This is a genomic window from Geodermatophilus arenarius (assembly GCF_042654585.1).
Lineage (GTDB): Bacteria > Actinomycetota > Actinomycetes > Mycobacteriales > Geodermatophilaceae > Geodermatophilus > Geodermatophilus arenarius.
This window is the reverse complement of record NZ_JBHSGR010000004.1, coordinates 1-56,131: the sequence shown is the minus strand read 5'-3', so window position 1 is coordinate 56,131 and position 56,131 is coordinate 1. Positions and strand designations below refer to the sequence as shown.

Sequence of the window (56,131 nt, the reverse complement as noted above, 5' to 3'; positions counted from 1 at the left end):
CTTCATGCCCACGCTGGCCCGCCCCGACGTCGACGTCCTCGACGGCCTGACGACGGCGATCATCGTCGACCAGGAGCGGATGGGCGCCAACCCGCGCTCCACGGTCGGCACCGCCACCGACGCCAACGCGATGCTGCGCATCCTGTTCAGCCGGCTCGGGCAGCCGCACGTCGGCGGGCCCCAGGCGTTCTCCTTCAACGTCGCCTCGATCAGCGGCGCCGGCGCGGTGAAGGTCGAGCGGGGCGGCCGCGAGGTCAAGGAGCGCCGGGAGTTCAGCATCACCGGCGGCATGTGCCCGCGCTGCGAGGGCATGGGCCGGGTCAACGACATCGACCTGTCCGCCCTCTACGACGAGCGCAAGTCGCTCGAGGAGGGCGCGCTGACCGTCCCCGGCTACAGCATGGACGGCTGGTACGGGCGCATCTTCGCCGGCGCCGGGCTGCCCATGGACAAGCCGATCGCGCAGTTCACGGAGCGGGAGCTGGACACGCTCCTGTACAGCGCGCCGACCAAGATCAAGGTCGAGGGGATCAACCTCACCTACGAGGGCCTCGTCCCCAGGATCCAGAAGTCGATGCTGTCCAAGGACGTCGACGCGATGCAGCCGCACGTCCGCGCCTTCGTCGAGCGGGCGATCACCTTCACGACCTGCCCCGAGTGCGGCGGCTCCCGGCTCAGCGAGGCCGCCCGGTCCTCGAGGATCCGCGGGGCCAGCATCGCCGACCTCTGCGCGATGCAGATCAGCGACCTCGCCGAGTGGGTCCGCGACCTCGACGAGCCCTCGGTGGCCCCGCTGCTCACGGCGCTGCGGGAGACGCTGGACTCCTTCGTCGAGATCGGGCTGGGCTACCTCTCCCTCGACCGCCCCTCGGGCACGCTGTCCGGCGGCGAGGCCCAGCGCACCAAGATGATCCGGCACCTCGGCTCCGCCCTCACCGACGTCACCTACGTCTTCGACGAGCCGACCGTCGGCCTGCACCCGCACGACATCCAGCGGATGAACGACCTGCTGCGGCAGCTGCGGGACAAGGGCAACACCGTGCTCGTCGTCGAGCACAAGCCGGAGGCGATCGCGATCGCCGACCACGTCGTCGACCTCGGCCCCGGGGCCGGCACCGCCGGCGGCGAGGTGGTGTTCGAGGGCACCGTCGAGGGACTGCGGGCCAGCGGCACGCTGACCGGGCGGCACCTGGACGACCGGGCCTCGCTCAAGACGTCGGTGCGCACGCCGACCGGTGCGCTCGAGGTCCGCGGCGCCCGCACGCACAACCTGCAGGGCGTCGACGTCGACATCCCGCTCGGCGTGCTCGTCGTCGTCACCGGGGTGGCCGGGTCGGGCAAGAGCTCGCTGGTCCACGGGTCGGTGGCGGGCCGGCAGGGCGTGGTGACCGTCGACCAGACCGCGATCCGCGGCTCGCGGCGGAGCAACCCGGCCACCTACACCGGGCTGCTGGAGCCCATCCGCAAGGCGTTCGCCAAGGCCAACGGCGTCAAGCCGGCGCTGTTCAGCGCCAACTCCGAGGGCGCCTGCCCCACCTGCAACGGTGCGGGCGTCGTCTACACCGACCTCGGGATGATGGCCGGCGTCGCCACCCCCTGCGAGCAGTGCGAGGGCCGGCGGTTCGACGCCTCGGTGCTCGAGTACCACCTCGGCGGCAAGGACATCAGCGAGGTGCTGGCGATGCCGGTCGCCGAGGCCCGGGAGTTCTTCGGGTCCGGCGAGGCCCGCACGCCCGCCGCGGCGAGGGTCCTCGACCGGCTCGCCGACGTCGGGCTCGGCTACCTCACCCTGGGCCAGCCGCTCACCACGCTGTCCGGCGGCGAGCGGCAGCGGCTCAAGCTGGCCGCCCAGATGGCCGACGAGGGGGCCGTCTACGTGCTCGACGAGCCGACCACCGGCCTGCACCTCGCCGACGTCGAGAACCTGCTCGCCCTCCTCGACCGGCTCGTCGACTCCGGCCGGTCGGTGGTCGTCATCGAGCACCACCAGGCGGTCATGGCGCACGCCGACTGGATCGTCGACCTGGGTCCCGGGGCCGGCCACGACGGCGGCCGGGTCGTCTTCGAGGGCACGCCCGCCGACCTCGTCGCCGCCCGCTCCACCCTCACCGGCGAGCACCTCGCGGCCTACGTCGGCGCCTGACGGGGAGCTCCCCGGCCCCTCTCCTTCGAGGGGGGACCGGGAGCCGCGGACTAAAAGGGGAACAGGAGCGGTCGATACCTCTCCCGTCGGTGCCCGGGACCACAGGGCGCCGGAGGGGGGATCCATGCACCACGACGCCGGCACGTCCACACTCACCACACGACTGGTCCTGCGGCTGGCCGCCGACCTCGGCGGTGACGGCTCGGCCGACCGGGTGCTGGCACGGTCCGGGCTGGGTGACCGCCGGGCGGAGCTCGAGGGCCTGCACGGCCGGGTGCCCTACGCGGTCAAGTCGGCGCTCCTGGACGCGGTGGCCACCGAGCTCGGCGACCCGCGGATCGGGTTGCGCCTCGGGGAGGCCGCACTGCAGGACGAGGCGCTCGCGCCGTTCCGGGCGGTGGTCCGGGCCCTGGGCTCGCCGGAGGCCGTGCTGCGCTCGGTGTCGCGGGTGTCGACCCGGCTGGACACCGCCACGGTCTTCCGCTGCCTCGGCGCGGACCCCGGCGCCGCCCGCGTGGGGTGGCGGGTCCTGCCGCCGAACGTCCCGAACCGGGTCGACTGCGACTACAACGCCGGGATGCTCCGGCAGGTGACCGTCGTCTTCGGGCTCCCCGCGGCGGAGGTGCGGCACGAGACCTGCCAGGTCGACGGCGCCCCCGAGTGCGTCTACGAGGTGAGCTGGGTGCCGCGGCGCAGGACCTCGCGGAGACCGTGGCGCCGGCGGCCCGCGGCCCGGACCGACCTGGACGCGGCGCTGCTGTCCGACGAGCGGCTGGCGATCCTGCAGGACGCGGTCGGTGACCTGGTCTGCGGTGCCGACCTCGAGCAGACCCTGGACCGCATCACGTCCCGCGCGGACCGGGCGCTGCACGCCCCCGGCCACCTGCTCGACGTCCGCCTGCCGGACGGGACCCGGCACGTCCGGGCCCGGGGTCTCGGCTCGCAGGTCGCGGACCACCTCGGCGACACCGTCCTGCAGCCCGGTCTCCAGCGGGTGGGGGACGCGGAGGTGCTGGCCGTGCCGGTGGCCACGGCCGACCGGACCCACGGCGTCCTCGCCGCCGTCCTGTGGCCGGGGCAGGCGTTCTTCCCCGAGGACGAGGCGGTGCTGGCCGCCTTCGCCCGGCACGCCGCCGTGGGTCTGCGGACGTCGGCACTGCTCGCCGAGGCCCGGGAGCACGAGGAGACCGCCCGCCTGCTGCTCACCGTGGCGAGGTCCCTCGCCGGCCAGCCGTCGGTGCAGCGGATCGCCCAGGCGGTCGCCGAGGCGGTGCCGGTGCTCTCCTCGGCCGACCGCTCGGCGGTCGCCCTGTGGGAGTCCGGCGGGGAGTCGGTCCGGGTCGCGGGGGCCAGCGGCTGGAGCGGCGAGCTGGCCGACCGCATCGCCCGCTACGCGACCGACACCTCGCAGAGCCCGGAGCTGTGCGAGATCGTCCGGCACGGCCGGCCGATGCTCGTCGACGCCTCGGGCTCATCCTGGGCGCGCGGCGTCCTGGAGGAGTTCGGTGTGCGCGCCATGGCCGGTGTGCCGATCGCCGTCGGGAAGCGGTTCGTCGGCGTCGTGCTGGCGCACTGGGTGCACCGGGAGCCGCCTGCCGTGCTCGGCGAGCCGCTCGTCGAGCGCCTATGGGGCCTGGCCGGCATCGCCGGCGTGGCGTTGGAGAACAGCCGGCTGGCGGGGGAGGTCGAGTGGCGGGCCGCGCACGACGCCCTCACCGGGCTGCCGAACCGCGAGACGTTCGAGGCGCACCTGCGGCAGCTCGTGGCGCGCGACGACGGGTCCGCCGACTGCGCGGTGCTGTTCTGCGACGTCAGCCGGCTGAGCAGGGTCAACGAGAGCCTCGGTCACGAGGCCGGCGACGAGGTCCTGCGGCAGGTCGCCGACCGGCTGCGGTCGGTGTTGCGCGAGGGGGACGTGCTGGCCCGGTACAGCGGTGACCAGTTCGTCGTCGCCCTCCCGGGTGTCGCGGCCACGGGGCTCGCGGCACTCGGGGACCGGGTCGCCGCGGCCTGCACGACCCCGGTGACCGTGGCCGGCGAGGACGTCTTCGTCGACCTCGTGACCGGCGCAGCGGCGACGGACACCCCGGACGCGCCCGCGGTGTCGGCCCGGGACCTCGTCGCCCGGGCCGCCGAGGACCTGCAGCGGGCCAAGGCCCGGCTGCACGGCGGCCGCAGCACGCGGACCGCCTCGGCGCACGAGCTGCGGCTGGAGACCGACCTGCACGGCGCCCTGGCGCGCGGGGAGATCGAGGTCCACTACCAGCCGCAGGTCGACCTGGTCAGCGGGCGGGTGGCGGCCGTGGAGGCGCTGGTCCGGTGGCGTCACCCCGAGCTCGGCGCCGTCCCCCCGGACGTGTTCGTCCCCCTCGCCGAGGCCGGCGGCCTGATCGGGGACCTCGGCGCGCACGTCCTCCGCGAGGCCTGCGCCACGGTCGCGCGGTGGCGGCGCGAGGGGCTCGACCTGGACGTGGCCGTCAACGTGTCCCCGCTCCAGCTCGCCGCCCCCGACTTCGCCGACCTGGTCGAGGCGGTCCTGCTGGAGACCGGGCTGCCGTGCCGGGCGCTGACGGTGGAGGTCACCGAGAGCCAGGTGCTGTCGGAGGCCGCGGTGCGCAACGGGCACCTCGCGCGCCTGCGCGGGCTCGGCGTCGGCGTGTCCGTCGACGACTTCGGCACCGGGTGGTCCTCCCTGACGCAGCTGCGCCGGCTCCCGGTGACCGAGGTCAAGATCGACCGCTCCTTCACGGCGGGGATGACCGACGGCGACGGCCCGGTCGTGGCCGGGGTCGTCGGCCTGGGCCGTGGTCTCGGGTTGCGCGTGGTCGCCGAGGGGGTCGAGACCGCCGAGCAGGTCCGCCGGCTCACCGCCCTCGGGTGCGACCGGGTGCAGGGGTACCTGGTCGGCCGGCCCGCCCCGGCCGGGGAGCTCGCGGAGCGGCTGCACGCGGGCCCCGTCCTGCCGGCCGACGTGCCGCGGCCGCGGGTGCCCGTCTCCGGCTGAGGCCGTCGGCGTGCCCCGCCGGCACCTCACCCGGCGGGGGTGGGGGGACCCGCAGGAGGCGCGCCCGACTGGAGTCCCGTGCCCTCGCTGCCGATGGGAGTGGGGAACGTGACCGCGAGGAGCCGCCGCGTGCCGGGTGGTCCGACGGCGTCACGTGGGTGACCAGGTGAGCGAGGAGAGCGACGATGGGGACGCCGGGAGTCGACTACCCCGAGGACAGGGCCGTGCTCGACGTGAAGGCGGTCAGCCGGGACGACGTGCTGACCAGCTTCGTCGAGGAGGCGACGGGCGGCGAGCTCGTCGTCAGCGTCGGTGAGGACGCCTCGCGGCGCCGCGTCCGCCTCGACGTGGGCGAGCGCATGGAGCTCATCTGGCGGGGGCCCGAGGAGCTGCGCTCCCTGCCGGTGGAGCTGGTCGAGGTCCGCACCGGCGACGCGCCGACCTGGCGGCTGCGGGTCGTCGGCCCCGCCTCGCGCGGTCAGCGGCGGGCCGCGGTCCGCAGCCCGCTGTCGGTCCCCGTCGAGCTGGGCAGCGGTGACGTGCTCCTGTCGGGGACCAGCGTGGACCTCAGCGAGGGCGGCATGCGCTGCATCCTCGGCGGCAGGCGGGAGGTGGGCGCGGCGCTGGAGGTCGGCGCGGTCCTCCCGGTGACCGTGGACCTGGACGGCACCCGGGTGTCGGCCAAGGCCGAGGTCGTCCGGCGTCACCCGCGCGAGGACGAGCGCACGGAGCTGTCGCTGCGCTTCGTGGGCCTGGGGGAGAAGCGCGAGGACCTCATCCGCCGGCGGGTGTTCGCCGAGCTGCGCGACCTGCGCTCCCGCGGCCTCATCTGACCCCGGCGCGCTGCGCCAGACTGCCGGCGTGGACAGAGCCCTCCTCAGCGCCGTCGCCCACCGCTGGCACCCGGTCGCGGCCCCCGTCTCCGACGACGCCCTCGCCCGGCTGGTCGCGCGGCTGGCCCCGCCCGAGGGCGGCCGGGTGCTCGACCTCGGCTGCGGCTCCGGCGCCTGGCTGCTGCCGCTGGTGGCCGCCCACCCCGGCGTCGTCGGCGTCGGCGTGGACACCTCCGCCCCCGCCCTGGACGCCGCCCGGGACCGCGCCGCGCTCGGCGGCCTGGTCGGCCGGGTCGACCTCGTGGAGGCCGACGCGGCGGCCTGGCGCGGTGGGCGGTTCGACGTCGTCGTCTGCATCGGCGCCACGCACGTCTTCGGCGGGCCGGCCGGGACCCTCGACGCGGTGCGCGGCCACCTGCGCCCCGGCGGCCGGGTGCTGTTCGGCGACGGCTTCTGGGAGGCCGGGCCCGGCGAGGCGGCGCTGGCCGGCCTCGGCGCCGAGCCCGGCGAGCTGCCGGACCTGCCCGGGCTGCTGGCCGAGGCGACCCGGGCCGGCTTCGAGCCCGGCTACGGCCACCTCTCCACGCTCGCCGAGTGGGACGAGTACGAGTGGTGCTGGACCGGCGCGGTCACCGAGTGGGCGCTGACCGAGGCGACCGGGGAGGACCGCGCCGCGGCCCTGGAGGCCGCCCGCACGCACCGGCGGCAGTGGCTGGAGGGCTACCGCGGCGAGCTGGGGTTCCTGACCGTCGTGCTGCACGACACGAGGCGCTGAGTCGTCCTGCACGACACGAGGCGCTGAGCCGTCCTGCGCGACAGCCGGCGCCGGCACGACGACGGCGGTGCACCCCGCGTGGGGGTGCACCGCCGTGCGCCGTCCGTCGTGCGCTCGGAGGGCCGGTGGACGGCCAGGGGGGCGGCGGTCAGTGGCCGCCGGCCTCCTGGGCCCGCTTGATGGAGGCGTCGATCTCGGCCTGGGCCTCGGCCCGGCCGACCCACTCGGCGCCCTCGACCGACTTGCCCGGCTCGAGGTCCTTGTAGGTCTCGAAGAAGTGCTGGATCTCCAGCCGGTCGAACTCCGAGACGTCGGTGATGTCCTGCAGGTGGGCCATGCGCGGGTCGGTGGCCGGGACGGTGAGGACCTTGTCGTCCCCGCCCTTCTCGTCGGTCATCCGGAACATGCCGATGGCCCGGCAGGTGATGAGGCACCCGGGGAAGGTCGGCTCCTCGAGCAGCACGAGGGCGTCGAGCGGGTCGCCGTCCTGACCCAGGGTGTTCTCGATGTACCCGTAGTCGGCCGGGTACCGCGTGGAGGTGAACAGCATCCGGTCGAGCCGGATGCGTCCGGTGGCGTGGTCCAGCTCGTACTTGTTGCGCTGGCCCTTGGGGATCTCGATCGTCACGTCGAACTGCACGGCACGTAGTGTGGCCCACCGGTATCAGGCCCACCGGCGCAGGTCCGCCCCGGGGTCTCGTACGGGGGGTGGGCACCATCGCGCCGAGCGGTCCGACGACGGTCACGCCGAGCTACCGGCGGCTGCGCCGGCGCCTGCTGGTCAGCGCCCTGGCGGTGCTGCTGGTGGCCGCGCTGGTCGCCGGCGGGGTGCTGTTCCTGACCAGGGACGACGCCCCGGACGCCGCCGCCGGTCCCGCCGCGGTGCTGCCCGACGTCGGCGACCCCGCGCCCGTGCTCGCCGCGCTCCCCTCCGACGCGCCGGCCCCCGACCCCGACGTGCTCGCCGCCGAGCTGGGCCCGCTGCTGGCGGTCCCGGCGCTGGCCCGCGGGGTGAACGCCGAGGTGGTCGACGTCGCCTCGGGGGAGACGCTGGTCGACCAGGGTGCGGGCGACCCGGTCACCCCGGCCTCGACCGCCAAGCTGCTCACCGCCGTCGCGGCGCTGACCGCCCTGGACCCCGACGACACGCTCGAGACGACGGTCGTGGCCGGGGCGGCCCCGGACGAGGTCGTCCTCGTCGGCGGCGGCGACCCGACCCTGTCCACGACCAGCCCCTCGCTCACCTACCCGGGCGCCGCCACCGTCGCCGACCTCGCGGCCCAGGTGCTGGCCGCGCTGCCGCCGGGCACGACCGTGAGCCGGGTCGTCGTCGACACCTCGCTGTTCGAGGGGCCGCTGACCGCGGAGGGCTGGGGACCGGAGGACGCGCCCTCCGGCTACGCCGCCCCGGTCACCGCGGCCGCGGTGGACGGCGCACGGGTGGCCCCGGGGGAGAACGCCCGCAGCGGCCAGCCGGGCACCGACGCCGGGCGGGCGCTGGCCGAGGCGCTCGGCGTCCCCGACGCGGCCGTCGAGCTCGGCGAGGCCCCCGACGGCGCCACGACGCTGGGCAGCGTCCGCTCGGCGCCGGTCGCCCGGCTGGTCGAGCAGGCGCTGTCGCAGTCGGACAACCTGCTGGCCGACTCCCTGGCCCGCCACGTCGCCCTGGCCCGCGGCCTGCCGCCCACCTTCGAGGGCTCGGCGGAGGCGGTCACCGGGGCGCTGGCCGACGCCGGCCTCGACACCACCGACGTCGAGCTGTACGACGGCAGCGGGCTGTCCCGGCTGGACCTGGTCACCCCCGACCTGCTCGCCGACGTGGTCACCGGCGCCGCCGACGGCTCGCTGCCCGGCGCCTCGGCGGTCGTCTCCGGGCTGGCCGTGGCCGGCTACGACGGCACGCTCGCCGACCGCGGTGACGCCGACCCGGCCACCGCCCCCGGCGCGGTGCGCGGCAAGACCGGCACGCTGCTCGGCGTGCACGCCCTGGCCGGCACGGTGGTCACCGCCGACGGCCGGCTGCTGGCCTACGCGCTGGTGGCCAACGGCACCACCGGCGGCGGCGGGCCCGAGGAGGCGGCGCTGGACGCGGTGGCCGCGGCGCTCGCCTCCTGCGGGTGCCGCTGAACGGGGCCGACGCCCGGCCTCCCCGCGTACGGTGAGGTGATGACGAGCAGCGCACTGGTCGACTGGGAGCTCGCCGGGCGCACCGCCCGCCGGCTGGCCGGGCCCGGGCCCGCGACCACGCGGGAGGAGGCCGGCGCCGTCGTCCGCGAGCTGCACGAGGCCGCCGCGGCCGCCGTGGCCCACGTCGAGGGCCTGACCGGGCTGCACCCGGTCGCGGGCGGCCCCGTGCCGGAGGTCGCCGTCGTCGACCGGCCCGGCTGGATCGACGCCAACACCACCGGCATGGCGGCCCTGCTGGACCCGCTGGTCACCGCGCTCACCGAGCGCTCGGAGAGCCGGCCCGGGCCGCTGGCCACCGCGATCGGCTCGCGCGCCACCGGCGTCCAGGCCGGGGGGCTGCTGGCGTTCCTGTCCTCCCGCGTCCTCGGCCAGTACGAGGTGTTCGGCACCGGGGGGCGGCTGCTGCTGGTGGCGCCGAACGTCGTCGACGCCGAGCGCAAGCTGGGCGTGGACCCGACCGACTTCCGCATGTGGGTGTGCCTGCACGAGGTCACCCACCAGCTGCAGTTCACCGCCTTCCCGTGGCTGCGCGACCACCTCGAGGCACAGATCGCCGAGTTCGTCGAGGCCACCGACCTCAGCCCCGACGCGCTGCGCGACCGGATGTCCGACCTCGTCCGCGGGATCGCCGACGCCGTCCGCGGCGGGGACGGCGACGAGGGCTCCCAGGGGCTGATGGCGCTGGTGCGCGACCCCGAGCAGCGCGCCGTCCTCGACCGGGTCACCGCGGTGATGAGCCTGGTCGAGGGGCACGCCGAGTTCGTCATGGACGGCGTCGGCCCCGACGTCGTGCCCTCGGTCCGGACGCTGCGCAAGCGCTTCGCGCAGCGCCGCAAGGGCCGCGGCCCGTTCGACCGCGTGCTGCGCCGGCTGCTGGGCCTGGAGCAGAAGATGAAGCAGTACGCCGACGGGCGGACCTTCGTCGGCGGCGTCGTGGACCTCGTCGGCATGGAGGGCTTCAACCGGGTGTGGACCGGGCCGGAGACCCTGCCGCTCGTCGAGGAGCTCACCGACCCCGCCCGGTGGGTCGAGCGGGTGCACGGCCGCCCGGCCGTGACCGCCTGACCCCCGGGGCGCGGTGAGCGGCCCGCCGGTCCCGGTCGCGCAGGTCCGCAGCGCCGTCCGGCCGGGCCTGCGGGCGTCCGGGCAACCGGTGCTGGTCGCCGTCAGCGGGGGAGCGGACTCCCTCGCGCTGGCCGCCGCGGTCGCCTTCGAGGCCCCGCGCGCCGGGGTGCCCGCGGGCGCGGTGACCGTCGACCACGGTCTGCAGCCGGGGTCGGCGCAGCGCGCGCGGGACACCGCCGACCTGCTGCGCGGGACGGGGCTGGACCCGGTGCTGGTCGTCCCGGTCGAGGTGGGCGCCGCGGGCGGCCCCGAGGCCGCGGCCCGCGCCGCCCGGTACGCGGCCCTGACCGGGTGCGCGCGGGAGCGCGGCGCGCGCATCGCCCTCGGCCACACCCTCGACGACCAGGCCGAGACCGTGCTGCTCGGGCTGGGCCGCGGCTCGGGCCCGCGCTCGGTGGCCGGGATGGTGGCCGAGCGCCCGCCGTTCTGGCGGCCCCTGCTCGGCGTCCGCCGGGCCACCACCCGGGCCGCCTGCGCGGCCCTGGGCCTGCCGGTGTGGGACGACCCGTGGAACACCGACCCCGCCTACCGCCGCGCGCGGCTGCGCGCCGAGGTGCTGCCCCTGCTCGAGGACGTGCTCGGCGGCGGCGTCGCGCCGGCCCTGGCCCGGACGGCGGACCTGCTGCGGGAGGACCTCGACGCCCTCGACGCGCTGGCCGACGGCCACCTCGCCCGGCTCGCCGGCCCGGACGGCCTGCCGGTCGCGGACCTGGCGCCGCTGCCGGCCGCGCTGCGCCGCCGGGTGCTGCGCGGCTGGCTGCGCGGGGCGGGGGTCGGCGACCTGCAGGCGGTGCACCTGGCCGCCGTCGACGCGCTGCTCACCGGGTGGCGCGGGCAGGGACCGGTGGCCCTCCCGGGCGGTGCGGAGGCGCTCCGGACGTCTGGCAGGCTGGTGCTGCGGCCCGCCGGCTCCCGGGGCGGGAGGGCCGGAACCGCCCCCGACCCCGAGGAGCAGGCCCCGTGAGCGAGACCGCGTCGACCCCTGTCGTGCTGGGGCCCGACCACGGCTACGGCCCCGACATCGACCACGTGCTGCTGTCCGAGCAGCAGATCCAGGACAAGATCACCGAGCTGGCCGACCAGATCGCGCGGGACTACGAGGGCCGGGAGGTCCTGCTCGTCGGCGTCCTCAAGGGCGCGGTGCTGTTCATGAGCGACTTCGCCCGGGCGCTGCGGCTGCCCACCCAGATGGAGTTCATGGCCGTCTCCTCCTACGGCAGCTCCACCAGCTCCTCGGGGGTCGTGCGCATCCTCAAGGACCTCGACCGGGACATCTCCGGCATGGACGTGCTCGTCCTCGAGGACATCATCGACTCCGGGCTGACCCTGTCCTGGCTGCTCAAGAACCTCGGCAGCCGCCGGCCCGCCTCCCTGGAGGTGTGCGCGTTGCTGCGCAAGCCCGACGCGATCAAGGTCGAGGTGCCGGTGCGCTACGTCGGGTTCGACATCCCCAACGAGTTCGTCGTCGGCTACGGCCTCGACTACGCGGAGCGCTACCGCGACCTGCCCTACATCGGGACGCTCAAGCCCGAGGTCTACGCGAGCTAGCGGGGTCCCCAGCACGGGGGAGAGCCCAGCACCCGGGCAGCTCGCACACAGGGGACGTGCAGCCTCCCCGGTGTACCGTCGACCGCAACGACGCTGGACCGAGCGCCAGGGTGCCCGCCCGGGTCGCGCGGAGCGTCACCGGACGCGATCAGGAGGGTCGACGGGCCAGGCCGGAGCCCCCCGGCCGCCCGGCATCGGTGTATGGAACGCAAGAAGATCTTCCGCTCCGTGTGGTTCTGGGTCGTCCTCGTCGTCCTGGTGGCCCTCGGGCTGTCCACCTTCCTCGGCGGCGGCTCCAGCTACGAGCAGGTCAACACCTCGGTCGCGCTGCAGCAGATCGAGGACGGCAACGTCGAGTCGGTCACGATCAACGACAAGGAACAGACCCTCGACCTCGACCTGAGCCGTCCCTACGAGGGCAACGACCAGATCAGCGCGTCGTACCCGATCGGGGCCTCCGACGACGTCTTCGCCCTGGTCTCCGGGATCGACGCGAACGGCCAGCGCACCGGTGACGGCGTCGACTTCACCACGAACGTCACGCAGGACAACGTCTTCGTCAGCGTCCTGATCAGCTTCCTGCCCTTCCTCATCCTCCTCCTGCTGCTGTTCTGGCTGTTCAACTCCATGCAGGGCGGCGGCCGCGGCGTCATGGCCTTCGGCAAGTCCAAGGCCAAGACCGTCAGCAAGGACATGCCGAAGACGACGTTCGCCGACGTCGCCGGCGCCGACGAGGCCATCGAGGAACTGCAGGAGATCAAGGACTTCCTGGCCAACCCGGTCAAGTTCCAGGCCGTCGGCGCCAAGATCCCCAAGGGCGTGCTGCTGTTCGGCCCGCCCGGCACCGGCAAGACGCTGCTCGCCCGCGCGGTGGCCGGCGAGGCCGGCGTGCCGTTCTTCTCGATCTCCGGGTCGGACTTCGTCGAGATGTTCGTCGGCGTCGGCGCCAGCCGGGTCCGCGACCTGTTCGAGCAGGCCAAGCAGAACGCGCCGGCGATCATCTTCGTCGACGAGATCGACGCCGTCGGCCGGCACCGCGGCGCCGGCATGGGCGGCGGCCACGACGAGCGCGAGCAGACGCTCAACCAGATGCTCGTCGAGATGGACGGCTTCGACGTCAAGGGCGGCGTCATCATGATCGCCGCCACCAACCGGCCGGACATCCTCGACCCCGCGCTGCTGCGCCCGGGCCGCTTCGACCGGCAGATCGCCGTCGACCGGCCCGACCTCGAGGGCCGCAAGCGGATCCTCGAGGTGCACGCCAAGGGCAAGCCGCTCGCCCCCGACGTCGACCTCGAGACCGTCGCCCGCCGCACCCCCGGCTTCACCGGCGCGGACCTGGCCAACGTGCTCAACGAGGCCGCGCTGCTCACCGCCCGCCAGGGCAACTCGGTCGTCACCGACGCCACCGTCGAGGAGGCGATCGACCGCGTCATCGCCGGCCCCGAGCGCAAGACGCGGGCGATGAGCGAGAAGGAGAAGAAGGTCACCGCCTACCACGAGGGCGGGCACGCCCTCGTGGCGCACGCGCTGCCCAACCTGGACCCCGTGCACAAGGTGACGATCCTGCCGCGCGGCCGCTCGCTCGGGCACACGCTCGTCCTGCCGACCGAGGACAAGTACACCCAGACCCGGTCGGAGATGATCGACACCCTGGCCTACGCCCTCGGCGGGCGCGCGGCCGAGGAGCTGGTCTTCCACGAGCCGACCACCGGTGCCGGCAACGACATCGAGAAGGCCACCTCGATGGCCCGCGCGATGGTCACCCAGTACGGCATGAGCGCCAAGCTCGGCGCGGTCAAGTACGGCAGCACCGACTCCGAGCCGTTCCTCGGCCGGGACATGGGCTCGCGGCCGGACTACTCCGAGGCCGTCGCCGCCGACATCGACGCCGAGGTCCGCGCCCTCATCGAGGCCGCCCACGACGAGGCGTGGGAGATCCTCGTGGAGTACCGGGCCGTGCTCGACCAGCTCGTCCTCGAGCTGATCGAGAAGGAGACCCTCTCCAAGGACGACATGGCCCGCATCTGCGCGCCGGTCACCAAGCGCCCGTCGCTGGCTCCCTACAACGGCTTCGGCAAGCGCACGCCGTCGGACCAGCCGCCGGTGCTGACCCCCGCCGAGCGGGCGGCCCAGGCGAACGGCCACGGCGCCACCGCGGTCGGGAACGGGCTCGTCAAGGGCGGCAACAACCCGGTCGGTGACGTCGGCGCGCCCGTCCAGAGATGAGTGAGATCCCGGAAGAGGCCGAGGACGAGGTCCGTCCGGACTTCTCGCGGGTCGACTCGGCGCGGGCGGAGGCCGCCGTCCGCGAGCTGCTGCTCGCGGTGGGCGAGGACCCGGACCGGCCCGGGCTGCGGGACACCCCCGCCCGGGTCGCCCGGGCCTACGCCGAGACCTTCGCCGGCCTCTGGCAGGACCCCGGCGAGGTGCTCGCCACCGTCTTCGACGAGGACCACGACGAGATGGTCCTGGTCCGGGACATCCCGATGTACTCGACCTGCGAGCACCACCTGGTGCCGTTCCACGGCGCCGCGCACGTCGGTTACATCCCCGGCGACGACGGCCGGGTGACCGGGCTGTCCAAGCTGGCCCGCCTGGTCGACGTCTACGCCCGCCGCCCGCAGGTGCAGGAGCGGATGACCCGGCAGATCGCCGACGCGCTGGCCGAGCACCTCAAGCCGCGCGGCGTGCTCGTCGTCGTCGAGGCCGAGCACCTGTGCATGGGCATGCGCGGCATCCGCAAGCCCGGGTCGACGACGGTCACCTCGGCCGTCCGCGGCATCTTCCGGGACAACGCGGCCACCCGTGCCGAGGCGATGAGCCTCGTCCTGGGCCGGTGACCGGCCGCCCCGCCGAGCTCCTGCACCCGGGCCGGTGCGTGGTGATGGGCGTCCTCAACGTCACGCCCGACTCCTTCTCCGACGGCGGCTGCTTCGCCGACACGGCGTCCGCGGTCGCGCACGGCCTGGCGATGGCCGCGGCGGGCGCCGACTACGTCGACGTCGGCGGCGAGTCCACCCGCCCGGGCGCCGACCGCGTGGACGCCGCCGAGGAGCGCCGCCGCGTCGTCCCGGTGGTCCGCGAGCTCACCGACGGCGGCGTGCGGGTCAGCGTCGACACCACCCGCACCGAGGTCGCCGAGGCGGCGCTGGAGGCCGGGGCGGTGCTGGTCAACGACATCAGCGGCGGGCTGGCCGACGACGGCATGGCCGCGCTCGTCGCCGACGCCGGCGTCCCGTGGGTGCTCATGCACTGGCGCGGCCACAGCCGGGAGATGTACGCGCAGGCCACCTACGGCGACGTCGTCGCCGAGGTCTGCGCGGAGCTCACCACCCGGGTCGACGCCGCGCTGTCGGCGGGCGTGGACCCCGCCCAGCTCGTGCTCGACCCCGGCCTGGGCTTCGCCAAGCAGGCCGCGCACAACTGGGCGCTGCTGGCCGCGCTGCCCCAGGTGGTGTCCCTCGGCCTGCCGGTGCTGGTCGGCGCCTCGCGCAAGTCCTTCCTCGGCCGCCTGCTCGCCGGTGCCGACGGCGCACTGCGCCCGGCGCCGGGACGCGACGCCGCCACCCTGGCCACGACCGTCCTGGCCGCGGAGGCCGGCGCCTGGGGCGTGCGGGTGCACGACGCCGCGGGCTCGGCCGACGCCGTCCGCACCGTGGCCGCCGTCCAGCGCGCCCGCGAGGAGGCCCGCCGTGACTGACGCCCGCGTCCCCGACCGGATCGCCGTCCGGGGCCTGACCGCGCACGCCCACCACGGCGTCCACGGCTTCGAGCGCGAGAACGGGCAGACCTTCTCCGTCGACGCCGTCCTGGAGCTCGACACCGCACCCGCCGCGGCCGGCGACGACCTGACCAGGACGGTCGACTACGCCGAGCTCGCCCAGCGGCTGCACGCCGTCCTCACCGGGGACCCGGTGGACCTGCTCGAGACCCTCTGCCAGCGGCTGGCCGACGTCTGCCTCGCCGACCCGCTGGTCGAGGCCGCCGAGATCACCGTGCACAAGCCGGAGGCCGACCTGGGCGTCCCCTTCGACGACGTCACCGTCACCATCCGCCGCGAGCGTGCGCCGTGAGCCGCGCCGTGCTCTCGCTCGGCGCCAACCTCGGCGACCGCGCGAAGGCGCTGCGCACCGCCGTCGAGGCGCTCCGGGTCGACGGCCTGGTCGCCCGCTCGACGCTGTACGAGACGCCGCCGTGGGGGCCGGTCGAGCAGCCGCCCTACCTCAACGCGGTGGTGTTCGTCCGCGGCGACCGCGACGCCGCCGGCTGGCTGGCCCGCGCGCACGAGCTGGAGCAGGCCGCCGGCCGCACCCGCGACGTGCGGTGGGGCGCGCGCACCCTCGACGTCGACGTCGTCACGGTGACCGCCGACGACGGCACCCCGGTCCTCTCCGACGACCCGGCCCTCACGCTGCCGCACCCGCGGGCGCACGAGCGGGCGTTCGTGCTGGTCCCGTGGCTGTCGCTGGACCCGACCGCGGTGCTGCCGGGGCACGGGAGGGTGGCCGACCTCGTCGCGGCGCTCCCGCCGGAGGACGTGGCCGCGGTCGTGCGGTGGGAGCACCTGCATTGGGGCCGGTGAACCGCCGCGACCTGGTCGTCGTCGCCGTCGGGCTGGCGCTGGCCGCCTGGCTGCTGGTCCGCGCGACCTACGGCAGCCTGCCGCCGCTGCGCTGGTGGCTGCCGGTGCCGCTGGCGCTGCTCGCCGCCGCCGAGGCGCTCGGCGCCCGCACGCTGCGCGTCCGGCTGGAGGCCGAGCGCGCCGCCCGGCGCAGCGCCCGCGGGGGAGAGGCGGCGCCGCCCGCCGACCGCGGCGCGCCGCTGGTGCGCCGGGTCGAGCCGCTGCTGGTCGCGCGGCTGGCGGTGCTCGCGCAGGCCAGCGCCTTCGTCGGCGCGGCGTTCGTCGGTGTCTGGGCCGGGGTGCTGCTGCACGTGGCCCCGGCGGTGTCCCGGCTGCAGGCGGCCGGCGGCGACACGGTCACCGCGGTCGTCGGCGTCCTGTGCGCCGTGTCGCTGACCGTCGCCGCGCTGTGGCTGGAGTCGGTCTGCCGCATCCCGCCGGAGGAGCGCGACGACCGGCGGCCGGGGGACGGCGTCCGGGCCTAGCGAGCCGGCCCGGCCGCTCAGCCCCGGGCGGGCACCGGGCCGGCGGTCTCCGGGGCCGTCCCCTCCACCGAGCGGCGCAGCGCCGCGTGCAGCGAGTCGGGGGTGAGCACGCCGAGGAAGACGTCGCCGTCGAGCACCGCGACCCAGCCGGCCTCGTGCTGGAGCATCGTCGAGAACGCGGTCTTGAGCGTCGCGTCGGCGGGCACCCAGGCCTCCATCCGGCGCGCCGCCGTCCCCACCGTGCCGGCGCCCGTGGCCCGCTCCGCGGACAGCCAGCCGTGCAGCCGGCCGTCGTCGTCCAGGACGACCGCCCAGCGGGCGCCGGCGGCCTCCAGCGACGCGCGGGCGTCGGCCAGCCCGTCGGCCACGTGCACGACCGGCGGCCGCTCCAGGTCGTCGGGGCCGATGCCGGTGACCGCCAGCCGCTTGAGGCCGCGGTCGGCGCCCACGAAGTCGGCGACGAAGGCGTTGGCCGGCCGGCCGAGCAGCTCCGCGGGCGGGGCGAACTGCTCGACGTGGCCGCGGGTGCTCATCACCGCGATCCGGTCGCCGAGGCGGACGGCCTCCTCGATGTCGTGGGTGACGAACACGATCGTCTTGCGCACCGTCTCCTGCAGCCGCAGGAACTCCGTCTGCAGCCGCTCGCGGACCACCGGGTCCACCGCGGAGAACGGCTCGTCCATCAGCAGGACGGCGGGGTCGGCCGCCAGCGCCCGGGCCACGCCGGCCCGCTGCCGCTGGCCGCCGGAAAGCTGGGCCGGGTAGCGCCCGCCGTGGACGGCGGGCTCGAGGCCCACGGTGGCCAGCAGCTCGTCGACGCGGGCGCGGGTGCGCCGCTTGTCCCAGCCCAGCAGCCGCGGCACGGTGGCGACGTTGTCCCGCACGGTCCGGTGCGGGAAGAGCCCGACGTTCTGGATCACGTAGCCCATCCGGCGGCGCAGCCGGTCGGCGTCGACGCGGGTGACGTCCTCACCGCCGAGCAGGATCCGCCCCGTCGTCGGCTCGATGACCCGGTTGATCATCTTCATCGTCGTGGTCTTGCCGCAGCCGGACGGGCCGACCAGGACCGACAGCTCGCCCGCGGCGAAGGTCAGGTCCAGCCGCTCCACGCCGACGGTGCCGTCGGGGTAGGTCTTGCTGACCCCCTCGAGCCGGATCTCCTCTGCGGTGCTCTCCCGGCCCGCAGCGGCAGTAGCGTCCACGGGGTGACCTCCCTGGGTGCGCGCCCCCTGCTGGACGCGGTGAGCGACCCCGCGGTGGGGCCGCTCGCGGTGGACGAGGCGCCGAACCCGTGGTTCGACCCGTCCTACGTGACGGAGAACTGGGACTCCATCCTGTCCTACACCGGCGAGCACGTCCGGCTGACCGTGCTGGCGGTGGTGATCGGCGCGGCCGTCGCGCTGCCGCTGGCGGTGCTCGCCCGGCGCAGCCGGTTCCTGTCGGCGCCGGTGCTCGGCCTGTCCACCGTCGTCTACACGATCCCGTCGCTGGCCATGTTCGCGCTGCTGGTGCCCTTCACCGGGCTGTCGTCGAACACCGTGCTCATCGGCCTGGTCGCCTACTCGCTGGTCATCCTGGTGCGGAACTTCCTCGCCGGCCTGCAGGGCGTCCCCGCCGACGTCCGCGAGGCGGCGCGGGGGATGGGGCTGTCGGCCGCGCAGACGTTCTGGCGGGTGGACCTGCCGCTGGCCCTGCCGGCGTTCATGGCGGGGCTGCGGATCGCCACGGTGTCCACGGTCGCACTGACGACGGTCGGCGTCCTGGTCGGCCACGGCGGGCTCGGGCAGCTGATCACCGGCGGGTTCGCGGCGAACTTCTACCGCGCGGAGATCGTCACCGGCGCGGTCGGGTGCGTGCTGCTCGCCCTGCTGGCCGACGTCCTGCTGGCCGGCGCGGAGCGGGCGCTCACCCCGTGGACGCGGGCGGTGCGGACGTGAGCGAGCTCGCGAGCTCACGCGGGGGCGGAGCAACGCCGGGCACGACGCCGACGAGCGCCGGCGCGGAGGACGGGTGAACGACTTCTCCCGCGCGCTGGTCTACCTCAACGACCCGTTCAACTGGACCCGCCCCGACGGCATCGTCGACCTGACGCTGGAGCACCTGGGCATCTCCGCCGTCGCGGTGCTGGCGGCGATGGTCGTGGCGCTGCCGGTCGGCGCCGCCCTGGGGACGGCGCGCCGCGGTGCGGGCCTGGTCGTCGTCCTGTCCAACGTCAGCCGGGCGGTCCCCACCCTCGCGCTGCTCACCCTCTTCGCCGTCAGCCCCATCGGCTTCGGCAACCGCGCGACGACGATCGCGCTGGCGGTGTTCGCCGTCCCGCCGATCCTCACCAACACCTTCGTCGGCTTCCGCGGCGTCGACCCCGAGGTGGAGGAGGCCGCCCGCGGGATGGGGATGAGCCGGGCGCAGGTGCTCGGCCGGGTCGAGCTGCCGCTGGCCCTGCCGCTGGTGACCACCGGCATCCGCACGGCGGCGGTCCAGGTGGTGGCGACGGCGGGCCTGGCCGCGCTCGTCGGCGGGGGAGGGCTCGGCCGGCTGATCAACCTCGGGTTCGGCCAGCAGGACTACGGCGTGATGATCGCCGGCGCGATCCTCGTGGCGGGCCTGGCGCTGCTCACCGAACTCGTCCTCGCGGTGCTGTCCTGGGCGGTCACCCCGGGCCCGCGCCGGCTGCCGTTCCTGCACGCCCGCACCCCCGCCTCGCGGGACGGCGCCGTACCGGAACCCACCGCCAGCGGGGTGCCGCTGTGACCTGCGTCTCCGGCCGATCGCGGGAGGGTAACGAGAGCGCAACACATCGGCGGGGGCGGTGTCGGTGTGCGGGACCCGCGGGTTGCATGGGCGCGCGGGCGACCCCCGCCAGACACGCGTCGCGGCCGCACGCCGCACGGGACACAGAAGGCGGAACACCATGCGCAGGCAGCGCGCACTCGCTCCTCTCCTGCTCACCGGCCTGCTCCTGACCGCCGCCTGCGGCGAGTCGGGCTCCTCGGGTACCGGCGGCTCGACCGCGAGCGGCTCGGCCGCCAGCGGCGACGCCTGCGTTCCGGTGGCCGGCGACCAGCTCGTCGTCCTCGAGGACGACCAGGAGCTGCAGAACGCGGACAACATCGTGCCGGCGGTGACCTCGGCCACCGCCGCGGCCAACCCGGCGCTGGTGCCGGCCCTCGACGCGGTCTCGGCCGCGCTGACCACCGACCAGCTCATCGACATGAACGCCGCCGTCGACCTGGAGCGGCGCAGCGCCGAGGACGTCGCGGCGCAGTGGGTCGAGGACAGCGGCGTGACCGAGGGCCTCGAGCAGGGCAGCGGGCCGGTCATCGTGGGCGCCGGCAACTTCACCGAGTCGACGGTCCTGGCCAACGTCTACGCCGGGGTCCTGCGAGCCGCGGGCTTCGACGCCACCGTGCGCGAGGTGGGCAACCGCGACCTCTACCTGCCGGCGCTGATCTCGGGCACCGACCTGCAGGTCTTCCCCGAGTACCTGGCCACCGTCACCGAGGCGCTCAACACCCAGGTCAACGGCCCCGACCCGACGCCGATCGCCAGCGGCGACGCCCAGGCCACCCGCGACGCGCTGCAGCCGCTGGCCGACCGGGTCGGGCTGACCTTCGGCACGCCGTCGGAGGCCGCCAACCAGAACGCCTTCGCCGTGACCCAGGAGTTCGCCGACCGACTCGGCGTGACCACGCTGTCGGAGCTCGCCGACGCCTGCGGCGACGGGTCGCTGGTCCTGGGCGGGCCGGCCGAGTGCCCGACCCGGCCGTTCTGCCAGCCGGGCCTCGAGGAGACCTACGGCCTGCAGTTCGCCGAGTTCCGCGAGTTCGACGCCGGCGGCCCGGCCACCAAGGCCGCCATCCAGCAGGGCGAGGTCTCGATGGGCCTGGTCTTCAGCTCCGACGCCGCCCTCGCGCAGGGCTAGCGGCAGCGGGCGGGCCCTCCGGCTGCGCCACACGGGACGATTCCGTGCCGCAGTCGGGGGCTCGCTCAGCGTTACCCTGAGGCCATGCGGACGGGGGGACGGCTGCGCGTCGCCGGGCAGGTGCTCGGGTGCGCGCTCGCCACCGCCGCGACCGCCGTCGTCTTCCTCAGCGACGACCCCCAGGTCCTGCGGGTGGCCGTGGTCGCCGTCGCCTGGGCCTGCCTGGGCGCCGCCTTCATGGCCGGACGCCGTCCGGAGCCGGCCGGGGGTGGTCCCGACGTCGCCGCCCTCGAGGCGCGGCTGCGCCGGGCCCACGAGGCCGAGCGCGACCGCGAGGCGGCCGCGCACCGCGAGTCGGAGCGGCAGCTGGAGGCGCGGGTCCGCGGCGAGTCCGAGGCGTCGATGCGCCGAGAGCTCGACGGGCTGCGGTCCGAGGTGGCCGGGCTGCGCGGGGACCTCGCCGGCCTCGGCGCGCTGCACGCCGAGGTCGCTGCGATCGGCGCCCTGCGGACCGACCTGGCCGAGCTGGCCGGCCTGCGCGCCGACGTCGGCCGGCTGCGCGCCGAGCTGACCGAGCGGTCCGCGGGCGAGCTGTCCCCCACGGGCGAGTTGCACCACGCCGGCGAGATGCACATCGAGCGGGTGGTCATGCGCACCCAGTCGGTGCGGACCGGCCGCGAGCCCCTGGAGCCGGCGACCGCCGCCTGGCACGCCGCCGTCCCCCGTGAGCTGGGCGGCTGGCCCGGGCCGTCCGACAGCCCCGGTGCCGCGGTGCCGGCCACGGTCGCCGCCCCGCTCCCCGCGCCGGAGCCCGAGCCCGAGCCGGTCGCGCGCGTGGGAACGCCCCCGCCGGTGCCGCGCCGGCGCCGCACCGACCTGCCCGCCGACCTGCTGCCCCCGGCGCCGCAGGAGCAGCTGACCCTCGAGCGCCCCGCCGTGCACGCCGCCGCCGCGGGGCACGGCGGCCACGCGGTCCCGCCGGCCGACGACGAGGCCGGCGCGGCGCGGCTGGCGCAGATCCTCGCCGAGAGCGGGGTCACCCCCGGCGGCCGGCGCCGCCGATACCGCGACGCCTGACGAAGGACCCCTCGCCCCCCACCGCTCGCAGGCTCGCGCCAGGCCCCGTCCAGAGGCTCGCCGCGAGCTCGCGAGCGGTGAGGAGGACGGGGTCCTCCTGCCCGCGAGGGGCCGAGGGGCCGTCGGCTACGCCGGGCCGCGGGAGAGCGCGCCGCCGTCGAGCACGAGCGTCTGCCCGGTGACCCAGCCGGCGCCGAGCAGGTAGGCCGCGGCCTCCCCGACGTCCTCGGGCTCGCCCAGCCGGCCGGCCGGGTAGGCGCGGGCGGCCTCCTCCTCGCGCCCCTCGTAGAGGGCGCCGGCGAACCGGGTCTTCACCACCGCCGGGGCGACCGCGTTGACCGTCACCTTCGGGCCGAGCTCCACGGCCAGCTGGGTGACCAGGTTGACCAGCCCCGCCTTGCTGACGCCGTAGCCGCCGATCATCGGCGAGGCCTTGAGCCCGGCCACCGAGGCGACGACGAGGACCGAGCCGCCGTGCTCGGACATCCACGCCCGCCAGGCCTCCTGCACCAGGCCGAGCGTGCCGACGACGTTGGTGTCGAGGATCTTGCGGAACGCGTCGAGGTCGAGGTCCACCATCGGGCCGTAGACCGGGTTGATCCCGACGTTGCCGACCAGGTGGTCGAGGCTGCCGAACCGCTCGACCGCGGTGCGCACGGCCTCGGCGCGGTGTGCGGCGTCCCCGGCGTTGCCGGCCACGCCGACGGCGACGTCGGGTCCGCCGAGCGACGCGACGGCCTCCTCCAGCGCCTCGGCCTTGCGGGCGGTGAGCACCACGCGCGCCCCCCGGTCGACCAGGCTGCGGGCGATGGCCAGCCCGATGCCGCGGCTGCCGCCGGTGACCAGTGCGGTGCGTCCCTCGAACGTGCCCACGTCACTCCCTCGTGTCCGCCGGCGACCGCGTCGGCGCCGGTGCCGCCGCAACCGTAGGACCGCCCCCGGACGGGCTCCCCGCCCACCCCGGCGAGGAGAGCGTGAGCCACCCCACACCGCCGTTCCGTTGCAGGGGCCCCGGGGCCGACTCACACTCGCCTTCGGCGCGTCGCCCGCGTGACACACCCGGTCGCAGCGGACGGCCCGCCGGCACGACCCGCACCGCACCCGCACCACCCGGGCCGCCAACGACGACGGTCCGTCCACCGAGTCCGGTACCCGCCAGGGACTGGAACGAGAGGTGACCCGATGCCTGCTGCCCGCAGGACCCCCCGCGCTGCCGGGCTCGAGCCCGCCGACAGCGCCCCCGCCCGCCTCCGCGTCGGCGTCATCGGCGCCGGCCGCGTCGGCGCCGTCCTCGGGGCCGCGCTCGCCGCCGCCGGCCACGACGTGGTCGCCGCCTCCGGCGTCTCCACCGCCTCCGCCGAGCGCGCGGCCCGGCTGCTGCCCGGCACCCCGCTGCTGCCCGCCGACGAGGTGGTCGCCGCCGCCGACCTCGTGGTCCTCGCCGTCCCCGACGACACGCTGCCCGGCCTGGTCGCGGGCCTCGCCGAGACCGGGACCTGGCGGGCCGGCCAGCTGGCCTTCCACACCTCCGGCGCGCACGGCCTGGCCGCTCTCGCCCCCGCGGAGCGGGCCGGCGTCCTCCCGCTCGCCCTGCACCCGGCCATGACCTTCACCGGCGCCCCCGAGGACGCCGACCGGCTCGCCGGCGCCCCGTTCGGCGTCACCAGCCGCCCCGAGCACCGGCCGGTCGCCGAGACCCTGGTGCTGGAGATGGGCGGCGAGCCGTTCTTCGTCGCCGAGGACGACCGGCGGCTCTACCACGCGGCGCTGGTCACCGGCGCCAACCACCTGGTCACCCTCGTCGCCGAGGCCGCCGACCTGCTGCGCCGGGCCGGCGTCGACGCCCCGGCCCGGGTGCTCACCCCGCTGCTCACCGCCGCGCTGGACAACGGCCTGCGCCGCGGCGACCGCGGGCTCACCGGCCCGGTCAGCCGCGGCGACGTCGGCACGGTGGCCGACCACCTCGCGACGCTCACCGACCGGGCCCCCGAGTCGGTGGCCGCCTACGTCGCCATGGCGCAGCGGACCACCGAGCGGGCGCTGTCCGCCGGCCGGCTCAAGCGGCACGAGGGCGCGCCGCTGCTGGACCTGCTCCACGAGGCCGCCGACCCGGCCGGGTCGCGATGACCACGAGCACCACGGCTGTGTCGTCCACCCGCCCCACCGCCCCGTCCATCGCCGAGACGGCCGCCGACCTCGCCCGCCTGCGCGCCTCCCTGCCCGGCCCGGTGGCGCTGGTCCCGACCATGGGCGCCCTGCACGAGGGGCACCGCACGCTCGTCCGCGCCGCCCGCGAGCGGGCCGGCAGCGTCGTCGTGTCGGTGTTCGTCAACCCGACCCAGTTCGGCCCCGGCGAGGACCTCGACCGCTACCCGCGCACCTGGGACGCCGACCTCGCGGCGCTCACCGACGAGGGCGCCGACGTCGTCTTCCACCCGCCGGTCGACGAGGTCTACCCGCCCGGCTCGCTCGGCGTCACCGTCGACCCCGGCCCGCTCGGGTCGGTCCTCGAGGGCGCGGTCCGGCCCGGCCACTTCGCCGGCGTGCTGACCGTCGTCGCCAAGCTGTTCGGCCTCACCCGGCCCGACCTCGCCCTCTTCGGCGAGAAGGACTACCAGCAGCTGACGCTGGTCCGGGCGATGGTCCGCGAGCTGGCGCTGCCGTTGGAGGTGGTCGGCGTCCCGACCGTCCGCGAGGCCGACGGCACGGCGCTGTCCAGCCGCAACCGCTACCTGGCGCCGGAGGAGCGCGCCCGGGCCGCGACGTTGAACCGGGCGCTGCGTGCCGGGGCGGACGCCGGCCCGCGCGGCGCCGAGGCCGTCCTCGCCGCCGCCCGCGCGGTGCTGGCCGGCGCGCCCGAGCTGGTGCCCGACTACCTCGAGCTCACCGACCCCGACCTGGGCCCGGCCCCCGCGGCCGGCCCCGCCCGCCTCCTGCTGGCCGCCCGCGCCGGCAGCACCCGACTCCTCGACAACGTCCCCGTCACCCTGGGAGAGCCCCGATGATGCGCACCATGCTCAAGTCCAAGATCCACCGGGCGACGGTGACGCAGGCCGACCTGCACTACGTCGGCTCGGTGACGATCGACGAGGACCTGCTCGACGCCGCCGACCTCATCCCCGGCGAGCAGGTGGCGATCGTGGACGTCACCAACGGCGCCCGGCTGGAGACCTACGTCATCCCCGGCGAGCGGGGCAGCGGCGTCATCGGCATCAACGGCGCCGCCGCGCACCTGGTGCACCCCGGCGACCTGGTGATCCTGATCAGCTACGGCCTCATGGACGAGACCGAGGCCAAGAGCTACATCCCGAAGGTCGTGCACGTCGACGGCGACAACCGCGTCGTCGAGCTGGGCGGGGACCCCTCGGCCCCGGTGCCGGGCGCGGCCGACCAGCGGCGCAGCGACCTCGGCGTCCCCGTCCGGTGACCCTGGCGGCCCCGACCGTCAGCGGCCTGCCGACCCGGCTGGCCGCCCCCGCGCCCGGCTGGGAGCTGTCGGCCGACGTCTGCGTCGTCGGCTCCGGCGTCGCGGGCCTGTGCGTCGCGCTGCACGCCCGGGCCGCCGGGCTGTCGGTCGCCGTCGTCACCAAGGTCCGCGTCGACGACGGGTCGACCCGCTGGGCGCAGGGCGGCATCGCCGCGGTGCTCGACCCGGCCGACAGCCCCGAGGCGCACGCCCGCGACACCGAGGTCGCCGGCGTCGGGCTGTGCGAGCCCGACGCCGTGCGCACCCTGGTGACCGAGGGCCCGGCGCGGCTGCACCAGCTCATCGGCTGGGGCGCCGGCTTCGACCGCGACCCGTCGGGCCGCCTGCTGCTCACCCGCGAGGGCGGGCACACCGCCGACCGGATCGTGCACGCCGGCGGCGACGCCACCGGCGCCGAGGTCATGCGCGCCCTGTGCGAGGCCGTGCACGCCGACCCCGGCATCACCCTCGTCGAGCACGCGATGGTGCTCGACCTGCTCACCGACGCCGGCGGCCGGGCCGCGGGCGTCACCCTGCACGTCCTCGGCGAGGGCACCGAGGACGGCGTGGGCGCGGTCCGCGCGCGGGCCGTCGTCCTCGCCACCGGCGGGATGGGCCAGGTCTACGCCGCGACGACGAACCCCGCGGTGTCCACCGGCGACGGCGTGGCCCTGGGCCTGCGCGCCGGCGCGGTGGCCACCGACCTGGAGTTCGTGCAGTTCCACCCGACGTCGCTGTACCGCGGCCCGGGCGCCCGCGGGCAGCAGCCGCTGGTCAGCGAGGCGCTGCGCGGCGAGGGCGCGGTGCTGCGCGACGGGGCGGGGGAGCGGTTCATGGCCGGTGTCCACCCGCAGGCCGAGCTCGCGCCGCGCGACGTCGTCGCCAAGGCCATCACCCGCGTGCAGCTGCGCGACGGCGTCGACCACGTGTGGCTCGACGCCCGGCACGTCCCCGGCCTCGCCGAGCGGTTCCCGACCATCGTGGCCAGCTGCCGCGCCATCGGCGTCGACCCGGTCACCGACCTGGTGCCGGTCACGCCCGCCGCGCACTACGCCTCCGGCGGCCTGGTCACCGACCTGGCCGGCCGGACCACCGTCCCCGGGCTCTACGCCTGCGGCGAGGCGGCCTGCACCGGTGTGCACGGCGCCAACCGGCTGGCGTCGAACTCGCTCCTCGAGGGGCTGGTGTTCGCCGCCCGCATCGGCGCGGAGCTGGCCCGCTCGCTGCCCCCGGCCGCGCCGGCCCGCGCGGCCGCCGCCGGCACCTCGGGCCTGCTGGACCCCGCCGGGCGGCGCACGGTCACCGAGACGATGTCCGCCCGGGTCGCGGCGCTGCGCTCGGGCGCCGGGCTGGCCGGGGCCACCGGCGTGCTCGCCGGGCTGGCGGCCGGGCTGGCGGCCGCCCCAGGCGCCGCGCCCGGCGTGGCGAGCTGGGAGGCCACCGACCTGCTCACCGTCGCGAGCGCCCTCACCGCCGCCGCCGGCGCCCGGGAGGAGACCCGCGGCTGCCACTGGCGCGAGGACCACCCCGCCACCGAGGAGGACTGGCGGGTGCACCTCGACGTCCGCCTCGACGACGACGGCCGGCTGCGCCTGACCCGCCGGCCCGTGGGGACCCCCGTGGTGTCGCCGTGGTGACCGCCGACCCGCGGTCGCTGGCGGGCACCGGGCTGGCCGAGGCCTGGGTCGGCGACCTGGTCGAGCGCACGCTGGCCGAGGACCTCGCCGGCGGGGCCGTCCTGCCCGGCGCGCCGGACCTGGCCGTCGCACTCGACGTCACCAGCGCCGCCACCGTGCCCCCGGCGCAGTACGGCACCGCCGACCTCGTCGCCCGCGCCGACGGCGTCGTCGCCGGCCTGCCCGTCGCCGCCCGCGTGTTCACCCGCCTCGCGCCCGGCGCCACGCTCACCGCCGGCGCGGCCGACGGCGACCGGGTGACCCGCGGGGACGTGCTGCTGACCGTCCGCGGCCCCGTGCGGGCGCTGCTGGCCGCCGAGCGCAGCGCGCTGAACATCGCCAGCCGGGCCAGCGGCATCGCCACCGCCACCCGCGCCTGGGTGGACGCCGTCGAGGGCACCGGCGCCGTCGTCCTCGACACCCGCAAGACCACCCCGGGGCTGCGCCCGCTGGAGAAGTACGCGGTGCGCTGCGGCGGCGGGTCGAACAAGCGCATGGGCCTCTACGACGTCGCGATGGTGAAGGACAACCACGTCGCCGCCGCGGGCTCGGTCGCGGCCGCCGTCGCCGCCGTGCGCGAGCGGGCGCCGCGGGTGCCGGTGCAGGTCGAGGCGGACACCCCCGCGCAGGCGGTCGAGGCGGTCGAGGCCGGCGCGGACTTCCTGCTGCTGGACAACATGCCGCCCGCGCAGCTGCGCGAGGTGGTGGCGCTGGTCGGCGGGCGCGCGGAGCTCGAGGCCACCGGTGGGCTGACCCTCGCCGTCGCCCGCGAGGTCGCCGCGACCGGCGTGGACTTCCTGTCGGTCGGCGCGCTCACCCACTCCTCGCCGATCCTCGACCTCGCGCTCGACCTGCGGAGCTGACCGGCGTGCTGCTCACCGTCGACGTCGGCAACAGCCAGACCGTGCTGGCCACCTTCGACGGGGCCCGGCGGGTCGGGTGCTGGCGCGTGACGACGCACGCGCGGGCCACCTCCGACGAGATCCGCATGCTGTGGCGCGGGCTGCTGCGCGACACCGAGGTCACCGGCGTCGCCGCCTGCTCCACCGTGCCGGCGCTGCTGCCCGCGCTGCGGCAGCTGCTGGACTCGCTCGAGGTGCCGGTGGTGCTCATCGGCCCCGGCGTGCGCACCGGCGTCCCGCTGCACGTCGACAACCCGCGCGAGGTCGGCGCCGACCGCGTGGTCACCGCGCTGGCCGCGCACGAGCTGTTCGGCCGGGCGCCCGACGGCAGCGGCCGCCCCGTCGTCGTGGTCGACTTCGGCACCTCCACCAATGTCGACGCCGTCGGCCCGGAGGGTCAGTTCCTCGGCGGCGCGCTGGCCCCGGGTGTCGAGGTCAGCCTCGAGGCGCTGGCCACCCGCGCGGCGCAGCTGCGGTCGGTGGAGCTCACCGTCCCGGCGCAGGCGATCGGCAAGAACACCGTCGCCGCGCTGCAGTCGGGGCTGGTCCTCGGCTTCGCCGGCCTGGTCGACGGGCTGGTCGGCCGGATCGCCGGCGAGCTGGTCGCGCAGTTCGGCGACCCGCCGGTCGTCGTCGCCACCGGGGGCCTGGCGCCGCTGGTGGCCGACAGCTGCCGCACCGTCGGCGAGCGCGAGCCCGACCTCACCGTGCACGGCCTGCGGCTGGCCTTCGAGCGCGCCCAGGCCGGCGGCCGCCGCTAGGCGGGAGCCGGGCTCGCCGGCAGCACGGTGCCCAGGCCGATGCCGCGGGCGCGCAGCCGCCGCAGCTCCACCGTGGCCAGCGCGGCGCTGATCAGCGGCCCGACGACGGCGAACGCGACGGCCACCGGGACCGGCATGCCGGCGTCCTCGGGGTCCCAGAGGCCGACGACGCCCAGGACGAGAACGACGACCGCCACCGCGATCTCGGTCAGCCCGCGCAGCGTCGGGTGCCCGTCGACGGCGCAGAACCAGTGGACGACGACCAGCCGGCCGGCCACCCAGATCGTCGCCCAGACGGCGACGAGGGCGGTCCAGCCGAGGGCGAGGGTCACGAGCGCCATCAGCCCGCTCGGCTGCACCTGGGTGAGGACCAGCCAGACGAGCCCGCCGGCCAGCACGAGGCCGGCCACCGACCCGCCCAGCCGGCCCAGCGGCACCCGGAGGTTGGCGGCCTGCTGCCGGCGCAGGGGCGGCGGGGTGAGGAACAGGATCACCGCCATCGGGACGAGCATCGCGACGCCGCCGATCGCCGCGGAGCGCATCACCGACAGCACGATGCGCGAGACCTGGTCGGTCACACTACCCAGCCCGCCCCACTGCAGCTGGGCGACGGTGAGGATCGCGATGCCCCAGGCGCCGCGCAGCGCGGCCAGCCGCTCGAGCTGGTGGTCGCGGACGGCGAAGCGGTCGGCCGGGGTGAACACGCGGCGGTGGAAGTCCGCGGTCCTGCGCCACACCGCCGCGGTCCACGTGGCGATGCCGGTGACGATCCAGCCGACGATGCTGCCCACCCATGCCTCCGGGGTCCCGCCGCGCCGCCGGACCGTCGCGGTCTCGGAACGGTAGCGACCGACGGGGCCCTGGGGAGGGAGTCCGGCGGGGTGTCGCGGCGCACGGCCGTAGGCTCGGACGACGTGACCGACGAACCCCCGGGCCTCCCGGACGACGAGCTCCCCGAACAGCTCCGGGTCCGCCGCGCCAAGCTCGACCGGCTGCGCGAGTCCGGCGTCGACCCCTACCCGGTCACGGTGGCGCGCACCACCTCGCTGGCCGACGTCCGGGCCAAGCACCCCGACCTCGAGCCCGACACCACGACCGGCGAGCGGGTCGGCGTCACCGGCCGGGTCATCTTCAGCCGCAACACCGGCAAGCTCTGCTTCGCGACGCTGCGCGAGGGCGACGCCGAGCTGCAGGTCATGCTCTCCCGCGACCGGGTGGGCCAGGAGGCGCTGGACGCCTGGAAGGCCGACGTCGACCTCGGCGACCACGTCTTCGTCGAGGGCGAGGTCGGGACGTCCCGGCGCGGCGAGTTGTCGGTGTTCGCCGACTCCTGGCGGATGGCGGCCAAGGCGCTGCGCCCCCTGCCGGTGGCGCACAAGCCGATGAGCGAGGAGCTGCGGGTCCGCCGCCGCTACGTGGACCTCATCGTCCGCGACGAGGCGCGCCGCACCGTCCGGCAGCGCGCGCAGGTGATGGCCGCGCTGCGCTCCGGTCTCACCGGCCGCGGTTTCCTCGAGGTCGAGACGCCGATGCTGCAGACCGTGCACGGCGGTGCCGCCGCCCGGCCGTTCCGCACGCACATGAACGCCTTCGACCTCGACCTGTACCTGCGGATCGCGCCGGAGCTGTTCCTCAAGCGCTGCATCGTGGGCGGGCTCGAGAAGGTCTTCGAGATCAACCGCAACTTCCGCAACGAGGGCGCCGACAGCTCGCACTCGCCGGAGTTCGCGATGCTCGAGTTCTACGAGGCCTGGGCCGACTACTCCGACGTCGCCCGCACCACCCGCGAGCTGATCCAGGAGTGCTGCGCGGCGCTGTTCGGCGACCACACCGCCCGCCACCACGACGGCACCGAGGTCGACCTGTCGGGGGAGTGGCCGCAGGTGCCGCTGTACTCGCTCGTCGGCGACGCCGTGGGCGAGGAGGTCACCCCGGAGACGCCGGTGGAGCACCTTCGGGCCCTCGCCGAGCGGCACGACGTCGGCGTCGACCCGGCCTGGCTGCCCGGCAAGGTCGTCGAGGAGCTCTTCGAGGCGCTGGTGCAGGACTCCCTGCAGGCCCCCACGTTCGTCGTCGACTACCCGGTGGACACCTCGCCGCTGACCCGCGCGCACCGCACGACGCCGGGGCTGGCGGAGAAGTGGGACCTCTACATCGGCGGGATCGAGCGCGGCACCGGCTACTCCGAGCTGGTCGACCCGGTGGTCCAGCGCGAGCGGTTCACCCAGCAGGCGCTGCTGGCCGCGGCCGGCGACCCCGAGGCCATGGTGCTCGACGAGGACTTCCTGGAGGCCCTCGAGTACGGGATGCCGCCCAGCGGCGGGGTCGGCATGGGCATCGACCGGCTGATGATGACGCTCACCGGCCTCGGTATCCGCGAGACGATCCTGTTCCCCTTGGTCCGCCCCATTTCCTGACGGGTTCCGTTCCGCTCGCCCGAATTCCTCCCCGAAAAGGGCGACCCACCGTCGGGGATTGCTCCCTCCCCTCACTTCTGTGGTGGAATGTGCGCGTCGCCCGGATCCGGGTGGCTGCAATTGTCCGGCCACGGGGGCCGAGAGGGAGTGAGGAAAGCGGAATGGCGCGCAAGGTCCAGGTGATCCTGAGTGACGACCTCGACGAGGACCTCCCCGCGGACGAGACGGTGAGTTTCTCGCTCGACGGCACGAACTACGAGATCGACCTGTCCGAGAAGAACGCGGAGGAACTGCGCAACGCCTTCTCCCGGTACGTGCAGGCCGCCCGCAAGGTCGGCCGTGGCGGCGGCCGGGCCTCCGGTGCCGGCCGGTCCCGGGCCACCGGTGGCGGCGGCCGGATGGACCGCGAGCAGGCCGGTGCGATCCGCGACTGGGCCCGGAAGAACGGTCACAACGTCAGCGACCGCGGCCGCATCCCGGCCAGCGTCGTCGAGGCCTACGAGGCCGCCCACTGACGGAAGGCCCCTCCCACCCCTCGCGCCGCCCGGGGTGGGCCCCTGCGAGGGGCCGTTCCAGCACGTCACCGACGGCCCGGTCCCCGCGCGGGGGCCGGGCCGTCGGCGTCCCCGGGTGACGCGCCGTCCGCTGTCGGCGTAACCCCGCCGGAACACCGGCCCGCCACCATCGGTTGGACCGGGCGAGCCACCCACCGCACCGCCGGTCGCCGCCGACGGGACGGCGTGGTCCGTGACTACAGTGGAACGACCGGTGCCCCAGCGCGCCGACGGACGTCGGGTGCTCCTCCCCGCTCGTGGGGAGGGACGTGCCGGACCAGCCGGTCAGAGGAGAAGCAGCAGATGTTCGAACGGTTCACCGACCGAGCCCGACGGGTGGTCGTCCTGGCGCAGGAAGAGGCCAGGATGCTCAACCACAACTACATCGGCACCGAGCACATCCTCCTGGGCCTGATCCACGAGGGTGAGGGCGTCGCTGCCAAGGCCCTCGAATCGCTCGGCATCTCGCTCGAGGGTGTCCGCCAGCAGGTCGAGGAGATCATCGGCCAGGGCCAGCAGGCCCCGTCCGGGCACATCCCCTTCACCCCGCGGGCGAAGAAGGTGCTCGAGCTGTCCCTGCGCGAGGCGCTGCAGCTCGGCCACAACTACATCGGCACCGAGCACATCCTGCTCGGCCTGATCCGCGAGGGCGAGGGCGTGGCCGCCCAGGTCCTCGTGAAGCTGGGCGCCGACCTCAACCGCGTCCGCCAGCAGGTCATCCAGCTGCTCTCCGGCTACCAGGGCAAGGAGCCGGCCTCGGCCGGCGGTCCCTCGGAGGGCACGCCGTCGACGTCGCTGGTGCTCGACCAGTTCGGCCGCAACCTGACGCAGGCCGCGCGCGACTCCAAGCTCGACCCGGTCATCGGGCGGGCCAAGGAGATCGAGCGGGTCATGCAGGTCCTCTCGCGGCGGACCAAGAACAACCCCGTCCTCATCGGCGAGCCCGGCGTCGGCAAGACCGCCGTCGTCGAGGGCCTGGCCCAGGCGATCGTCAAGGGCGAGGTCCCCGAGACGCTGAAGGACAAGCAGCTCTACACCCTCGACCTCGGCGCCCTGGTCGCCGGGTCGCGCTACCGCGGTGACTTCGAGGAGCGCCTCAAGAAGGTGCTCAAGGAGATCCGCACCCGCGGCGACATCATCCTGTTCATCGACGAGATCCACACCCTCGTCGGTGCCGGTGCCGCCGAGGGCGCGATCGACGCCGCCAGCATCCTCAAGCCGATGCTGGCCCGCGGCGAGCTGCAGACCATCGGCGCCACCACGCTCGACGAGTACCGCAAGCACCTGGAGAAGGACGCCGCGCTCGAGCGCCGCTTCCAGCCGATCCAGGTGGGCGAGCCGACGCTCACCCACACGATCGAGATCCTCAAGGGCCTGCGCGACCGCTACGAGGCGCACCACCGGATCAGCATCACCGACGGCGCCCTCGTCGCCGCCGCCACGCTGGCCGACCGGTACATCTCCGACCGCTTCCTGCCGGACAAGGCGATCGACCTGATCGACGAGGCCGGCGCCCGGATGCGGATCAAGCGGATGACCGCCCCGCCGGACCTGCGCGAGTTCGACGACCGGATCGCCGGCATCCGCCGCGAGAAGGAGTCCGCGATCGACGCGCAGGACTTCGAGAAGGCCGCGTCGCTGCGCGACAAGGAGAAGACCCTCCTGGCCGAGAAGGCCGAGCGGGAGAAGGCGTGGAAGGCCGGCGACATGGACGTCGTCGCCGAGGTCGACGACGAGCAGATCGCCGAGGTGCTGGCCAACTGGACCGGCATCCCCGTCTTCAAGCTCACCGAGGAGGAGACGACCCGTCTGCTCCGCATGGAGGACGAGCTCCACAAGCGGATCATCGGCCAGGAAGAGGCCATCAAGAGCGTCAGCCAGGCGATCCGGCGCACCCGCGCGGGCCTCAAGGACCCGCGTCGCCCCGGTGGCTCGTTCATCTTCGCCGGCCCCTCGGGTGTCGGTAAGACCGAGCTCGCCAAGGCGCTCGCCAACTTCCTGTTCGGCGAGGACGACGCGCTCATCCAGATCGACATGGGCGAGTTCCACGACCGGTTCACCGTGTCGCGGCTCGTCGGTGCCCCTCCCGGCTACGTCGGTTACGACGAGGGTGGCCAGCTGACCGAGAAGGTGCGGCGCAAGCCGTTCTCGGTGGTCCTCTTCGACGAGATCGAGAAGGCCCACGCCGACGTCTTCAACACGCTGCTGCAGGTGCTGGAGGACGGCCGCCTCACCGACGGTCAGGGCCGGATCGTGGACTTCAAGAACACGATCCTGATCCTCACGACCAACCTCGGTACGCGGGACATCTCCAAGGCGGTCGGCCTCGGCTTCCAGGCCGGGAACGACGACCAGTCGAACTACGAGCGCATGAAGACGAAGGTCCACGACGAGCTCAAGCAGCACTTCCGGCCTGAGTTCCTCAACCGCATCGACGACATCGTCGTGTTCCACCAGCTGACCGAGGCCGAGATCATCCAGATCGTCGACCTGATGCTCGCCCGCGTGGAGAGCCAGCTGAGCAACAAGGACATGTCGCTCGAGGTCACCCAGGAGGCCAAGAAGCTCCTGGCGGCCCGCGGGTTCGACCCCGTGCTGGGCGCCCGGCCGCTGCGCCGGACCATCCAGCGCGAGATCGAGGACGCGCTGTCGGAGAAGATCCTCTACGGGGAGCTGACCGCCGGTCAGATCGTCGTGGTGGACGTCGAGGGCGAGGGCACCGCCGCGAAGTTCACCTTCCGCGGCGAGACCAAGCCGATCGACCTGCCCGACACGCCGCCGGTGGCGCTGACCGTCGGCGACGACGAGGACGGCACCCAGGGCCCGTCGCTCCGCAAGGAGTGAGCAGGTAGCTCCACCGACAGGGGCCGTCTCCCGCGAGGGAGGCGGCCCCTGCCGCGTCCCAGGGGTCGAGGGTGGCTCCCGGGCGACCACCCGGTGCGGACGCCGGTGGACGGCGAGGTGACCGCCGGTGCCGTCGTGTGTCGTCGCCGGGGGACGTGATCGGGTCAGCGGGGGACGGCGACCGGGCCGAGGTCCACGGCGCGGTGCACCCAGGTGCCGGTGACGACCATCCCGACCCGCTCGTACAGGCCGAGGGCGCCGGTGCGGGAGTCGGTGGACAGTTCGCAGCGCGTGGCGCCGTGCCGGCGGGCGTCGGCGAAGGCGTCCGCGAGGAGGGCCCGGGCCAGCCCGAGTCCGCGCCGGTCCCGGCGCGCCGCGAGCTCGTCGACGCAGCCGTCCGCGCCACCGGTGACCAGGAAGCAGGCGCCGACCACGTCGCCACGCGGGTCCACGACGACCCGGAGGTGCCACGGCTCGAACCCGGGCCGGCGCACGGTCGTCGCGGCGAAGTCGTCGAACGACCGCCGGTCCCGCTGCGACCACTCGAGGAAGGCGTCCTCGACCACCGCCCAGGCGGCCCGGTGGTCCGCCTCGCCGTCCGCCGTCCGGAGGGAGTACCCGTCCGGCAGGGGCCGGGTCCCGATCCGCCTGTCCCCGGGGAGCTCCAGCAGCCACGAGGTCTACCGGACGTGGTGGCCGAGGCGCTCCAGCAGGACGTCCGCGGGGGAGCCCTGCGGCACGGTGATGCCGAGGACCGGGGCGCCGCGCTCGCCTGCCAGTCGCCGGGTCCAGGCGGCCAGTGCCGTCCCGATGCCTCGTCCGCGGTACCGCGGGTGCACGGCGGCACCCCCGCGTCCCTCGCCCGAGACCTCCGCGTAGGCGACCAGCCGGCCGCCGTCGAAGACGCCGAGCGTGCCGGCCGGTACGTCGGAGCCGGGGCGCTGCCAGTCCCCGACGACGTCGGCCTCCTCGATCAGGACGACGCCGACGTCGTGCAGCTCCTGCGCGGCCGTCACCTCGTGCACGGCACGGGCGTCGTCCCTGGTCAGGGGTCGGGCGGTGAGGTCCCCGGGCAGCCGCACGGGCCACGGTGAACCGTGCCGCGGGGTCGTCGCGCGAGCGGGTCCGGGCGGCGCGAGGCGTCGCGGGTCCGGTCAGTGGGGGAGTCGGAAGAGGCCGTCGTCGGTCTGCTCGACCAGTCCGTCGGCCAGCAGGGAGTCCAGGCACCGGGACCGCTGCACCGCGTCGTCCCAGGCTGCGTCCAGGGCCGGGGCGGGCACCGGACCGTCGGCGGCGCGCAGGACGTCGAGCAGCCGCCCGCGGACCTGCCGGTCGGTCCCCGCGAACCGCTGCACCCGCCTCGGCGGCCCCTCGGCGGCCGGACAGCCGGCCAGCCGCCAGGCGCACCGGTCCCGCACCGGGCAGACCCCGCACCGCGGTGTGCGGGCCACGCAGACCAGCGCGCCGAGCTCCATGGCCGCCACCGAGAACCGGCACGCCCGCTCCCGGTCCGCCGGCGCCAGCGCCGCGACGTCGGTCAGGTCGGAGGCGCGGGCGGTCCCGGCCTCGGCGCGGCCGTGCACCAGCCGGGCCACCACCCGCCGCACGTTGGTGTCCACGACCGGCTGTGGCCTCCCGTGGCCGAAGCAGGCCACCGCCCGGGCCGTGTACGTCCCGATGCCCGGCAGCGCCTCCAGGGCCGCCACGTCGGCCGGGACGGCGCCTCCGTGCCGCTCGGTGAGGGCGACGGCGGTCTCCCGCAGCCGCAGCGCCCGCCGCGGGTAGCCGAGCTTGCCCCAGGCGCGGATCACCTCGGCCGGCGACGCGGCGGCCAGCGCGGCCGGGGTGGGCCAGCGCTCCGTCCAGGCGCGCCACACCGGCTCGACCCGCGCCACCGGCGTCTGCTGCAGCATCACCTCGCTGACCAGCACCGCCCACGGGTCCACGCCGGGCCGCCGCCACGGCAGGTCGCGGGCCGCCGTGTCGTACCAGTCGACGAGGGCGTCCCCGAGTCCGGCGGTGCTGCTCACGGGGGTCCAGTGTGCCCGGCCCGGACCGCGGCGTGCCCTGTCGGGACGGCCGGCGGCCGCCGACTACGGTCGCCTTCGTGCTGCACCCGGTCGGGCCCCTGCCGGCCTCCGTCTACTGGCGACGGCGGCTGCTCGTGCTCCTCCTGCTCGTCGCCGTCCTCGGCGGCGGGAGCTGGCTCGGGGTGGCGCTGCTGGGCGGCGGCCCGGAGGGCTCGGCCTCGGCCGCCGGCACGTCGGAGGCGGCGTCGACGGCGCCGGCCGCCGCGGAGCCGCCCGCACTCGACCGGGTCCTCCCGTCGCTGGCCAGCGTGCAGACCCCCACCCCGCCACCCACCCCGACGCCCGCACCGCCCCCGGCGCCTGCCGCCCCGGTGCAGGAGGCCGGCGCCCCGTGCGGCGACGACGTGGTCGCGCTGGAGGTGCGCACGCCGGGCACGGTCGCCTCCGGGTCCTCGCCGACGCTGGAGCTCGTCGTCACCAACACCGCCGCGGTGCCGTGCACCCGCGTGCTGGACAAGCAGCTGCAGGAGATGGTGCTGCTCGACGCGGCCGGCACCCGGCTGTGGGGCAGCAACGACTGCCGACCCGAGACCAGCAGCGACACCCGCACGCTGCAGCCCGGTGAGCAGGTGGTGTTCCCGCTGGTCTGGACCGGCCTGACCAGCGAGCCGACCTGCACCGCCGAGCGCGTGCCGGTGGCCCCGGGTCAGTACGTGCTGCGCGCCCGGCTGGACACCGAGACCAGCCCGGACGCCGTCCTCACCATCACCTGACGAGGGACGTCCCTGCCCCCACCGCTCGCAGGCTCGCGGCGGGCCCCGGCGGGGAGGCCGTTCCGGCACGTCGCCGGTGGTGCGCCCCGCTCAGCTGTAGCGGTCGAGGATCGAGGTCTCGGCCAGCCGGGACAGGCCCTCGCGGATGCCCCGGGCACGGGCCTCACCGACGCCCTCGACGGCGAGCAGGTCCTCGATGGTGGCGGCCAGCAGCTTCTGCAGGCCGCCGAAGTGGTCGACCAGCCGGTCGATGATCGCCGCGGGCAGCCGCGGCACCCGGGCCAGCAGCCGGTAGCCGCGCGGGCTGACGGGGGAGTCCAGCGCGTCGGCCGAGGTGGGCAGCCCGTAGCAGCGCGAGACGGCGGACAGGTCCAGCAGCTCGGTGGCCGACAGCGCCCGCAGCTCGGCGAGCACGTCCTCGATGGTGCGCGGCCGGCGGGTGCCCGCGGCGGGCAGGTAGTCGCGCACCAGCAGCGCGCGGTCCTCCTCGACGCCGGCGAGCATCTCGTCGAGCTGCAGGGCCAGCAGCCGGCCGTCGGTGCCCAGCTCGACGACGAAGCCCTCGATCTCGTCGGCGATCCGCCGGACCATCTCCAGCCGCTGGCTGACGCTCATCGCGTCGCGGACGGTGACCAGGTCCTCGATCTCCAGCGCCGAGAGGGTGCTCGCGACCTCGTCGAGGCGCAGCTTGTACCGCTCCAGCGCGGCGAGGGCCTGGTTGGCGCGGGCGAGGATCGTCGTCGGGTGCTCGAGCGTGTAGCGCCGGCCGGCCACGTAGACGCTGATGATGTGCATCGACTGGCTGACCGAGATCACCGGGAACCCGGTCTGCACGGCCACCCGCTCGGCGGTGCGGTGCCGGGTGCCCGACTCCTCGGTGGGCACGGTCGGGTCGGGCATCAGGTGCACGCCGGCCCGGACGATGCGCAGCCCGTCGGAGGACAGGATCACCGCGCCGTCCATCTTGGCCAGCTCGCGCAGCCGGGTGGCCGACAGCGCGACGTCCAGGGCGAACCCGCCGGTGCAGATGGACTCCACCACCCGGTCGTAGCCGAGCACGATCAGGGCGCCGGTGCGGCCGGCCAGGATGCGCTCCAGGCCGTCGCGCAACGCGGTCCCCGGGGCGATGCGGCCGAGCAGTTCGCGCAGGGCGACCTCGGAGTCCACAGCGGGGGGCACGGGCGCTCCTGACGTCGTCGTGGTACGGCGCCTGAGTCTACGTGGCACGCCGACCTGCCGGTCGTGAGCGGGGGGTGGTGAGCGGGCTCACCCGGGGAAGAGCCCGGCGAGCGCCGCTCCCAGGTCGGGCACCTCCATGAGCCGGATGCCCTTGGGGGCCTGGCCGGCGTCCGGCGGGACCAGCGCGAGCCGGTAACCCTGGCGGGCGGCCTCGGCCAGCCGCCGTCCGGTGCCGCCGACCCGCCGGATCTCACCGGACAGACCCACCTCGCCCAGCGCGATCATCCCCTCCGGCAGCGGGGTGTCCCGCGACGCCGAGGCGATGGCCAGCGCGAGCGCGAGGTCGGCCGCCGGCTCGGCGATCTTCACGCCGCCGACGGAGGCGGCGAACACGTCGGCGTCGGCCAGCCGGACGCCGCCGCGCCGCTCGACGACGGCATTGACCATCGCCACGCGCTGGGAGTCCAGCCCGCTGACCGCCCGCCGCGGCGAGCCGCCGCCGGTGTTGGTGGCGACGAGGGCCTGCACCTCGGCCAGCAGCGGCCGGCTGCCCTCCATGGTCACCGTGACGCAACTGCCGGGCACCGACGCGGTGCGCCGCGAGACGAACAGGTGCGACGGGTCGGGCACCCCGACCACCCCGCCGTCGCCGATCTCGAAGCAGCCGATCTCGTCGGCCGGGCCGAACCGGTTCTTGGTGGCGCGCACCAGGCGCAGCGTGGAGTGCCGCTCGCCGTCGAAGGACACGACGACGTCGACCAGGTGCTCCAGCGCCCGGGGCCCGGCGATCGCGCCGTCCTTGGTGACGTGGCCGACGAGGATCGTCGTCATCCCGCGGGACTTGGCGACGGCGGTGAGCGCGGTGGCCACCGAGCGGACCTGGGTGGCGCCGCCGTCGGTGCCCTCGACCGCGGAGGAGCGGACGGTCTGCACGCTATCGAGCACCAGCAGCGAGGGCGCCACCTGCTCGACGTGGGCGAGGACGGCCGACAGCTCGGTCTCGGCGGCGAGGTACAGCCGGTCGTGCAGCGCGCCGATCCGCTCGGCGCGCAGCCGCACCTGCGCGGCGGACTCCTCGCCCGAGACCACCAGCGTGGGCCCGTTGGACTCCGCCACCCGGTGGGCGACCTCGAGCAGCAGCGTGGACTTGCCGACGCCGGGCTCACCGGCGACGAGGACCACCGCGCCGGGCACCAGGCCGCCGCCGAGGACGCGGTCGAACTCGGCGATGCCGGTGGGCACCGCCCGCGCGCCGTCGAGCTGGACCTGGGCGATCGGCCGGGCGGGCGCGGTGACCGGGCCGGCGGCGACCGAGCGCAGTGCCGGCGCGGCGGGTCCGACCTCCTGCAGCGTGCCCCAGGCCTGGCACTCCGGGCACTTGCCCATCCACTTCGCCGACGAGAAGCCGCACTCGGTGCAGCGGTGGGCGGGACGGGCGGACTTCACTCCAGAGGGCACGCCGCCACGGTAGGTGGGGGTACCGACACTCCCGGGGAGGCCGGACGGGTCACTCCGGTCCGGTCACTCCAGGCCGGCTACTCGGCCTGGGTGTCCTCCTCGCTCTCCGGGTTCTCCGGCTCGAGGCCCTCCTCGAAGTCGAACGCCTCGCCGCGGTCGATCTCCTCGTCGGGACCGGCCACCAGCACCTGCGTGGTGATGTCGCCGGCCTGCTCGAAGGACAGGGTGAGCGTCAGGGTCTGCCCGGCCGTCAGCTCCTCGCTGAGGTCCTGCAGCGTGACCGTCGCGCCGTCCTCGCGCCCGATGTACAGCGCGGTGTCGGCCGGGATGTCGAGCGACACCCGGGTGCTCGCCGTGGAGCCGGCGGAGGGCGACGCACCCGGGGTGGCGCCGGTGCTGCCCGGCGTCGGGGTGGCCGTGGGGGAGCTGCCGGCGGGCGACGACGGCGAGGGGGTCGGGCCGGTCGCCGACACCAGCACGCCGCCGAAGCCCTCGCCCTCGATGCCGGTGAGGGTGTCGTCGGAGTTCGAGGCGTTGACGATCGTGACGATCAGCTCGGCGTCGTCGCCCTCCTCGTAGCGGCCGTTCTCCGGCGGAGCCAGCAGGATCTGGCGCAGCAGGATGTCCTCCACCTGCGCCTGGGGGCCGACCTTGTCGCGGTCCTGGGTGCCGGTCTGCGAGACCTGGCCGGCGCTGCAGGCGCCGAGCGCGACCGGGCTGAGGACGAGGGCACCCATCACGGCGGCGCGCAGCGCGCGGTTCACAGCGGTCGACCTCCACGGGGGAAACAGCAGCCGGCCACCGTGCGTCTCGATGGCCCGAGTCGCGCCGAGCCTAACGGTCCACCCACCACGTCCGCCGGGAGGTGAGGCCGATGGGGCGCCCAGGACCCGGCGCCGGAGGCGAGCCGCGCGACCCGGCCCTCGCTGACTTCCCCGAACGGTCGCCCGGTACGCGCCGGTGGACCTCCGCCGACCAGCCCGGCCCGCACCTCCTCGACGCGCCCGGCCGGCCGGTGCTCCCGGTGGAGTCGGAGGCGGTGTCCGCCCGCCGCCGGTTCCACCGGCAGGAGGCCCACCTCGTGCTGTCCGCGCTGCGCCACCGGGCCGCCGAGCTGGGGGACCGGGGCGACGTCCACCAGGTCACCACCTGCGCCGAGGCCCCGGACCGCCACGACGAGCCGCTGAGCGCCTGCGCGCCCACCACGTGGAGCAGCCGCGACCACGTCCTGCGCCGCCCCGGCGTGCAGGTGCTCGCCGCGCGCGGCTCCGTGAGCAGCCAGGCCGGGGTCGCCCGGTGGGCGGAGGGCCGCGGCCGCCGCGGCGAGGACGCCTGCCCCTCCTACACCGCCGGCTGCTGGGCCTTCCTCGAGCGCGACCGCGAGCGGCTGGCCGGCAACCGGCGGATGCGCCGTCCGCTGCAGGGCCTGGACCGGTCGAGGACCTGCCGATCGTGGTCGAGCAGGAGGCCGCCCGGGGCACCGCCGCCCCCTGATCGGGGGACGGACGGTCCAGTTCCGCGTCGGGCCTGCCGATGCCTCCCCTGCACGGGGACGGCACGGGAGGTGCGGATGGCGGTCGGAGCCGCGTTCGACGACGTCCTCGCGGCGGCCCGGACGGGCGCCGCGTGGGCCTTCGAGGTGCTGTACCGGGACCTGTCCCCGGTGGTCACCGGCTACCTGCGGCTGCACGGCGCCCCGGACCCCGACGACCTGGCCAGCGAGACGTTCCTCGCGGTCTTCCGCGGGCTGTCCGGCTTCACCGGCGACGAGGCGGGGCTGCGGTCGTGGGTGTTCACCATCGCCCACCGGCGGCTGGTCGACGACCTGCGCCGGCGCAGCCGCCGCCCGCAGCTCGCCGACGGGGGCGCGGACCTGCTCCCCGAGGTCGCCGGCGGGGACGTGGAGGACGACGTCCTGGCCCGGCTGGGCGCCGAGACGGTGCACCGGCTGTGCGCCGGCCTCCCCGAGGACCAGCGCTCGGTCCTGCTGCTGCGGGTCCTGGCCGACCTCACCGTCGAGCAGGTCGCCGCGGTGATCGGCCGCTCCGTGGCCTCGGTCAAGGCGCTGCAGCGGCGCGGCCTGCGCCGGCTGCGCGAGGAGCTGGAGCCGGCCGGGCCCACCCCGACGAGGGAGACGACGACGGGCCGCGCACCCCTGCGGGCCCGTCCGGCGATGACGGGGGCGAGATGACCACGCCAGCCGACGCCCGGACCGCCGAGCAGGCCCTCGCGGCCTGCCTCGCCGGCCGGCCCGTGCCCGAGGGCGCGCAGTACCTGGCCGCGTTCACCGACGCGGTCCGGTCCTCCGCCACCGCGCCGGGCCGCCCGAACGCGGCCCTGGCCGAGCTGCTGGCGACCGGTCTGCTCACCGACCAGTCGGACCCGTCCACGCGGACGACCGGGCACCCCGCCCGGGCCTCACGGAAGAGACCCCACGTGTTCACCACCTCCCTCGCCGTCAAGTTCGCCGCGCTCTCCGCGGTCGCCAAGGCCGCCGTCGCCGGTGGGGCGGTCGCGGTCGCCCTGACCGCGGGCACCACCGCCGCCGTCGTCCTGCCCGAGGACTCCGCCCCCGCCCTCGTCGAGAGCAGCGAGACCACCGACGGCACCGCCACCGACGGCACCGCCACCGACGGCACCGCCACCGACGACACCGCCACCGACGGCACCGCCACCGACGGCACCGCCACCGACGGCACCGCCACCGAGGACCCGACCGGCGGGGAGGGCGACGCCTCCACCGACGGGGGCACCGGGGACGGCACCGGGTACGGCGCCGAGGAGGAGCCCGCCACCGAGCCCACGACCCCCGAGGACGACCCGCTCGCCGGCGTCGACGAGGGGCGGTCCTTCGGTCACCTCGTGCACGCGATCGTCGCGGCGAGCCGGGCGTCCGGCACCAAGGTCGGCCCTGACGTCAGCGCCGCGGCGCACGCTCGCAACACGGCCCGCCAGGAGGCCCGCCAGGGCACCGTGACCGAGCAGCCGGAGACCCAGCCGGTCACCGAGCCCGTCACCGAGGAGCCGGCGACCGGGGAGCAGGAGGCCGTGACCCCGGCGCCCGCGCCCGAGGAGCCCGTCGCCACCACCTCGACCGGCGGCAACGGCCACGGCCAGGGCAACGGCGGCGGCAACGGCAACGGCAACGGCAACGGCAACGGAAACGGGAACGGCAACGGCAGGAAGTGACCGACGGCGGGGCCGCGCTCAGGTGAGCGCGGCCCCGCCCGCCAGCAGCAGCACCACGTCGAGCACGGTCAACAGCATCACCGCGGGGAAGGCCAGCCGGCGGAAGGGCGCCGTCCCGGCCAGGGCGGCGACGGCGACCGCGGGCACCGCCAGCACCAGCCCCGCCCAGCCCCACCACGCGGGCGGGCCGGCCGGGCCGAGCACGAGCACCAGCGACGCCGTCCCGAGCAGCAGTGCACCCACCACCGCCGACACGCGGGGACCCAGCCGGTGCGGCAGACCGCGCACCCCGGTCGCCAGGTCGTCGGCGATGTCGGGGGCCACGTTGGCGAGGTGGGCCGCCGCGCCCAGCGCCGCGCCGGCGGCCGGCAGCCACCACGGCGCGGCCGGGACGCCCGGCGCCGCGGCCACCACCCCGGCGGGCAGGGCGCCGAAACCGGTGACGTAGGGGAGCCCGGAGGCCACCGTGCGCTTCAGACCCGCGTTGTAGGCCCAACCGCTGGCCACCAGCACCAGCAGCAGCAGTCCCGGCACCCAGCCGAGTGCCAGGGACAGGACGACGGCCGCGCCGGCCGCGCCGAGGGCCGCCCCGCGCAGCGTGGCGGGGGCCACGGCGCCCTGCACGACCGGCTTGTCGGCCCGCGCGACGGCGCGGTCACGGTCGGCGTCGAGCCAGTCGTTGCTCCACCCGATGGACGCCTGACCTGCGAGGACGGCCAGTCCCACGAGCACCGTGCGCCCCGGGGACACCTGCGCGGTGACCGCGAGGAGGGTCGCCACGACGGTGACCGCGACCGCCGGCGGCGCGTGCGTGGCCAGGACGAGCGCGCGGACGGAGGCGCCCCACGAGGCCCGTGCAGGCACACCGACCACGCCCTGTCAACCCCTCCCCAGTACTTCATCAGGCCTCTGACCTGCGGATATCCACCGGCCGACCGTTCCGGCCGTCAGTGTGCCGTGCTAACCTGGGTGCAGCGAAAGGGGTCACACACACATGGGCTTCACTGTCGGCGAGACCGTCGTCTACCCGCACCACGGTGCCGCTCTGATCGAGGCGATCGAGACGCGGGTCATCAAGGGCGAAGAGAAGGCCTACCTCGTGCTGAAGGTCGCCCAGGGCGACCTCACCGTGCGCGTGCCGGCCGACAACGCAGAGATCGTCGGCGTCCGTGACGTCGTCGGTCAGGACGGGCTCAACCGCGTGTTCGAGGTCCTGCGGGCCCCGCACACCGAGGAGCCGACCAACTGGTCGCGCCGCTACAAGGCCAACCTCGAGAAGCTGGCCTCCGGCGACGTCAACAAGGTGGCCGAGGTCGTCCGCGACCTGTGGCGCCGCGACAAGGACCGCGGCCTCTCCGCCGGCGAGAAGCGGATGCTGTCCAAGGCCCGCCAGATCCTGGTCAGCGAGCTCGCGCTCGCCGAGGGGACCAACGAGGACAAGGCCGAGGTGCTGCTCGACGAGGTCCTCGCCAGCTGACCCCTGCACCCTCGCTCTCCCGGACCACTCCCGTGTCCGCTGTCGGCATCGTCGCAGCGGCCGGGAGTGGTTCGCGTCTGGGGGCGGACAAGCCCAAGGCGCTCGTCGAGCTGGCCGGCCGCCCGCTGGTCTCCTGGGCGGTCGACACGCTGCTGGCCGGTGGCGTCGACGAGGTCGTCGTCGCCGTGCCCGCGGCCGAGCGCGACGCCTTCGCCGCCGTCCTGCCCGGCAGCGTCGCGCTGGTCGACGGCGGCGCCACCCGCACCGCCTCGGTCCGCGCCGCGCTGTCGGCCGCCGGCCCCCACGCCGACGCCGTCCTCGTGCACGACGCCGCCCGCCCGCTGACCCCGCCGGACGTGGTGGCCCGCGTGCTGGCGGCGCTGGCCGCCGGCGTGCCCGCCGTCGTCCCGGTGCTGCCGGTCGTGGACACCACCGTCGTCGTCGACGCGGCCGGCACGGTCACCGAGGCCGTGCCCCGCGCGGTGCTGCGGCGGGTGCAGACGCCGCAGGGCTTCGACCGCGCCGTCCTGGTGGCCGCCTACGCCGCCCTGGACGACGCCCTCGTGGACGCCCTCGTGGACGCCGCAGCGCTCACCGACGACGCCGCCGTCGTGCGGGCCGCCGGCGTGCCGGTGACCACCGTCGCCGGCGACGAGCGCGCCGCGAAGGTCACCGTGCCGCACGACCTGCACCTGGCCGCGCTGCAGGCCACCCGGTGAGCGACGACCTCCCGCGCGTCGGCCTCGGCGTCGACGTGCACCCGGTCGAGGCCGGCCGGGAGTGCTGGCTGGCCGGGCTGCGGTGGCCCGGCGCCGACGGCTGCGCCGGGCACTCCGACGGCGACGTCGCCGCGCACGCCCTGACCGACGCGGTGCTGTCCGCGGCCGGTCTCGGCGACATCGGCGGGCTGCTCGGCACCGACGACCCGCGCTGGGCCGGCGCCCGCGGCGTCGCCGTCCTCGAGCACGTGCGGGAGACCCTGGCCGCCGCCGGGTGGCGGGTCGGCAACGCGGCGGTGCAGCTCGTGGCGCCCACGCCGAAGCTCGGCCCGCGCCGGGCGGAGGCGGAGGCGGCGCTGTCGGCGGCGCTGGGCGCCCCGGTGAGCGTCACCGCCACCACCACCGACGGGCTGGGGCTGGTCGGCCGCGGCGAGGGCCGGGCCGCCCTCGCGACGGCGCTGGTCGTGCGCACGGGGTCCGTAGACTCCCCGCAGTGAGCCTCCGCCTGTACGACACGGCCGCGCGCGCGGTCCGGGACTTCACGCCCCTGCGTCCCGGCGAGGCCTCGGTGTACGTCTGCGGGCTCACCGTCCAGGGACCGCCGCACGTCGGGCACGTGCGCGCCGCCGTCGCCTTCGACGTGCTGCGCCGCTGGCTGACCGCGAGCGGGCTCGAGGTCACCTACGTCCGCAACGTCACCGACATCGACGACAAGATCCTCGTCAAGGCCGCCGAGCACGGCGTCCCGTGGTGGGCCTGGGCGTACACCAACGAGCTGGCCTGCACCCGCGCCTACGACGCCCTCGGCGTCCTGCCGCCCACCTACGAGCCGCGCGCGACCGGGCACGTGACGGACATGGTGGCGCTGGTCGAGCGGCTGGTGGAGCGCGGGCACGCCTACACCGTCGACGGCGACGCCTACTTCGACGTCCGCAGCTTCCCCCGCTACGGCGAGCTGACCCGCCAGGCGCTGGCCGACCTGCAGCCGGCCGCCGACACCGACACCGACGAGCGCAAGCGCGACCCCCGCGACTTCGCGCTGTGGAAGGCGCACAAGCCCGGCGAGCCGGAGACCGCGAGCTGGCCGACCCCGTGGGGTCCGGGCCGGCCCGGCTGGCACCTGGAGTGCTCGGCGATGGCGGGGCGCTACCTCGGCGCGGAGTTCGACATCCACGGCGGCGGGCTGGACCTGCGCTTCCCGCACCACGAGAACGAGCGCGCCCAGTCGATGGCCGCCGGCCTGCCGTTCACCCGGTACTGGATGCACAACGGCTGGGTCACCCTCGGCGGCGAGAAGATGAGCAAGTCGCTGGGCAACACCGCGCTGGTCGACGAGGTCGTCCGCCGGGTGCGCCCGGTCGAGCTGCGGTACTACCTGGTGGCGCCGCACTACCGGTCCACCGTCGAGTTCACCGACGCCGCGCTGGCCGAGGCGGCCGCCGCCTACCGGCGGATCGAGTCGTTCGTGCACCGCGCCGCGGAGCGGGCCGGCCGGGACACCGCCACCGGCCTGCCGCCGGCGTTCCGCGAGGCCATGGACGACGACCTCGGCACCCCGGCCGCGATCGCCGTCGTCCACGAGGTCGTCCGCGCAGGCAACACCGCCCTGGCCGAGGGGGACGACGCCGCGCTGGCCGACGCGCTCGGCGCCGTGCGGGGCATGCTGGGTGTGCTGGGGCTGGACCCGCTCGACCCCCACTGGGCGGCCGGCGGGGGCGCCGACGGCCGGCTGGCGGAGGTCACCGACGGCCTGGTCCGGCTGGCGCTGGAGCAGCGGCAGGCCGCCCGCGCGCGGAAGGACTACGCGGCGGCCGACGCGCTGCGCGACCAGCTCACCGCCCTCGGCGTGCAGGTCGAGGACACCCCGCAGGGACCCCGATGGGAGCTGACCCGCTGATGGCCGGAAACAGCCAGCGCCGCGGCCGCACGAGCGGCGCGGGCAAGAAGGGCGCCACCGCCGGCACCGGCGGCAAGAACCGCCGCGCGCTGGCCGGCCGCGGGGCGACCCCGCCCGCCGAGAAGCGCACGGGCCACCCGGCGCAGCGCCGCGCGCAGGCCGACGCCCGCCGCCGGGCCGAGCGCGACCGCAGCCGCCAGCGCGCCGAGGAGGCGCCGGAGCTGCTGCTCGGCCGCAACCCCGTCGTCGAGGCGCTGCGCGCGCAGATCCCGGCGACGGCGCTGTACGTCGTCACCGGGGACACCCGGGCGGCGACCGACGAGCGGATCACCGAGGCGCTGCACATGGCCAGCGACCGCGGCCTGCCGCTGCTCGAGGTGGGCAAGGCCGAGTTCGACCGGATGTCGAACAACGCGCTGCACCAGGGGATCGGGCTGCAGGTCCCGCCCTACGAGTACGCGCACCCCGACGACCTGCTCGACGTCGCCCGCGACTCCGGCCGGCCGCCGCTGGTCGTGGCCATGGACGGCGTCACCGACCCGCGCAACCTCGGCGCGGTGGTCCGCTCGGCGGCCGCCTTCGACGCGCACGGCGTCGTCGTGCCGCAGCGGCGCGCGGTCGGGATGACCGCCTCGGCGTGGCGCACCAGCGCCGGCGCCGCCGCCCGGCTGCCGGTGGCCCGCGCGGTCAACCTGGCCCGGGCGCTGGCCTCCTACCAGGACGCCGGCCTGCAGACGGTCGGCCTGGCCGGCGACGGTGACGTGGACATCGCCGACTACGACGGCCTCGCCGACCCGGTGGCGCTGGTCGTCGGCGCGGAGGGCGCGGGGCTGTCGCGGCTGGTGCGCGAGCGCTGCGACGTCGTCGTCCGCATCCCGATCGCCCGCGACACCGAGTCGCTCAACGTGAGCGTCGCGGCGTCCATCGCCCTCTACGCCGCCGCCCAGGCCCGACGGTGACACGGCGGTCCTGCCGGACCGCACCGCGGCCGGGTGCCCTCCCCCTGACGCCGTGAGCCCCGGCGGACGCGTCCCTCCTCGGGGACCCTCCGGGCCCCGCTCGCCGGTCGCGGCCACCGCGATCCGGCTCGGGCTGGAGCCGCACCCCGAGGGCGGCTGGTACCGGCGCACCTGGACCTCGCCGGCCGCGGTCGGCGACCGCCCGGCCGCGACGGCGATCCTCTACCTGCTCGCACCGGGGGAGTCCTCGGCGCCGCACACCGTCGACGCCGACGAGCTGTGGCTCTGGCACGGGCCGGGCGCACTGGTGCTGCACGTGGGCGACGAGCGCACGGTGCTGGACGCGGCGCACCCGCAGGTGCTCGTGCCCGCCGGCGCCCGGCAGTCGACCGCCCCGGCGGAGGACGAGGTGCTGGTGACCTGTGTCGTCTCGCCGGGTTTCGCGTGGAGCGGCTTCCGGCTGGTCTGAGCTCAGCCCAGCAGCTGGGCGAGGGTGTAGATGACCAGCCCGGCCAGCCCGCCGACGACGGTGCCGTTGATGCGGATGAACTGCAGGTCCCGCCCCACCTGCAGCTCGATGCGGCGGCTGGTCTCCTCGGTGTCCCAGCGGGCGACGGTGCTGCCGACGACGTCGGCGAGGTCGCCGGCGAAGCGCTCCACCAGGTAGCCGGCGACCCGCACCGACTGCTGCTGCACCCGCTCGCGCACCCGCGGGTCGGTCCGCAGCAGCCGGGCGGCGTCGCCGATCATGCCGGTCACCCGGGACCGCAGCTCGGAGTCCGGGTCTGCGGCGGCGGCGAGGAACGAGGTCTTCGCGTTGGTCCACAGCGACGAGGACCAGGCGCGCACCGCCGGGTGGTCGAGCAGCTCCTTCTTGAACCCCTCGACGCGGGCGGCGGTGTCGGGGTCGGTGCGCAGGTCGTGCACGTAGGCGCGCAGCCGGGCGTCGTAGACCCGACGCAGCTCGTGGTCGCGGTCGGCGCCGACCTCCTCCAGGAAGCCCTGCACGCCCGCGAACACGCGGTCGAACACCCGGTCGTCGACCCAGTTGGGCACCCACGACGGGGAGGCGTCCCCGAGCTGGGCGCGGAACACCACCCGGTTCTCCTCGAGGAACCGGGCGAGGTAGCGCAGGCCCGCCGACAGGACCTCCTGGTGCCGGTCCCCGTCGACCACCAGCTCCAGGACCCGGGCCAGCACCGGCGCCGCCGGCGTCGCGTGCAGCTTGCGGTCGACCAGGCCGGAGACGGCCTGCTGCAGGTCGTCGTCGCGCAGCAGGTCGGTGAGGCCGGTGAGCCCGGCGGCGGCGTCGCCGGCCAGCCGCTCCGCGCGGCCGGGCGCCGCCAGGAAGGTCCCGAGCCGGCCGGGGACGTCGACGGTGGCGAGCTTCTCCTCGACGACCGAGCGGGTCAGGAAGTTCTCCTGCACGAACGTGCCCAGGCTCGCGCCGATCTGGTCCTTCTTGCGCGGGATGATCGCCGTGTGCGGGATCGGCAGCCGCAGCGGGTGCCGGAACAGCGCGGTGACGGCGAACCAGTCGGCCAGCGCGCCGACCATCGAGGCCTCGGCGGTGGCCCGCACGTACCCGACCCAGGGCCCGGCGGTGTCGCCGAGCAGCACGCAGGCGAGGAAGACGGCCGCCGCGAGCAGGAACAGCCCTGTGGCCAGCCGTTTCATCCGCCGCAGCCCGGCGGCGCGCTCCGGGTCGTCGAGCGAGGAGGCGAGCGGGGCGCTCACAGACGACGACACCCTCCCCAGCCTAGAGGCGGGGGAGGGTGCCTTCCCGGGCTGGAGGGGTCAGTCCGCGCTGCTGCCGAGGGTGACCTCGACCGTCGACGTCCCACCGTCGCGCTGCACGGTCAGCTGCACCCGCGTGCCGGGGGCCGAGCTGCGGATGGCGGCGGTCAGCTCGGTGGAGGTGGTCACCGCCCGGTCGCCGACCGCGGTGACGACGTCGCCGGCCTGCAGGCCCGCCTCCGCGGCGGCCCCGCCGGGCTGCACCTGCACGACCTGCGCGCCGGTGCCCACCTCGGACGAGGCGGTCCCGCCGGCGGTCTGGGCGTTCACCCCGAGGACGGCGTGGGTGGCCGAGCCGGTGTCGATGATCTCCTCGGCGATCCGCTGGGCGGTGTTGCTCGGGATGGCGAACCCGACGCCGATGCTGCCGCTCTGCGACGCCGAGCCGGGCGCCCCCGAGGCCACCGAGGCGATCGCGGTGTTGATGCCGATGACCTCGCCGGAGGCGTCGACCAGCGCGCCGCCGGAGTTGCCGGGGTTGATGGCGGCGTCGGTCTGCAGCGCGTCGATGACGGTGGCGTCGTCCCGGGTGGAACCGGTGGCCACCGCGCGGTCGGTGGCGCTGACGATCCCGTCGGTCACCGTGTCGGACAGGCCGAGCGGCGCGCCGATCGCGACGGCGAGGTCCCCGACCTGCACGTCGTCGGAGTCGGCGAACGTGGCCGCGGTGAGCCCGCCGGCGCCCTGCAGCCGGATCACGGCGAGGTCCGAGGTCGGGTCGGTGCCGACGACGGTGGCGTCGTAGAGCGTGCCGTCGGAGGTGCGCACCTGGATGGCGGCGTCCCCGGTGCTGCCGTCCAGCGTGACGACGTGGTTGTTGGTGAGCACGTAGCCGTCGTCGGAGAGCACCACGCCCGAGCCGCTGCCCGAGCCCGAGCCGCTGGTCACGTAGACGGTGACGACGCTGGGCGAGGCCTTGGCGGCCGCGGCGGTCACCGCGGTCGCGTTCTCCGGGTCCGTGATGACCACCGACTGCGCCGTGGCCGCCGTCCCGCTGCCGCCGCTCCCGCCGCCGGAGGTGAGGGCGACGACCCCGGCCCCGGCGCCGCCGCCGACGAGGGCCCCGGCGAGCAGCCCGGCGACGCCCATCCGCAGCCGGCCCGCCCGCCGCCTCTCCGGCGCCGGCGCGGGGGCGGGCGCCGGCGGCGGCAGGGTGCCCGTCGCGGTGCCGGCCGGCGGGTACCAGGAGTCGCCGGACGGCGGCGGGGTCCAGCCCGGGGTCGCACCGGTCGGCTGCGCCGGGTTCGGGTACGGGTGTCCGTTCACTGCTGTGGTCCTCCTCCTGGGCGGCCGTCCGCCGCTCTGGGGACCACTCTCGGCGCGGCGTCTGACGGGGCCCTGCGCAGCGCCTGTGAGGTGTCTGGGCGTCCTCAGCGGGGGAGGTCCGGCAGCACCCGCCCCCGTGCGACCAGCTCGGTGACCACCCAGACCGCCGCCACCTCGGCGGCCAGCAGACCCACCAGGACCAGCAGCTGGGCGGCGCCGGCGGCCAGCGGGCCGCCCCCGCCGAGCAGCACGCCGACGTAGGCGCCGGGCAGCGTGACGAGGCCGACGGTGCGGGTCTGGTCCAGCGGCGGCAGCAGGGCGGTCGCGGCGGAGGGCCGGGCGACCTCGAGGACGGCGTCGCGGGGGAGCAGGCCCAGCGCCAGGGCCGCCTCGACCTCGCCGCGGCGGGTGGTCAGCTCCTCGCGCAGCCGCCGGCCGGCCAGCGACGTCGCCGTCATCGCGCCGCCGACCAGGATGCCCGCGACCGGGATCACCGCCTCGCCGCGCAGCGGCACCGTGCCGCTGGCCAGCACCAGCGCGACCACCGGTGCCGCGCCGCCGGCCACCGCCAGGGCCGCGGACCCCACCCGGCGCGGGGCACCGGGCGCCCGCAGCGGCAGGCCGCTGACCCGTCCTGCCGCCGTGACCGCCGCGACGGTGACCATCAGCAGCACGAACGCCGCCGACAGCCACAGCGAGCGGACGACGACCAGCAGCACCGCCGAGACCGCCGCCAGCTGGACGGTGGCCCGCAGCGCCGCGACGACGACCGGCCGCTCCTGCCCCAGCCCGGACAGCCGCCCACCCGCCGCCGCCAGCACGGTGAGCAGCACCAGGACGACGGCCAGCGGCGGGCCGAGCTCGACGACGGAGGTCCCCACGGCCGCCGATCCTGCCGTCCGCGACCCGGCCGCCCGCGACACGCCGACCACGGTGTGCGACGGGAGCGTCGCGGGGTAGAGGGGGACCCCGGTCGCTCCCCTGGGAGCGGGCGGGTCCCCGCTGCCCGGCCTGCGCTCCTGGAGGCTGCTCGTGTCCACCCGCGGTCTGCCCGCCCGTCTGCTCGTGGGCCTCGCCGCCCTCACCGCCGCCGCGGTCGCCGTCGTCGGCGGCCTCGCCCTGCGGCCCCCGGGGCTGCTCGCCGTCGCGCTGGCCGCGGTGGTGACCTCCTGCCTGGCCGGCGGCGTGGCGCGCGAGTCGCACGAGGACGGCCGGCCGCCGCGGTACACCCCGCTGGAGGCGGCCTGGCGGGCCGGCGCGGTCACGATCGGCGTGCTGCTGTTCCTGTCCGGCACCGCGGCGCTGGGCGGTCCGGCGCTGACGGCCCTGGCCGGTGCGGTGCTCTTCCTCGGCGGGCTCGGGTCGTGGCTGCTGCACACCGGCCGCCCGGTGCGGCCGGCCGCCCCCGACGACGCCCCGGCGCCCGGCCGGCTCGCCGCACCGGCGCCGCAGCGGCCGGTGGCCGGCGCCCGCCCGGGGGAGGCCGTCGGGACGGTCACCTCCCTGCCGCCGGTGACGACCCTGACGACCGCGGCGCTGGGCCGCGAGTGGCTCGGCACGACGGCCGCGCTGGCCGGCCGGCTGGACCCGGCGGCGCGGCAGTCGATCGTCTGCCGCCGCCAGGACGCCCTCGACGAGCTCGAGCGCCGCGACCCGGCCGGCTTCGCCCGCTGGCTGGCCGAGGGGCCGCTGCCCGGCAGCGACCCGGCCGGCTACCTGCGCGAGGGCCCGGCGGCCGCCTGAGGGTCGAAGACGGCAGCGGGGTCGACGTTCATCACGACCTCGCAGTCGCAGAACCCGCCGTACTCCTCGAGCCCCTCGTGCAGCCGGTCGAGGGCGATGCCGTGCCCGGCGGCCCAGGCGTCGGTAACGCGGTGGGTCCGGTCGCAGTCCCCGGCCGAGAGGACGGCGTCGAGGTGCTCGCGCAGCGCGTCCAGCTGGGTCCGGTCCAGCGGCAGGAGCCCGGCCGGGTCGTCGATCGGTGCCACGCGCTCAGCATCGGCAGCGGGGGCGTCGGCTCGACCCGTGTCGTCGGCCGGGACGGCGGCGGACAGCGCCCGGCCCAGGCGGAGGGACCACACCGGCCCGGCGAGCCCCGCCCGGCGGGTCCACCGGCCCGGGCCGCCGCCGGCACCACCGGCGCCGTGCCGACCGGCCCGACGACGTCGTCGACGGACCCGAGGGACACCGGCGGCACGCTCACAGCGGCCGTCGTCGCCCGTCCAGGGACGGACGTCCCCGAGGGGTCCCTATCCTTGACGCCGGGAGCGGTTCCCGTGTCCCGCCGGCGTGGCGCAACTGGTAGCGCACCCGACTTGTAATCGGGCGGTTGGGGGTTCGAGTCCCCCCGTCGGCTCAGTCGAAGCTGCCCGCCCCGCCCACGCGGTAGGGGTGGTGCCGCTCGGCGCGGGCCGCCCGCGCCCGCTCGGCGCGCTCCTCGCGCAGCCGGGCGGCGGTGCCGGCCGGGTAGCCGGCCTTGGCCACGCGGTGCTCGGTCGTCTCCACCACGAACGCCAGCGAGTACATCAGCCCGACCATCAGCCCCCCGGCCGCCGCGGTCAGCCGGTAGCCCATCCCCACGGGGACGGCGACCAGGCAGATCACCACCAGCGGGGCGAGCTGCACCAGCGAGCGGGCGACGTGCCGGCGCACCCATCCCGGCCGGGTGGTGTCCGACAGCACCCACGGCGACAGCTCCCGGGGCAGCCCGCCCCCGACGGCGTAGCGGAGCCACTGCAGGACGGTCGGGCGGCGGGACGTCGCGGGCGCGGCGTGCTGGGTGCGCACGCCTCGACGGTAGGCCCCGCTGTCCACCCCGGGAACCGGGACCGGACCGTCCCGACCGGGCCGTTGCCCCCCGCACGGCGGCGGGTGGACACTGCGACCCCCGAGGGGAGGGAGGGCTCCCGTGCAGATCGCCTCGCTGCTCCGCCGCAAGGGCCCCGACGTCGTCACCGTGGCGCCGGACCGGCCCGTCCGTGCCGCCCTGGCCCTGCTCGCCGAGCACCGCATCGGCGCACTCGTCGTCTCCCGCGGGGGAGGCACCGTCGACGGCATCGTCTCCGAGCGCGACGTCGTCCGCGCCCTGCACGCCTCCGGGCCGGAGGTCCTCGACGGGCCGGTGTCGGCGCTGATGACCGCCGAGGTGCGCACCTGCGTGCCCGGCGCCTCGGTGCACGACCTCGCCCGCACGATGACCGACCACCGCATCCGGCACGTGCCCGTCGTCGAGGACGGCCGGCTGCTGGGGATCGTCTCGATCGGCGACGTCGTCAAGGCCCGCCTCGACGAGCTGCAGGAGGAGCGGGACCACCTCGTCGACTACATCCAGACCACGTAATCCAGACCACGTAATCCAGACCACGTAGCGGCGCGGCGTACGGTTGCCCGCCGTGGACGAGCGGCGGGCGGGCACGGCAGCGGGACTCGCCGCCTACGGGTTGTGGGGTGTCTTCCCGCTCTACTTCCCGCTGCTGGAGCCGGCCGGCGGGGTGGAGATCGTCGCCCACCGCATCGTCTGGTCGCTGCTGTTCGTGGCCGTCCTCCTGACCGTGCTGCGGCGGTGGGCACTGGTCCGCGCGGCGGTCACCGACCGCCGCACGCTGCTGGTCCTGGCCGGGGCCTCGGTGCTCATCGCGGCCAACTGGCTGGTCTTCGTCTACGGCGTCAACTCCGGGCACGTCGTCGAGACCTCGCTCGGCTACTTCATCAACCCGCTGGTCAGCGTGCTGCTCGGCGTCGTCGTCTTCGCCGAGCGGCTGCGTCCGCTGCAGTGGGCCGCGGTCGGGCTGGCCGCGGTGGCCGTCGTCGTCCTGACCGTCGACCACGGCCGGCCGCCGTGGATCGCCCTGGCGCTGGCCGCCACCTTCGGCAGCTACGGCCTGCTCAAGAAGCTGGTGCGGGTGGAGGCGGCGCCGGGCCTGTTCGTGGAGACGGCGGTGACCTTCCTGCCGGCGCTGGTGCTCCTCGCCGTCCTGCAGGCCACCGGGCGGGGGACCGCGGGGTCCGAGGGCGCCGGCCACCTCCTGCTGCTCGCGGCCTCGGGCGTCGCGACGGCGGTGCCGCTGCTGCTGTTCGCCGCGGCCGCCCGGCGCATCCCGCTGTCGACCGTCGGGCTGCTGCAGTACGTCACGCCGCTGATGCAGCTGGCACTGGGTGTCTTCGTGTTCCACGAGCCGATGCCCCCGGCGCGGCTGGCGGGCTTCGCGATCGTCTGGGCGGCGCTGGCGGTGTTCACCGTGGACAGCCTGCGCTCGGCCCGGGCCGCCGGCCGGAGGGCGGCCGCCGGGCAGGTGCCCGCCGCGGCCTGACCGCGCGTCTCGGGCTGTGGCCTGTCACCCCCCGGGCCTACCGTTGTGGGTGACGGCTTCCCCCCGATCGAACGGACCCGACCATGACCCCCGACCCCGACCCCGCGGTCTCCCCGCCGGGGGGCCCGGAGTCCGGTGAGGGCCCCGCGCAGCCCGCGGGCCTGACCCGGCGCGAGCACGAGATGCTGGCCTTCGAGCGGCAGTGGTGGCGCCAGCCCGGCGCGAAGGAGACCGCGATCCGCGAGCGGTTCGGCCTCCCGCCCACCCGCTACTACCAGGTCCTGAACGCGCTGGTCGACCGCCCGGCCGCGCTCGAGGCCGACCCCCTCCTCGTCCGCCGCCTGCGCCGGCTGCGCACCGCGCGGCGCCAGCGGCGTTCGCCTCACCTGCTGGGCAAGGGCTCCTCCGCCCTCTAGATTTGGTGACCGTGGGCAGGCACGCGGCACCAGGCGGTGACCAACCGGACCGGCCGTCAGTCCCGGTGGCAGGCGGCCGGCGCCGCACCGACCACCCCAGCGCGCCCCTGCCCGACCTGCCCACGAGGCCCGGCCCCGGCGTCGACCCGGGCGCCGCGGAGCTGAGCGACCACCCGACGACGCCCGGTCCCGGCCGCAGCCGCGCCGACCGCCGCCGCGACGCGCTGCTCGGCGCCGCAGACGAGACCGACCGCCGCCGGCTCACCGGCCGGTCCGCCCGCCCCGCCGTGGCCGCCCGCCCGGCAGCCCCCGCGCCCC

57 protein-coding genes and 1 tRNA gene (1 of these 58 cut by a window edge) are annotated in these 56,131 nt (G+C 76.1%); 42 read left to right on the top strand and 16 right to left on the bottom strand.

Translation table 11 applies throughout. The features are described 5' to 3' along the window. The 4 genes from ACFO3M_RS05195 to ACFO3M_RS05180 all read left to right on the top strand — a co-directional run. On the top strand, positions 1 to 2,143 hold the 3' portion of the coding sequence (locus ACFO3M_RS05195) for an ATP-binding cassette domain-containing protein (protein WP_387987250.1). Its footprint begins 245 nt before the window's first position; the window shows 2,143 of its 2,388 coding nt (coding positions 246-2,388); the start codon falls outside the window, past its left edge; its stop codon occupies positions 2,141 to 2,143. Positions 2,144 to 2,267: 124 nt separating this feature from the next. Beyond that, positions 2,268 to 5,147 (top strand): putative bifunctional diguanylate cyclase/phosphodiesterase, encoded by a 2,880-nt coding sequence (locus ACFO3M_RS05190; RefSeq protein ID WP_387987248.1) that lies wholly within the window; start codon positions 2,268 to 2,270, stop codon positions 5,145 to 5,147. Between the two features lie 185 nt (positions 5,148 to 5,332). Then, complete coding sequence (locus ACFO3M_RS05185) at positions 5,333 to 5,980, top strand: PilZ domain-containing protein (protein WP_387987245.1); 648 nt, start codon at positions 5,333 to 5,335, stop codon at positions 5,978 to 5,980. 28 nt (positions 5,981 to 6,008) lie between these two features. After that, the gene (locus tag ACFO3M_RS05180) at positions 6,009 to 6,755 is read left to right on the top strand and encodes an SAM-dependent methyltransferase (RefSeq protein ID WP_387987242.1); all 747 of its coding nucleotides are present in this window, start codon (positions 6,009 to 6,011) and stop codon (positions 6,753 to 6,755) included. Positions 6,756 to 6,903: 148 nt separating this feature from the next. Here the strand turns inward: ACFO3M_RS05180 and ACFO3M_RS05175 are convergent, their stop codons facing one another. Then, complete coding sequence (locus ACFO3M_RS05175) at positions 6,904 to 7,395, bottom strand: inorganic diphosphatase (protein ID WP_387987239.1); 492 nt, start codon at positions 7,393 to 7,395, stop codon at positions 6,904 to 6,906. Between the two features lie 68 nt (positions 7,396 to 7,463). Here ACFO3M_RS05175 and dacB point away from each other — a divergent pair, with 68 nt between their 5' ends. The 10 genes from dacB to ACFO3M_RS05125 all read left to right on the top strand — a co-directional run bounded on the left by dacB (position 7,464) and on the right by ACFO3M_RS05125 (position 16,724). Next, positions 7,464 to 8,882 carry a D-alanyl-D-alanine carboxypeptidase/D-alanyl-D-alanine endopeptidase gene (gene dacB / locus ACFO3M_RS05170; protein WP_387987236.1) on the top strand — a complete coding sequence of 473 codons (1,419 nt, stop codon included), beginning with the start codon at positions 7,464 to 7,466 and terminating at the stop codon, positions 8,880 to 8,882. Between the two features lie 39 nt (positions 8,883 to 8,921). Further along, a complete protein-coding gene (locus ACFO3M_RS05165; protein WP_387987233.1) occupies positions 8,922 to 10,007 on the top strand; it encodes a zinc-dependent metalloprotease in 1,086 nt (361 codons plus the stop codon). Between the two features lie 13 nt (positions 10,008 to 10,020). After that, a complete protein-coding gene (gene tilS, locus ACFO3M_RS05160; protein WP_387987230.1) occupies positions 10,021 to 11,031 on the top strand; it encodes a tRNA lysidine(34) synthetase TilS in 1,011 nt (336 codons plus the stop codon). Continuing rightward, a complete protein-coding gene (hpt, locus tag ACFO3M_RS05155) occupies positions 11,028 to 11,615 on the top strand; it encodes a hypoxanthine phosphoribosyltransferase (RefSeq protein ID WP_387987227.1) in 588 nt (195 codons plus the stop codon). Before tilS ends, hpt begins: the two co-directional genes overlap by 4 nt. 201 nt (positions 11,616 to 11,816) lie before the next feature. Further along, positions 11,817 to 13,844, top strand: a complete 2,028-nt coding sequence (ftsH, locus tag ACFO3M_RS05150) for an ATP-dependent zinc metalloprotease FtsH (protein WP_387987224.1) — start codon at positions 11,817 to 11,819, stop codon at positions 13,842 to 13,844. Continuing rightward, on the top strand, positions 13,841 to 14,458 hold the full coding sequence (folE, locus tag ACFO3M_RS05145; RefSeq protein WP_387987221.1) for a GTP cyclohydrolase I FolE: 618 nt from the start codon (positions 13,841 to 13,843) through the stop codon (positions 14,456 to 14,458). The genes ftsH and folE overlap by 4 nt, the downstream gene beginning before the upstream one ends. Next, positions 14,455 to 15,318: a dihydropteroate synthase gene (gene folP / locus ACFO3M_RS05140; protein WP_387987218.1), complete on the top strand. Its 864-nt coding sequence runs from the start codon at positions 14,455 to 14,457 to the stop codon at positions 15,316 to 15,318. The genes folE and folP overlap by 4 nt, the downstream gene beginning before the upstream one ends. Beyond that, positions 15,311 to 15,691, top strand: a complete 381-nt coding sequence (gene folB, locus ACFO3M_RS05135) for a dihydroneopterin aldolase (RefSeq protein WP_387987215.1) — start codon at positions 15,311 to 15,313, stop codon at positions 15,689 to 15,691. Before folP ends, folB begins: the two co-directional genes overlap by 8 nt. Next, positions 15,688 to 16,200, top strand: coding sequence for a 2-amino-4-hydroxy-6-hydroxymethyldihydropteridine diphosphokinase (folK, locus tag ACFO3M_RS05130; RefSeq protein WP_387987212.1), 513 nt, complete (start codon positions 15,688 to 15,690; stop codon positions 16,198 to 16,200). The genes folB and folK overlap by 4 nt, the downstream gene beginning before the upstream one ends. Next, the gene (locus tag ACFO3M_RS05125) at positions 16,197 to 16,724 is read left to right on the top strand and encodes a DUF3180 domain-containing protein (protein WP_387987209.1); all 528 of its coding nucleotides are present in this window, start codon (positions 16,197 to 16,199) and stop codon (positions 16,722 to 16,724) included. Before folK ends, ACFO3M_RS05125 begins: the two co-directional genes overlap by 4 nt. A 17-nt stretch (positions 16,725 to 16,741) precedes the next feature. Here the strand turns inward: ACFO3M_RS05125 and ACFO3M_RS05120 are convergent, their stop codons facing one another. Further along, positions 16,742 to 17,926 carry an ABC transporter ATP-binding protein gene (locus tag ACFO3M_RS05120; protein ID WP_387987206.1) on the bottom strand — a complete coding sequence of 395 codons (1,185 nt, stop codon included), beginning with the start codon at positions 17,924 to 17,926 and terminating at the stop codon, positions 16,742 to 16,744. 3 nt (positions 17,927 to 17,929) lie between these two features. On the opposite strand from ACFO3M_RS05120, the gene ACFO3M_RS05115 reads away from it, so the two are divergent. From ACFO3M_RS05115 to ACFO3M_RS05100, 4 genes are all read left to right on the top strand, one after another. Further along, positions 17,930 to 18,661 carry an ABC transporter permease gene (locus tag ACFO3M_RS05115; protein ID WP_387987203.1) on the top strand — a complete coding sequence of 244 codons (732 nt, stop codon included), beginning with the start codon at positions 17,930 to 17,932 and terminating at the stop codon, positions 18,659 to 18,661. Between the two features lie 73 nt (positions 18,662 to 18,734). Beyond that, the gene (locus tag ACFO3M_RS05110; RefSeq protein WP_387987201.1) at positions 18,735 to 19,475 is read left to right on the top strand and encodes an ABC transporter permease; all 741 of its coding nucleotides are present in this window, start codon (positions 18,735 to 18,737) and stop codon (positions 19,473 to 19,475) included. 160 nt (positions 19,476 to 19,635) lie between these two features. After that, complete coding sequence (locus ACFO3M_RS05105; protein ID WP_387987198.1) at positions 19,636 to 20,646, top strand: glycine betaine ABC transporter substrate-binding protein; 1,011 nt, start codon at positions 19,636 to 19,638, stop codon at positions 20,644 to 20,646. Positions 20,647 to 20,730: 84 nt separating this feature from the next. Beyond that, positions 20,731 to 21,723, top strand: coding sequence for a DUF6779 domain-containing protein (locus ACFO3M_RS05100; RefSeq protein ID WP_387987196.1), 993 nt, complete (start codon positions 20,731 to 20,733; stop codon positions 21,721 to 21,723). Between the two features lie 126 nt (positions 21,724 to 21,849). On the opposite strand, the gene ACFO3M_RS05095 is transcribed toward ACFO3M_RS05100, so the two are convergent. After that, positions 21,850 to 22,596, bottom strand: coding sequence for an SDR family oxidoreductase (locus tag ACFO3M_RS05095; protein WP_387987193.1), 747 nt, complete (start codon positions 22,594 to 22,596; stop codon positions 21,850 to 21,852). A 309-nt stretch (positions 22,597 to 22,905) separates the two neighbouring features. On the opposite strand from ACFO3M_RS05095, the gene ACFO3M_RS05090 reads away from it, so the two are divergent. Genes ACFO3M_RS05090 through ACFO3M_RS05065 form a run of 6 tightly spaced genes read left to right on the top strand, consistent with a single transcriptional unit; the run spans position 22,906 to position 28,528 of the window. After that, positions 22,906 to 23,850: a Rossmann-like and DUF2520 domain-containing protein gene (locus ACFO3M_RS05090; RefSeq protein ID WP_387987190.1), complete on the top strand. Its 945-nt coding sequence runs from the start codon at positions 22,906 to 22,908 to the stop codon at positions 23,848 to 23,850. A gap of 17 nt (positions 23,851 to 23,867) precedes the next feature. Continuing rightward, a complete protein-coding gene (gene panC / locus ACFO3M_RS05085; protein WP_387987187.1) occupies positions 23,868 to 24,728 on the top strand; it encodes a pantoate--beta-alanine ligase in 861 nt (286 codons plus the stop codon). Then, positions 24,725 to 25,150, top strand: coding sequence for an aspartate 1-decarboxylase (gene panD / locus ACFO3M_RS05080; RefSeq protein WP_387987184.1), 426 nt, complete (start codon positions 24,725 to 24,727; stop codon positions 25,148 to 25,150). Before panC ends, panD begins: the two co-directional genes overlap by 4 nt. After that, a complete protein-coding gene (locus tag ACFO3M_RS05075) occupies positions 25,147 to 26,826 on the top strand; it encodes an L-aspartate oxidase (protein WP_387987182.1) in 1,680 nt (559 codons plus the stop codon). Before panD ends, ACFO3M_RS05075 begins: the two co-directional genes overlap by 4 nt. Further along, entirely contained in the window at positions 26,823 to 27,728 is a 906-nt protein-coding gene (nadC, locus tag ACFO3M_RS05070; RefSeq protein WP_387987179.1) for a carboxylating nicotinate-nucleotide diphosphorylase, read from the top strand. The genes ACFO3M_RS05075 and nadC overlap by 4 nt, the downstream gene beginning before the upstream one ends. A gap of 5 nt (positions 27,729 to 27,733) precedes the next feature. Further along, on the top strand, positions 27,734 to 28,528 hold the full coding sequence (locus ACFO3M_RS05065; protein ID WP_387987176.1) for a type III pantothenate kinase: 795 nt from the start codon (positions 27,734 to 27,736) through the stop codon (positions 28,526 to 28,528). Here the strand turns inward: ACFO3M_RS05065 and ACFO3M_RS05060 are convergent. Beyond that, positions 28,525 to 29,319: a hypothetical protein gene (locus tag ACFO3M_RS05060; RefSeq protein WP_387987173.1), complete on the bottom strand. Its 795-nt coding sequence runs from the start codon at positions 29,317 to 29,319 to the stop codon at positions 28,525 to 28,527. The genes ACFO3M_RS05065 and ACFO3M_RS05060 overlap by 4 nt on opposite strands. A 123-nt stretch (positions 29,320 to 29,442) precedes the next feature. On the opposite strand from ACFO3M_RS05060, the gene lysS reads away from it, so the two are divergent. The 3 genes from lysS (at position 29,443) to ACFO3M_RS05045 (ending at position 34,343) form a co-directional block, all read left to right on the top strand. Further along, entirely contained in the window at positions 29,443 to 30,945 is a 1,503-nt protein-coding gene (gene lysS / locus ACFO3M_RS05055) for a lysine--tRNA ligase (RefSeq protein WP_387987170.1), read from the top strand. A gap of 161 nt (positions 30,946 to 31,106) precedes the next feature. After that, positions 31,107 to 31,460 carry a histone-like nucleoid-structuring protein Lsr2 gene (locus ACFO3M_RS05050; RefSeq protein ID WP_387987167.1) on the top strand — a complete coding sequence of 118 codons (354 nt, stop codon included), beginning with the start codon at positions 31,107 to 31,109 and terminating at the stop codon, positions 31,458 to 31,460. Positions 31,461 to 31,802: 342 nt separating this feature from the next. Beyond that, positions 31,803 to 34,343 (top strand): ATP-dependent Clp protease ATP-binding subunit, encoded by a 2,541-nt coding sequence (locus ACFO3M_RS05045; RefSeq protein WP_387987164.1) that lies wholly within the window; start codon positions 31,803 to 31,805, stop codon positions 34,341 to 34,343. Between the two features lie 164 nt (positions 34,344 to 34,507). Here ACFO3M_RS05045 and ACFO3M_RS05040 read toward each other — a convergent pair whose 3' ends face one another. From ACFO3M_RS05040 to ACFO3M_RS05030, 3 genes are all read right to left on the bottom strand, one after another. Continuing rightward, on the bottom strand, positions 34,508 to 34,909 hold the full coding sequence (locus tag ACFO3M_RS05040) for a GNAT family N-acetyltransferase (RefSeq protein ID WP_387987162.1): 402 nt from the start codon (positions 34,907 to 34,909) through the stop codon (positions 34,508 to 34,510). Positions 34,910 to 35,023: 114 nt separating this feature from the next. Continuing rightward, a complete protein-coding gene (locus ACFO3M_RS05035) occupies positions 35,024 to 35,425 on the bottom strand; it encodes a GNAT family N-acetyltransferase (protein ID WP_387987159.1) in 402 nt (133 codons plus the stop codon). A gap of 72 nt (positions 35,426 to 35,497) precedes the next feature. Further along, complete coding sequence (locus tag ACFO3M_RS05030; protein ID WP_387987157.1) at positions 35,498 to 36,373, bottom strand: HhH-GPD family protein; 876 nt, start codon at positions 36,371 to 36,373, stop codon at positions 35,498 to 35,500. Between the two features lie 77 nt (positions 36,374 to 36,450). Between ACFO3M_RS05030 and ACFO3M_RS05025 the strand changes: the two genes are divergently transcribed. Continuing rightward, complete coding sequence (locus tag ACFO3M_RS05025; protein WP_387987154.1) at positions 36,451 to 37,146, top strand: MucR family transcriptional regulator; 696 nt, start codon at positions 36,451 to 36,453, stop codon at positions 37,144 to 37,146. 90 nt (positions 37,147 to 37,236) lie between these two features. Here ACFO3M_RS05025 and disA read toward each other — a convergent pair whose 3' ends face one another. The 3 genes from disA to ACFO3M_RS05010 all read right to left on the bottom strand — a co-directional run bounded on the left by disA (position 37,237) and on the right by ACFO3M_RS05010 (position 40,547). Further along, positions 37,237 to 38,325: a DNA integrity scanning diadenylate cyclase DisA gene (gene disA / locus ACFO3M_RS05020; protein WP_387987151.1), complete on the bottom strand. Its 1,089-nt coding sequence runs from the start codon at positions 38,323 to 38,325 to the stop codon at positions 37,237 to 37,239. Positions 38,326 to 38,412: 87 nt separating this feature from the next. Further along, positions 38,413 to 39,783, bottom strand: a complete 1,371-nt coding sequence (gene radA / locus ACFO3M_RS05015; protein WP_387987149.1) for a DNA repair protein RadA — start codon at positions 39,781 to 39,783, stop codon at positions 38,413 to 38,415. A gap of 77 nt (positions 39,784 to 39,860) precedes the next feature. Beyond that, a complete protein-coding gene (locus tag ACFO3M_RS05010; RefSeq protein WP_387987146.1) occupies positions 39,861 to 40,547 on the bottom strand; it encodes a copper chaperone PCu(A)C domain-containing protein in 687 nt (228 codons plus the stop codon). 110 nt (positions 40,548 to 40,657) lie between these two features. On the opposite strand from ACFO3M_RS05010, the gene ACFO3M_RS05005 reads away from it, so the two are divergent. Together ACFO3M_RS05005 and ACFO3M_RS05000 are read left to right on the top strand one after the other, a co-directional pair. Then, positions 40,658 to 41,974: a sigma-70 family RNA polymerase sigma factor gene (locus ACFO3M_RS05005; protein WP_387987143.1), complete on the top strand. Its 1,317-nt coding sequence runs from the start codon at positions 40,658 to 40,660 to the stop codon at positions 41,972 to 41,974. Further along, a complete protein-coding gene (locus ACFO3M_RS05000; protein ID WP_387987140.1) occupies positions 41,971 to 42,972 on the top strand; it encodes a hypothetical protein in 1,002 nt (333 codons plus the stop codon). The genes ACFO3M_RS05005 and ACFO3M_RS05000 overlap by 4 nt, the downstream gene beginning before the upstream one ends. Before the next feature lie 18 nt (positions 42,973 to 42,990). On the opposite strand, the gene ACFO3M_RS04995 is transcribed toward ACFO3M_RS05000, so the two are convergent. Then, complete coding sequence (locus ACFO3M_RS04995) at positions 42,991 to 43,836, bottom strand: UbiA family prenyltransferase (protein WP_387987137.1); 846 nt, start codon at positions 43,834 to 43,836, stop codon at positions 42,991 to 42,993. 130 nt (positions 43,837 to 43,966) lie between these two features. Here ACFO3M_RS04995 and ACFO3M_RS04990 point away from each other — a divergent pair, with 130 nt between their 5' ends. From ACFO3M_RS04990 to ACFO3M_RS04965, 6 genes are read left to right on the top strand one after another with little or no spacing between them, the layout of a single operon-like run. Continuing rightward, a complete protein-coding gene (locus ACFO3M_RS04990) occupies positions 43,967 to 44,449 on the top strand; it encodes a CarD family transcriptional regulator (RefSeq protein ID WP_073418385.1) in 483 nt (160 codons plus the stop codon). Between the two features lie 32 nt (positions 44,450 to 44,481). Next, positions 44,482 to 45,168 (top strand): 2-C-methyl-D-erythritol 4-phosphate cytidylyltransferase, encoded by a 687-nt coding sequence (gene ispD / locus ACFO3M_RS04985; protein ID WP_387987133.1) that lies wholly within the window; start codon positions 44,482 to 44,484, stop codon positions 45,166 to 45,168. Further along, entirely contained in the window at positions 45,165 to 45,665 is a 501-nt protein-coding gene (gene ispF, locus ACFO3M_RS04980) for a 2-C-methyl-D-erythritol 2,4-cyclodiphosphate synthase (protein WP_387987131.1), read from the top strand. Before ispD ends, ispF begins: the two co-directional genes overlap by 4 nt. Then, positions 45,662 to 47,065 carry a cysteine--tRNA ligase gene (cysS, locus tag ACFO3M_RS04975; protein WP_387987129.1) on the top strand — a complete coding sequence of 468 codons (1,404 nt, stop codon included), beginning with the start codon at positions 45,662 to 45,664 and terminating at the stop codon, positions 47,063 to 47,065. Before ispF ends, cysS begins: the two co-directional genes overlap by 4 nt. Further along, positions 47,065 to 48,024, top strand: a complete 960-nt coding sequence (gene rlmB / locus ACFO3M_RS04970) for a 23S rRNA (guanosine(2251)-2'-O)-methyltransferase RlmB (protein ID WP_387987126.1) — start codon at positions 47,065 to 47,067, stop codon at positions 48,022 to 48,024. The genes cysS and rlmB overlap by 1 nt, the downstream gene beginning before the upstream one ends. A 52-nt stretch (positions 48,025 to 48,076) precedes the next feature. Continuing rightward, on the top strand, positions 48,077 to 48,493 hold the full coding sequence (locus tag ACFO3M_RS04965; protein ID WP_387987123.1) for a cupin domain-containing protein: 417 nt from the start codon (positions 48,077 to 48,079) through the stop codon (positions 48,491 to 48,493). Positions 48,494 to 48,495: 2 nt separating this feature from the next. Here the strand turns inward: ACFO3M_RS04965 and ACFO3M_RS04960 are convergent, their stop codons facing one another. The 3 genes from ACFO3M_RS04960 to ACFO3M_RS04950 form a co-directional block, all read right to left on the bottom strand. Further along, complete coding sequence (locus ACFO3M_RS04960) at positions 48,496 to 49,761, bottom strand: DUF445 domain-containing protein (RefSeq protein ID WP_387987121.1); 1,266 nt, start codon at positions 49,759 to 49,761, stop codon at positions 48,496 to 48,498. A 60-nt stretch (positions 49,762 to 49,821) separates the two neighbouring features. After that, positions 49,822 to 51,087 carry a S1C family serine protease gene (locus ACFO3M_RS04955; protein WP_387987118.1) on the bottom strand — a complete coding sequence of 422 codons (1,266 nt, stop codon included), beginning with the start codon at positions 51,085 to 51,087 and terminating at the stop codon, positions 49,822 to 49,824. A 104-nt stretch (positions 51,088 to 51,191) separates the two neighbouring features. Beyond that, positions 51,192 to 51,968, bottom strand: coding sequence for an ABC transporter permease (locus ACFO3M_RS04950; RefSeq protein ID WP_387987115.1), 777 nt, complete (start codon positions 51,966 to 51,968; stop codon positions 51,192 to 51,194). Positions 51,969 to 52,119: 151 nt separating this feature from the next. On the opposite strand from ACFO3M_RS04950, the gene ACFO3M_RS04945 reads away from it, so the two are divergent. Further along, complete coding sequence (locus tag ACFO3M_RS04945; protein WP_387987113.1) at positions 52,120 to 52,830, top strand: hypothetical protein; 711 nt, start codon at positions 52,120 to 52,122, stop codon at positions 52,828 to 52,830. Here the strand turns inward: ACFO3M_RS04945 and ACFO3M_RS04940 are convergent. Next, entirely contained in the window at positions 52,800 to 53,075 is a 276-nt protein-coding gene (locus tag ACFO3M_RS04940; RefSeq protein ID WP_387987111.1) for a DUF2695 domain-containing protein, read from the bottom strand. The genes ACFO3M_RS04945 and ACFO3M_RS04940 overlap by 31 nt on opposite strands. Before the next feature lie 295 nt (positions 53,076 to 53,370). Here ACFO3M_RS04940 and ACFO3M_RS04935 point away from each other — a divergent pair. Next, a tRNA-Thr gene (locus tag ACFO3M_RS04935) sits at positions 53,371 to 53,443 on the top strand. Here the strand turns inward: ACFO3M_RS04935 and ACFO3M_RS04930 are convergent. Further along, entirely contained in the window at positions 53,443 to 53,874 is a 432-nt protein-coding gene (locus ACFO3M_RS04930; protein ID WP_387987108.1) for a DUF5313 family protein, read from the bottom strand. The genes ACFO3M_RS04935 and ACFO3M_RS04930 overlap by 1 nt on opposite strands. A 121-nt stretch (positions 53,875 to 53,995) precedes the next feature. On the opposite strand from ACFO3M_RS04930, the gene ACFO3M_RS04925 reads away from it, so the two are divergent. The 4 genes from ACFO3M_RS04925 to ACFO3M_RS04910 all read left to right on the top strand — a co-directional run. After that, positions 53,996 to 54,427 carry a CBS domain-containing protein gene (locus tag ACFO3M_RS04925; RefSeq protein ID WP_387987105.1) on the top strand — a complete coding sequence of 144 codons (432 nt, stop codon included), beginning with the start codon at positions 53,996 to 53,998 and terminating at the stop codon, positions 54,425 to 54,427. 52 nt (positions 54,428 to 54,479) lie between these two features. Next, positions 54,480 to 55,397, top strand: a complete 918-nt coding sequence (gene rarD / locus ACFO3M_RS04920) for an EamA family transporter RarD (RefSeq protein WP_387987102.1) — start codon at positions 54,480 to 54,482, stop codon at positions 55,395 to 55,397. Positions 55,398 to 55,480: 83 nt separating this feature from the next. Continuing rightward, positions 55,481 to 55,813: a DUF3263 domain-containing protein gene (locus tag ACFO3M_RS04915; RefSeq protein WP_387987099.1), complete on the top strand. Its 333-nt coding sequence runs from the start codon at positions 55,481 to 55,483 to the stop codon at positions 55,811 to 55,813. Between the two features lie 65 nt (positions 55,814 to 55,878). Next, positions 55,879 to 56,131, top strand: a 253-nt coding sequence (locus ACFO3M_RS04910) for a hypothetical protein (protein WP_387987097.1), incomplete at its 3' end; no start/stop codon positions are given.

Excerpts from the sequence above, each read along its gene's own strand:
- ACFO3M_RS05190 (WP_387987248.1), top strand. The coding sequence starts at position 2,268 with ATGCACCACGACGCCGGCACGTCCACACTCACCACACGACTGGTCCTG.
- ACFO3M_RS05185 (WP_387987245.1), top strand. The coding sequence starts at position 5,333 with ATGGGGACGCCGGGAGTCGACTACCCCGAGGACAGGGCCGTGCTCGAC.
- ACFO3M_RS05165 (WP_387987233.1), top strand. The coding sequence starts at position 8,922 with ATGACGAGCAGCGCACTGGTCGACTGGGAGCTCGCCGGGCGCACCGCC.
- ftsH (WP_387987224.1), top strand. The coding sequence starts at position 11,817 with ATGGAACGCAAGAAGATCTTCCGCTCCGTGTGGTTCTGGGTCGTCCTC.
- folE (WP_387987221.1), top strand. The coding sequence starts at position 13,841 with ATGAGTGAGATCCCGGAAGAGGCCGAGGACGAGGTCCGTCCGGACTTC.
- ACFO3M_RS05105 (WP_387987198.1), top strand. The coding sequence starts at position 19,636 with ATGCGCAGGCAGCGCGCACTCGCTCCTCTCCTGCTCACCGGCCTGCTC.
- ACFO3M_RS05100 (WP_387987196.1), top strand. The coding sequence starts at position 20,731 with ATGCGGACGGGGGGACGGCTGCGCGTCGCCGGGCAGGTGCTCGGGTGC.
- ACFO3M_RS05090 (WP_387987190.1), top strand. The coding sequence starts at position 22,906 with ATGCCTGCTGCCCGCAGGACCCCCCGCGCTGCCGGGCTCGAGCCCGCC.
- panD (WP_387987184.1), top strand. The coding sequence starts at position 24,725 with ATGATGCGCACCATGCTCAAGTCCAAGATCCACCGGGCGACGGTGACG.
- ACFO3M_RS05050 (WP_387987167.1), top strand. The coding sequence starts at position 31,107 with ATGGCGCGCAAGGTCCAGGTGATCCTGAGTGACGACCTCGACGAGGAC.
- ACFO3M_RS05045 (WP_387987164.1), top strand. The coding sequence starts at position 31,803 with ATGTTCGAACGGTTCACCGACCGAGCCCGACGGGTGGTCGTCCTGGCG.
- ACFO3M_RS05005 (WP_387987143.1), top strand. The coding sequence starts at position 40,658 with ATGGGGCGCCCAGGACCCGGCGCCGGAGGCGAGCCGCGCGACCCGGCC.
- ACFO3M_RS05000 (WP_387987140.1), top strand. The coding sequence starts at position 41,971 with ATGACCACGCCAGCCGACGCCCGGACCGCCGAGCAGGCCCTCGCGGCC.
- ACFO3M_RS04990 (WP_073418385.1), top strand. The coding sequence starts at position 43,967 with ATGGGCTTCACTGTCGGCGAGACCGTCGTCTACCCGCACCACGGTGCC.
- rlmB (WP_387987126.1), top strand. The coding sequence starts at position 47,065 with ATGGCCGGAAACAGCCAGCGCCGCGGCCGCACGAGCGGCGCGGGCAAG.
- ACFO3M_RS04915 (WP_387987099.1), top strand. The coding sequence starts at position 55,481 with ATGACCCCCGACCCCGACCCCGCGGTCTCCCCGCCGGGGGGCCCGGAG.